Consider the following 57507-nt stretch of genomic DNA (forward strand, 5'->3'; position numbering starts at 1 on the left):
CTCCGCCCCTCCTCCTACCTCCACCCCTTCCTCACCTCGGACCCCGTGAGCAGCTGACGAATTCCGTCCGGCAACTCGCTCCGGCCGACCGTCGACCGCTCCGCGGTGAGACGCCACCAGGGCCGGAAAGCCACGGATGGTGAAGGCTGTCGCATGGTCCCGGTCAGTCCCGGGACTCGTCGCCTGGTCCCTTTCACGGACCCAGGGGTGACGCGCGGGGCGGGGCGTGGTTTGCGGGCCGGTTGACTTTCCGCCCCGGCGCCGTAGGCAGCCGGGGCGGCGGCTCCGGCAGGAGCCGGTTGCCGCGCCCCGGCCCGCGCCGCGCGGAGCGCCTTGATCTAGTACAGGCCAATGCGGCAACAGACAACAGGCAGCTCCGAGCCGACCAAGCACCTCGTGCCGGGGCTCGGGCGGGTGAAGCTCGATCGGTTGACGCCTCGGGATGTGCAGCGGTTTCCTGACCGGGCTCCGTGGCAAGCTGGCGCCGGCCAGCATCGTCAAGGTGCACGCCGTCCTGCGCGTCGCCCTGGCCGACGCTGAGCGGATGGATCTGGTGCCACGCAACGTCGCCAAGGCTGCGAACCCACCGGCGCTGGGTCGGGCCGAGCGGCGGGCGCTGACGCCCGAGGAAGCCAAGACACTGCTGTCGGTGCTGACCGGTGACCGGCTGGAATCGCTGTTCGTCCTGGCGCTCGCGACCGGGCTCCGGCGGGCCGAGTTGCTCGGGCTCCGATGGTCAGACGTCGACCTGCCGGGCAAGGCGTTGTTCGTGCGGCAGACGCTCCAGCGGACCGACCGAGGGCTTGAGTTCGTGCCGCCGAAGACGCACCGGTCGAGCCGTCCGCTGCCGCTGTCGACGCTGGCCGTCCGGGCGTTGGAGTCGCAGCGGGTGCGTCAGGCGAAGGAACGGCTTGCCGCCGGCGAGGTGTGGTCGGATCTCGGCTTGGTGTTCGCCAGCACGATCGGCACGCCAATGGAACCGCGGAACGTGAACCGGCGCTTCGAGCAGTTCCGCGCGACGGCTGGGCTGGAGTGGCTGCACCTGCACGATCTGCGGCACGCCTTCGCCACGTTCCTGCTCGACCAAGGCGAGGAGCTGCGGACGGTGATGGAACTGCTCGGGCACTCCACGATCCGGATGACGGCCGACACCTACGGGCACGTTCTGCCGGCTCGGGCTCGCCAGGCTGCCTCGGCCATCGACCGGATCCTTGGCGAGGAGGGGACGGCGTGACCGCTTGGCTGTACTCGGGGCCGAGATCAACCAAGGAAAGTGCTGGTGGAGCCCAGGGGACTCGAACCCCTAACCCCTGCCTTGCAAAGGCAGTGCTCTGCCAGTTGAGCTAGGGCCCCGTGAGGCGGACGACGCCGCCGGTGTTGGCCGTGGCGGTGTGCTCAGCGCAGGTCGGGCGCGGTGGTCGCCTCGTGCCAGAGAGCGCGCTCGTCGTTGGAAGCCTTGATCTTCTTGGCGACGACGGCCGCGACCCCGACGACGCCGGCCAGGATCAGAAGCTTCTTGAACATTGGGGCCTACCCCTCGCGCTCGACTGCCGTCGGACGATGTGCGGTGGGGCTAGCTGGAATCGAACCAGCGACCTCAGAGTTATCAGCTCTGCGCTCTAACCGACTGAGCTATAGCCCCGCGTAGCGACGAGCAACATTAACCCATCCGCCCGCCCGCCCCCAAATCGGGGGCCACCCGGACATCCGGCGTCGCCGTCGCCCCTGAACCTACCGGAGGCGCCGCGTCCGGCCCAGGTGATTTCGCCGCCCGTGCCACGTCGCTCGGTGCCCGGCGCGTGCCGGGAACGCACGGAAGCCGGGGCCCACGCGTCGGCGGTGCCCCGGCTTCCGAGGTGGTTCAGTCGCGCTCGGCGAGGGTCAGCTCGATGCCGCCGACCAGGTCGGCGCAGACGTTGTAGACGAACGCCCCGAGCGTGGCGAGCGCCGTGAACAGCACGACGTTGACCAGCCCGATCAGCGCCGAGCTGAGGATCACGCCCTTGGCGGTGATCTGGAAGCCGCTGGTGCTCTGGCCACCGCCGGCGCTGACGAGGTCGGTCAGGCTGTCGTTGACGCTGGTGAACACGCCCATCGCGTCGAGGGCCAGGTAGAGCACGGAGGTGGCCACGACCACGACGATGAAGAGCACCACCGAGACGGCGAAGGCGAACTTCATCACGGACCAGGGGTCGATGCGCTTGAGGTTCAGCCGGGCCCGGCGCGGTCCGCGCGACGCGGCCGAGCTGACCGACGTACGCGCGGCGCGTACCGCCTCACCGACGCGCGCGGCCCCGACGGCGGCCGCGCCACTGATGCCCGGCGGCAGGCCACCGCCGTTGGCCGGTCGGCCGGCCGCCGTCGGCCGCCCGCCGTCCGGCTGCGGCTTGGCCGTGCCGGTGACGCGGGGCTGGGTGCCGGTGGCGCCCGTGATCCGCGGCTGCGTGCCGGTGGTGCCGGTCGACTGGCCGGCACCGACCTTCAACGGCTGGGTCGTCGTCGGCTTGGCGGCGGCCGCCGTGGCGGCGGGGGCCGGCTTGTCGACCCCCACCGTCTCGGTCTTGTCCGCCGCGTCCCCGTCCTCGGAAGGCTTGTCCGGCGGCGGTGTCATGCCGGGAGCCCGGGTGAATTTCGGGGCAGGCGCGTCGGCGGGGACCGTCGCCCGGCCCACGGCCGCGCGGCCGGTCGCTGGTGTGCCGCTCTTGGCGGCCTCCTCGTCGACCGGGTTGGCCGAGGTCCCCGTGTTCCCCGACTTCGCCTGTGTCTCCGTCATTCAACTAGTCCTGTTCGTCAGGCTCGTCGGCATTGCGAGCAATCGCCACGATAGTCACGCCGTCCGGAAGGTCCATCAGCTTGACCCCCATTGTGTTCCGATCACGCGTACGGCGTACAGGCTTCACCGGAGTCCGGATGACACCACCGTTGCTGGTGATCGCGAACAGCTCGTCGTCCGGGTCGATCACCACCGCGCCGACCAGACCACCACGTCGCTCGGTGATCTTCGCAGTCAGCACGCCCTTACCTCCCCGGCCCTGGACCGGGTATTCCTCGATCGGGGTACGTTTCGCGTATCCCCCGTTCGTGGCCACCAGGACGTCCAGCCCCTCGCGGACCACCTCCATGGCCAGCAGGACGTCGTCCTCGCTGAAGCGCATGCCGATCACGCCCGAGGTGGCCCGGCCCATCGGCCGCAGCGCCTCGTCGCTCGCGTTGAACCGGATCGCCTGCGCGTTCTTGGAGACCAGCAGCAGGTCCTCCTCCGGGGCGACGAGCGCCGCCCCGACCAGCTCGTCCTCGTCGCGCAGGTTGATCGCGATGATGCCGCCGGATCGGGGGGAGTCGAACTCCTCGAGCCGAGTCTTCTTCACCAGGCCGTTCTTCGTGGCAAGTACCAGGTAGGGAGCCACCTGGTAGTTCGGGATCTCGATGATCTGTGCGATCTGCTCGTCAGGCTGGAACGCGAGCAGGTTCGCCACGTGCTGGCCCTTGGCCACCCTACTGGCCTCGGGCAGCTCGTACGCCTTGGCCCGGTAGACGCGACCCTTGTTGGTGAAGAACAGGATCCAGTCGTGGGTCGAGCAGACGAAGAAGTGGCTGACGATGTCGTCCTGCCGCAGGCTGGCGCCGCTGACGCCCTTGCCGCCGCGCCGCTGCGAGCGGTAGAGGTCGACCTTGGTCCGCTTGGCGTAGCCGGTGCGGGTGATCGTGACGACCACGTCCTCGCGGGCGATGAGGTCCTCCATCGAGACCTCGCCCTCGAACGGCACGATCTGCGTACGCCGGTCGTCGCCCCACTTCGCGACGATCTCGCCGAGCTCCTCCGAGACGATCCTCCGCTGCCGCTCGGGCTTGGCGAGGATGTCCTTGAGGTCGGCGATCTCCAGTTCCAGCTTGGTGAGGTCGTCGAGGATCCGCTGCCGCTCCAGCGCGGCGAGTCGGCGCAGCTGCATGTCCAGGATCGCGGTCGCCTGGATCTCGTCGATCTCCAGCAGCCGGATCAGGCCCTGCCGGGCGTCCTCGACCGTGGGCGAGCGCCGGATCAGGGCGATCACCTCGTCGAGGGCGTCCAGCGCCTTGGCCAGACCGCGCAGGATGTGCGCCCGTTCCTCGGCCTTGCGGAGCCGGAACGCGGTCCGCCGGCGGATCACGTCGATCTGGTGCTCGACGTAGTAGCGGATGAACTGGGCCAGGTTGAGCGTGCGCGGCACCCCGTCGACCAGCGCCAGCATGTTGGCGCCGAAGGTCTCCTGGAGCTGGGTGTGCTTGTAGAGGTTGTTCAGCACGACCTTCGCGACCGCGTCGCGCTTGAGCACGAGCACGATGCGCATGCCGGTGCGCCCGGAGGACTCGTCGCGGATGTCGGCGATGCCGGCGAGCTTGCCCTCCTTGATCAGCTCGGCGATCCGCTCGGCCAGGTTGTCCGGGTTCACCTGGTAGGGCAGCTCGCTGACGACCAGGCAGGGGCGGCCGCGCTTGTCCTCCTCGACCTCCACCACGGCCCGCATCCGGATCGACCCGCGCCCGGTGCGGTACGCGTCCTGGATCGCCTGGGTGCCGACGATCAGGCCGTGGGTGGGGAAGTCCGGCCCCTTGACGATGCCGAGCAGCGCGTCGAGGGTGGTGGCCTCGTCCTCGTCCGGGTGCTCCAGGCACCACTGCACCGCCGCGCCGATCTCGCGCAGGTTGTGCGGCGGGATCTTGGTGGCCATGCCGACCGCGATGCCCTCGGACCCGTTGACCAGGAGGTTGGGGATCCGCGACGGCAGGATGGTGGGCTCCTTGGCCCGGCCGTCGTAGTTGTCCTGCAGGTCGACGGTGTCCTCGTCGATGTCCCGCAGCATCTCCATCGCCAGCGGGTCGAGCTTGCACTCCGTGTACCGCATGGCGGCGGCCGGGTCGTTGCCGGGCGAGCCGAAGTTGCCGTTGCCGTCGACCAGCGGGTAGCGCAGCGACCAGGGCTGCGCCATCCGGACCAGCGCGTCGTAGATGGCGGAGTCGCCGTGCGGGTGGAACTGACCCATCACGTCGCCGACGACGCGGGAGCACTTCACGTAGCCCCGGTCCGGCCGGTAGCCGGAGTCGAACATGGCGTAGAGGATCTTGCGGTGGACCGGCTTGAGCCCGTCCCGGACGTCCGGCAGCGCCCGCCCGACGATGACGCTCATGGCGTAGTCGAGGTAGGAGCGCTGCATCTCCACCTCGAGCCCGACCGGTTCGATGCGGTCGTGCGCGACGACAGCGGCGACGGTCTCGGGAACCTCGGGCTCGCTCGGTGTGGACTCGGGGGTATCGGTCACTGTTAACCCTTATCAGACTCAGAGTCGTTTTCGTGCTGTGGATAACGGCTGTGGAAACCGGCCATGCTGTGGATAACTCTGTGGATCGGCGGGTCGGCCGGTGGATGACCGGCCAGCCCGCCGAGCCCCGTCAGATGTCCAGGAACCGGACGTCCTTGGCGTTGCGCTGGATGAACGAGCGGCGCGCCTCGACGTCCTCACCCATCAGCACGCTGAACAACTCGTCGGCGGTGGCCGCGTCGTCCAGAGTGACCTGACGCAGCGTACGCGTCGCCGGGTTCATCGTGGTCTCCCACAGCTCGGGGTAGTTCATCTCGCCGAGACCCTTGAACCGCTGGATGTCGTCCGGCTTCGCGTTCGGCTTCTTCTGCTGGCGCAGCGCGATCAGCCCGTCCCGCTCCCGGTCCGAGTACGCGTACTGGGCGTCGTCGCCCCGCTTGTTCCACTTGATCTTGTAGAGCGGCGGGGCGGCCAGGTAGACGTGACCCAGCTCGACCAGCGGACGCATGAAGCGGAAGAGCAGGGTGAGCAGCAGCGTCTGGATGTGCTGGCCGTCGACGTCGGCGTCGGCCATCAGCACGATCTTGTGGTAGCGCAGCTTCTCGATGTCGAAGTCGTCGTGGATGCCGGTGCCCAGCGCCGTGATCAGCGCCTGGACCTCGTTGTTCTTGAGCACCCGGTCGATCCGGGCCTTCTCCACGTTCAGGATCTTGCCGCGGATCGGCAGGATCGCCTGGGTCCGCGGGTCGCGCCCCTGCTTCGCCGAACCGCCCGCCGAGTCACCCTCGACGATGAAGACCTCCGACTCGCGCGGGTCGGTGGACTGGCAGTCGGCCAGCTTGCCCGGCATCGAACCGGACTCCAGCAGCGACTTGCGCCGGGCCAGCTTGCGCGCCTGCTGGGCGGCGATCCGGGCCCGGGCGGCCTGGGACGCCTTCTGAATGATGATCTTCGCCTCGGCCGGGTTGCGGTCGAACCAGTCGACCAGCCACTCGTTGCAGACCCGCTGCACGAAGCTCTTCACCGGGGTGTTGCCGAGCTTGGTCTTGGTCTGGCCCTCGAACTGCGGGTTGGCCAGCTTGACCGAGATGATCGCGGCCAGGCCCTCACGGATGTCCTCGCCGGAGAGCTTCTCGTCGCCCTTGAGCAGCTTCTTGTCGGCGCCGTACCGGTTCACCACGCTGGTCAGCGCGGCCCGGAAGCCCTCCTCGTGGGTGCCGCCCTCGTGGGTGTTGATCGTGTTGGCGAAGGTGTAGACCGACTCGCCGTACGACTCGTTCCACTGCATGGCGATCTCGACCGACATGCCCTCCTCCTCGGAGCCGAACTCGACCACCGTCTTGTGGATCGGGTTCTTCGAGGCGTTGAGGTGCCGGACGAAGTCGGCGATGCCGCCCTTGTAGCAGAAGGTGACCTCGCGCGGCTTGCCCTCCTCGCCCTCCGGGACCCGCTCGTCGAGCAGGTGGATGGTGACGCCCCGGTTGAGGAAGGCCATCTCCTGCAGCCGCCGGTAGATGGTCTGGAAGTCGAAGTCGACCGTCTCGAACACGTCCGCGTCGGGCCAGAAGGAGACCGCGGAACCCGTCTGGTCGGTCGGCTCGCCCTTCTCCAGCGGGGTCGGCTTCGAGTTGTGGTACTGCTGACGCCAGACGAAGCCGTCCTTGTGGATGACCACCGCCATCTTGGTGGAGAGGGCGTTCACCACGGAGACACCGACGCCGTGCAGACCGCCGGAGACCGCGTACGCCTTGCCGTCGAACTTGCCGCCCGCGTGCAGCACCGTCAGCGCCACCTCGACGCCCGGCTTCTTCAGCTTCGGGTGCAGGTCGACCGGGAAGCCCCGGCCGTTGTCGGTGACCCGAACCCCGCCGTCGGCGAGCAGCACCACGTCGATGGTGTCGCAGTGGCCGGCCAGCGCCTCGTCCACCGCGTTGTCGACGACCTCCCACACCAGGTGGTGCAGACCGCGTTCACCGGTCGACCCGATGTACATACCGGGGCGCTTCCGGACCGCCTCCAGCCCTTCGAGGACGGTGATCGACCCGGCGCCGTACTCCTGCTTGTCCTGCGCTGCCACCCTCGGCCACTTTCTCGCGCCGTCCGCGCCTGGTGGCGCGTCGGGCGCGGGTTCGGCGGACAGGACGCGACGTCGGCGCGCGGACCGGCACCGGGGACAATCCGGGGTACGGGTCGCACGCGCCGGTCGCCGCGGTTGCCCGCGGATCGCGATCGGCTCGACCCGACGTGGACAATGATCGCGGGCCCCGCACCGGGCCCGTGTCTCGTCGCTCCGCACCGGGTCTTCGTCTCGGGGTCAATCTTACTGTGCGCCAGCGACAGAACCACCACTCGGCACCCCTGCGGGGCGTCTCAGACCGACGTAGCCGGCCGAACCGCGCCGCCCGCGACTCCCCCTACACGCACGGGTCCGATCGAGGGCGCGACCGGCCGACGATCGGTGTCGGCCGCCGGGCCGGAGACACCCGCCCCGCCGCGCCGGTGGCGCGGCCTTGATCTTTTCCGGCCGGAACCGGACGATCGACCCGATCGAACCGACACACGCTCGTTATGAGGTGACGCCAGATGGGGCTGGACAACGTCGCGGTGCAGTGGCCGCGGACCGGCCGCTTCTACGACCCGGTCGCGCCGGCGGAGTTCGTCGACTTCGGCGACATCGTCGACATGCCGCGCATCTCCGCGCCGACCGCGGCGCTCGCCGAACTGATCGCCAAGACCGGAACCGTCCGGGCCACCGCGTACACCGAGCTGGTGGACCTGCTGCTCGGGCTCGAAGGTGTGCTCTACGCCACGGACGCCGCCGCCGAGGACGAGGACCCGGTGATCGACCCGGACGGCTGTGCCTGGATCGCCGGCGGCATCGAACGGTTCGTGGCGGGCCACCGCCCACACGGCGAGGCGGTGACCTTCGACTCGGTCAGCCAGGTGCTGCGGTCGCTGCTGGCCGACGGGCGGCTGGCCGAGCAGCAGCTGCGCTGGCTCGACAGCCGGCTGGACGCGCTGCGTGACGAGAGCGGGGCGCCGCCGCAGTGGAACTTCACCTGCGCCGAACTGAGCGTGCTGGCGGCCTTCTACCGGCGCTGCGCCGACCGCGGCTTCGCCGTCTACGCCGACGCCTGACCGGGCGGCTCTGCCGACTGCGGCCCGCCGGCCGGACCTCGCCCGTCAGCCGGACCGGGCCGCCGCACCCCACGGGTCGTCCGGCACCGGGACGTCGCCCGGACCGCCCGCGCCGGCCGGACGCGGGGCGCCCGCACCCGGCGGGGCCGTGGCCTCGGCGCGGTTGGCCGCGGCGATGACGCGGGTGAGCGCGGCGTGCAGGTGCCGCAGGTCCTCGATCGGCAGGCCGAGCCGCTCGACGATCGCGGGCGGGATCGCCTCGGCGCGCGCCCGGAGGGCCTCGCCGGCCGCCGTCAGCGTCACCGCCAGGCTCCGCTCGTCGGCGGGGTCCCGCTCCCGGCGGACGTAGCCGTTCGCCTCCAGGCGCTTGAGCAGGGGCGACAGCGTGCCGGGGTCGAGCTGCAACAGGCGGCTGAGCTCGCGCCCGGACAGGGGCGCGTGCTGCCAGAGCGCGAGCATCACCAGGTACTGCGGATGGGTCAGCCCCATGGGCTCCAACAGCGGCCGGTAGACGGCGACCACCCCGCGCGCCGCGACCGAGAGCGCGAAGCACACCTGCTGCTCCAGCGCCAGGGGATCGTCGTCGAACTGGTCGGGCACGGTGCTCCCTCCTCTCGTCGTTGCGATCGTACCAACGGTTGGGGTACTAATAGTTTGTATACCAACGAAAGGGTCGGGCGATGAGCGAGGAGAAGCCGGCACCGAGGGCCCCGGGCGAGGGCGGGCGCTTCATGGCCTGGGCCTTCCGCCACCTGGCGGGCCCTCCCGAGGTGCAGGGCGCGGTGCAGGGCGGCTCGAGCCAGGCCCGGGAGGCGTGGAAGCAGGACCTGGAGAGGCGCAAGCAGTGGAGCCGCGAGCAGCGGGAACGCAAGCGGGCCGAGCGTGAGGCGCGGCGCGGCGGTCGCTGACCGTCAGCCGTAGGTGTCCCGGGGGCCGCGGCCGCGCACCCGGCGCGGGCCCTTCGACCAGGACGGCGCGGCGGGGCCGTGGATGTGCAGCTTGCGCACCACGTTGTGGCCGACCTCGCTGGCGATCTGCTTCAGCAGCGAGCCGGCCAGCAGCCGCAGCTGGGTGGCCCAGGCGGTCGAGCGGGCCTCCACGGTCAACTCGCCGTCCTCCAGCTTCACCGGCCGGCTGTGCTGGGCCACCTCCGGGCCCACCACCCGCTCCCAGGCGCCGAACACCATCGCCTCGGCCGCCGGCTGCTGCCAGCCGCGCGCCTTCACCAGCCGATTGAGCACCGCGCCGAGGGGCTGCGGGTCGCGCGGGTCCGGCCCCGGGCCGGAGTAGCCGCGCAGCCGCCGCTGCGAGCCGCCGTCGCCGTCGCCACCCGCGCCGGCGCCGGGGGTACGCCGACGCGTGCGCGCCGCCGCCTCCCGGCGCGCCCGGGCCGCGTCCAGCACCGCCCGGGCCAGCTCCGGCCCGCCGGCGCCGGCCGGCGCGTCCCCGCCGCCCGCCGTGCCGCCGGAGTCGCCGGTCGGCTTGGCGGAGTCCCCGCCGGCCGGCCCGCCGCGTCCGGGGCCCAGGCGGGCGGGCGGAAGCTGCTCATCCGACACGTCGCACCGCCCCCTCGCCGACGGCGTACCGGGTGCCGCGCAGGGACGCCGGCACGTCGTCGTCGACCGCGCAGGTCACCAGCAGTTGGCTCGCCCCGCCGACCAGCCCGGCCAGCCGCTCCCGCCGCCCGGCGTCCAGCTCGGCGAAGACGTCGTCGAGCACCAGCACCGGCTCGATGCCGTCGGAGCGGAGCAGGTCGTACCCGGCCAGCCGCAGCGCGAGCGCGTACGACCAGGACTCGCCGTGGCTGGCGTACCCCTTGGCGGGCAGCGGGCCGAGGGTCAGCGCCAGCTCGTCGCGGTGCGGGCCCACCAGCGTGGTGCCCCGCTCGACCTCGGCGGAGCGGGACTCGGCGAGCGCGGCGGTCAACGCCGCCGCGAGCGTCTCCCGGTCGGTGGTCGGCTCCGCCAGCTCCACCGAGGGCCGGTACGCGATCCCGGCGGCCCCCCGGCCCGCCGCCACCGCGTCGTACGCCTTGCTGACGTGCGGGGCCAGCGCGGCGACCAGCTCCAGCCGGCCGGCGAGCAGCTCCGCGCCGTGCCGGGCCAGGTGGGTGTCCCAGACGGCCAGCGTCGACAGGTCCCCGCCCCGCGTCCCGCCCGTCTTGCGGGCCAGGTACGCGGTACGCAGCAGGGCGTTGCGCTGCTTGACCACCCGCTCGTAGTCGGCGCGCACCCCGGCGTAGCGGGGCTGGCGGCTGACCAGCAGGTCGTCGAGGTAGCGGCGGCGTTCCGCCGGATCGCCCCGGACGAGTTCCAGGTCCTCCGGGGCGAACAGCACGAGCCGCAACGCGCCGAGGACGTCCCGCGCCCGGCGGGCCGGGGAGCGGCCCAGCCGGGCCCGGTTGGCCTTGCCCGGGACGATCTCCAGCTCGACCAGCAGCTCGCGCCCCTCGTGGACCACGGCGCAGCGGATCACCGCCGAGGCGGCGCCCATCCGGACGAGGGGGGCGTCCGTGGCGACCCGGTGCGAATCCAGGGTCGCCACGTAGCCCAGCGCCTCGACCAGGTTCGTCTTGCCGACGCCGTTGGCGCCGATCAGGACGTTCGCCCCCGGCTCCAGGTCCACGCCGACCCGCTCGTACGAGCGGAAGTCGACCAGTTCGAGCCGGCGGACGTACACAGCCTGTGGATACCGGTCAGCGCTTGTGGACGGCGTGCCCGCCGAACTGCTGGCGCAGCGCGGCGACGGCCTTCATGGCCGGCGAGTCGTCCTGGCGGGAGGCGAAGCGGGCGAAGAGCGAGGCGGTGATGACGTTCAGCGGCACGGCGAGCCGGACCGCCTCGTCGACCGTCCACCGGCCCTCGCCGGTGTCCTCGGTGTAGCCGCTCAGCTCGGCCAGCTCCGGATCCTCGTCGAGGGCCCGGTCGAGCAGGTCGAGCAGCCAGGAGCGGACGACGGTGCCCTCGCGCCAGGACTTGAAGACGCCCGGCACGTTGGTGACCAGCTCGGACTTCGCCAGCAGCTCGTAGCCCTCGGCGTAGGCGTGCATCAGGCCGTACTCGATGCCGTTGTGCACCATCTTGGCGTAGTGCCCGGCGCCGACCGGCCCGGCGTGCACGAAGCCGAACTCGCCCGCCGGCTTCAGCGACTCGAAGATCGGCATGAGCCGGTCGACGTGCTCCTGGGCGCCACCGACCATCAGCGCGTAGCCGTTCTGCCGGCCCCAGACGCCGCCGGAGACGCCGACGTCGAGGTAGCCGATGCCCTGCTCGTTGAGCCGCTCGGCGCGGGGCGCGTCGTCGCTGAACCGCGAGTTGCCGCCGTCGATGATGATGTCGCCCTCGCCGAGGACGCCGGCCAGCTCGTCGATGGTCGTGTCGGTGACGCCGGCGGGGACCATGACCCACACCGCGCGCGGCGACTCCAGCTTCTCCGCCAGCTCCGCCAGGCTCGCGACGTCGCTCAGCTCCGCGTTGTGGTCGAAGCCGACCACCTCGTGCCCGGCGGCGCGCAACCGCTCGCGCATGTTGCCGCCCATCCGGCCGAGCCCTACCAGGCCGAGCTGCATGTGTTCCTACCTCCGTGCGTCGGGGTCTTCTCGGGCGCGATCAGCGGGAGACGCGGATCGGCATGATGAGGTAGCGGTACCCGGGGATGACCTCGCCATCCTCGCCGGCGGGCGAAATCACCACCGGCTTGAAGGCGTCGACGAACGACAGCACGGCGAACTGGGCCCCCATGTTGGCGAGGCCGTCGATCAGGTACTGCGGGTTGAAGCCGATGGTCAGCGGGTCGCCGGTGAAGGTGGCCTCCATCGCCTCGCTGGCGCGCGCCTCCTCGGTGCCGCCGGCCTCGACCACCAGGCCGTCGGCGCTGAAGCTGAGCAGCACCGGCGTGGTCCGCTCGGCCACCAGGGCGACCCGCTTGACGACCTCGATCAGGGTGCTGACGGGCACCCGGGCCTCGGCGTTGTGGGTGGCCGGGAAGAGCGAGCGCACCGGCGGGTAGTTCGCGCCGTCGAGCAACCGGCTGGTGGTGCGCCGGGTGCCGCCGGCGAAGCCGATCATCCCCTCGCCGGCCGCGCCCTGGGACAGCGCCATGGTCACCTGACCGCCGAGCGGGCCGAGGGCCTTGGCGGTGTCGTTCAGGGTCCGGGCCGGCACGAGGGCGTTGATGCTCACCTCGGGGTCGTCCGGGTTCCACTCCATCTCGCGCAGGGCCAGCCGGTAGCGGTCGGTGGCGAGCATGGCCAGCGTGCCGCCGGAGAGCTCGAGGCGTACGCCGGTCATCATCGGCAGCGTCTCGTCGCGGCCGGCGGCCACGGCCACCTGGGCCACCGCGGCGGCGAAGGCGGCCGCGTCGACGGTGCCGGCGCTCTCCGGCATCTCCGGCAGGGACGGGTAGTCCTCGACCGGCATGGTGGGCAGGGTGAACCGGGCGCTGCCGCAGACCAGTTCGAGGTGCGCGCCGACGGCGGCGATGTCCACCGGCTTGGCGGGCAGCGCCTTGGTGATCTCGGCGAGCAGCCGGCCGGAGACCAGGGCGGCCCCGTCGGCGTCACCCTGCACCTCGACGGTCACCTGGCTGGAGACCTCGTAGTCGAAGCCGGAGACCTGCAGGTTCCCGTCGGTGACGCGCAGCATCACGCCGGCGAGCACCGGTACGGACGGCCGGCTTGGCAGGCTCTTCGCGGTCCAGGCCACGGCCTCGGCGAGCGCGTCGCGCTCCACTCGGAACTTCATCAATGCCTCCGCGTCGACGTCAGCGACAACTCTCTCATGCCGACCGCTGCCTACCGACCCGCCTGTCCGTGCGGGTACCCATCGCACCTTAGGGCGCGCGGGCATCGGCTGTGCGCCCGACCCCGTGGACTTCCAGGTGCTGCCGGGGCCCGCCCACGGCGGATCCGGCCGATCCACAGAAAGTCCAACGGTGGTGATTGGTTTTTGTTGTCTTAGAAGAGATAACTCGTCATCTTCATCGCACCTGTGCAAACTGTGGAGAACCCGCGTTCGCGCAGGTCAGACACGTTATCCACCGGTGGTTTGGCTGTGGAGAACCGGGGGTACAACCCGTGTCGCGATCCACAGGCGGCGTCCGCCCCCAGGTTGTCCACCGTTGTCCACCGGTTGTCCACCGGTAATCCACCGACTTTCTCCCCAGTCCTGTGGACAGCCGGAACCGGGCCGACGGGCTTCATCCCCAGAACCTTCAACAGCTCGCCCACAGGCCGACCGTCGCCGGTGGACAACGGACGGGTTGTCCCCAGGCGTCCACAGCCTCGTCCCCAGGGTTTGTCCACAACCTGTGGGTAACCGTGCGGTGGACGGACGGTAGTTGTCCACAGGCGGTGGACAACGAGATGTGGACAACGATCGGGGCGGTGGACGGACACGCCCCCGATGCTGTGGTCTCCACCATGTCGAGGGTCAAGCCCGCGTGGCTGTGGAGAACGAAAAACGCCCGGCCGTTGGTCCGGCCGGGCGTCCCTCGTCCGCCACGCGACGGCGGGCGTACGCCTCAGGTGTTCTGCTTGATCCGGTTCGTCAGCTCGGCGATCTGGTTGTAGAGCGAGCGGCGCTCGGCCATCTGCTGACGGATCTTGCGGTCGGCGTGCATGACCGTCGTGTGGTCCCGCCCGCCGAAGGCCTGCCCGATCCGGGGCAGCGACAGGTCGGTCAGCTCCCGGCACAGGTACATGGCCACTTGGCGGGCGTTCACCAGCACCCGGGAGCGGGAGTGCCCCCGCAGGTCCTCCAGGCTCACCCCGAAGTAGTCCGCGGTCGAGACCATGATCTGGTCGGCGGTGATCTCCGGGCCGGCGCCGTCGGGGATGAAGTCCCGCAGCACCTCCTCGGCGAGCGACAGCTCGACCGTGGACCGGGTCAGGCTGGCGAACGCCGTCACCCGGATCAGCGCGCCCTCCAACTCCCGGATCGAGTTCGACACCCGCGAGGCGATGAACTCCAGCACGTCCGGCGGGGCGTAGAGACGCTCCTGCGCCGCCTTCTTCTGCAGGATCGCGATCCGGGTCTCCAGGTCCGGCGGCTGGATGTCGGCGAGCAGCCCCCACTCGAACCGGGTACGCAGCCGGTCCTCCAGGGTGGCGAGCTGCTTCGGCGACCGGTCGGAGGTGATCACGATCTGCTTGTTGGCGTTGTGCAGGGTGTTGAAGGTGTGGAAGAACTCCTCCTGGGTGCGCTCGCGGGTCTCCAGGAACTGGATGTCGTCGATCAGCAGGATGTCGACGTCGCGGTAGCGCCGCTGGAACGCGCTGGTCTTGTCGTCCCGGAGCGAGTTGATGAAGTCGTTGGTGAATTCCTCGGTCGAGACGTACCGGACCGAGCGGGCGTTGCCCAGCGTCGTGGCGTAGTGCCCGATGGCGTGCAGCAGGTGCGTCTTGCCCAGCCCCGAGCTGCCGTAGATGAACAGCGGGTTGTACGCCTTCGCCGGCGACTCGGCCACCGCCACGCTCGCCGCGTGGGCGAACCGGTTGGACGAGCCGATGACGAACGTCTCGAACATGTACTTCGGGTTGAGCCGGTTGCCGCCACTCTCGGCGCCGCCGGGCAGCCGCCGGTCGTCCCGGCCGCCCGGACGGTGATCCATGCCACCCCGGCCGGGCCCGCTGTCGGTGCCGGTGTCCCGGGGCAGCGCCCGGATCACGTGCTGGTCCCGGGGCGAGACGGCGTCCTCGCGGTAACGCGCCTCGAAGCCGCGAGTGTCGGCGGTGGGCGGGTCCAGCCGGGCGGCCTGCTCGTCGAAGCCGCGTCGCTCCGGCGCGCGCCGGGAAGGCGCCGGCCGGTCGGGCCGCGGCGGCTCGGCGAAGGCCGTGCTGAACAGGGCCTCCTGGCCGTCCCGGTCACCCGGGCCGGGGCGGAGCCCCACGTCGGCCGGGATCGGCCCGTCGGGCCGCCGCTCCGGGTGCGCCTGCTCGGGGATGAGCGGCGGCTGCTGCCCCGCGTCGAGGGCCGCGCCGTCCAGGAAACTCCCCGCGGCGCCGTCGAGCGCCATCGGCCCGTCGCCGAAGTCGCGCGGCCCGCCGTCGTGGTCGGCCGGTCCGGGCTCCGGGGCGCTGCGGTAGACGGTGCCCGCGGGGCGCCCGGAGGCGTCGTCGGCCACGCGTACGGTCACCGCCACCTGGATCGGCCGGCCCAGCCGGCGGGTGAGCGCCTCGGTGATCGCGGGGCGCAGCCGGGACTCGATCACGTCCCGGGTGAAGGCGTCCGGGACGGAGAGCAGCGCGGTGTCCTCGACGATGGCCCGCAGCCGGGTCAGCCGCAGGTACGCCCGCTGCTGCGCGGAGATGATCTCGTCGGCGAGTTCGTCGGTCGTCGCCGTCCACACCGCGGCAAGGTCGGTCGTGCCGGTCACCGTCGTGCCACCCCCCTCGCCTCTGCTCCGGACGCCGCCGTCTTCTCCGGTCGGCCGTCCCGGGCCCGCGGCGTTCACGGGTGGAACGACACCCACCCGGACGACCCACCGGTCCCCGTCCACAAGTTATCCACAGCCTGTGTACGTACCGATTGTGGCCGCCCGCCGGACGCGGGTCGGACCTGCCCCCTGCCTGAACGGGCGCTGAAGCGGGTTCACCGTGCCGAACGATTCACTACCCTGTCCGGTCTTGCCCGCCCAGCGACGACCGGACCTTTCGACGCTGACCGCAATCGGGCACGGTAACAGCGTTGTCGCCGCGCCATCAACCGCCGACGCGCGGCGACCCTTGGCGGCATCAGCGAAAACCGCCGCTTCGGCCGGCGGCCCGGTGCCGGTGTCCGCCCTGCTGGGGGTGTTTGACGGTGGTTGCCCCCCTGCGTAGGCTGGAACGGCTGCTCTCTCGCCCTCTGCTAGGGTGATGGGTGCTTGCTGTCCGCGGTCGCTTCCCCGCATCGCCGAGGTCCCGCATCGCCGGGCAGCACCGATCGGGGGCCACCGCCGAGGTGGCCTGGACCACCACACGACCCCGGCGACCCCTCGCCCGGGGCGTACGAAAACGGAGAGCCTGACGTGAGCAAGCGCACCTACCAGCCGAACACCCGCCGGCGCGCGAAGACCCACGGCTTCCGGCTGCGCATGCGCACCCGTGCCGGCCGCGCCATCATCTCGACCCGTCGCTCCAAGGGCCGCGCCCGCCTGTCGGCCTGAGGCCGACCGGGTCCGGTCCGGGGGACGTGGGCAGTCGTGCTGGCGGCCGCACAGCGACTGCGGCGCAGCACTGACTTCGCCGCAGCGGTCCGGGGTGGCCGCCGCGCCGGCCGCGGCGCGCTCGTGGTCCACCTGAGCCTGCCGTCGACCCCCGACGTAGCGACAGCAACCTCGCCGGAGCCGGCGCGGAGCAGCGGTGCGGAGCAACCCTCCGCGCCGGCCCGCGCCGGCTTCGTCGTGTCCAAGGCCGTCGGGAACGCCGTGGTCCGCAACCGGGTCCGCCGCCGCCTGCGACACCTGGTCCGGGAGCGGCTGGCGGAGCTGCCGTCCGGGAGCACCCTGGTCGTGCGCGCGCTGCCGGCCGCGGCCGAGGCGTCGTACCCGCGGCTCGGAGCCGACCTGGACGCGGCGATCGCCGCCGCGCGGGCGCCTCGGGGCAGGCGGTCCCGGTGACCGCCGGACCGGCCGCGCCGCGGCCCGCGACGATCGGTGCCCGGGTGCTGAGCGGGCCCATCATCGCGTACCGTCGGTGGATAAGTCCGGCGCTGCCGGCCCGCTGTCGGTTCTACCCGTCGTGCAGCGCCTACGCCCTGGAGGCGGTGGGCCGGCACGGCGCGATCCGGGGAGCTGGCCTGACGGTCCGGCGGTTGTTGCGCTGCCACCCCTTCCACCCAGGTGGACACGACCCGGTGCCGGAGCCGGGCGGCCGCCGCCGTGCCGATGTGACTGGAGCCTGAGAATTGAGTCTCGACTGGATCTACTACGCGATTTCGTGGATCCTGCTGGCCTGGCATGGGGCCTGGGACGCCATCGGGGTGCCGGACGCGGCGGTGATCGGCACCAACTGGGCCTGGATCCTCGCCATCGTCTTCCTGGTGGTCACCGTCCGGGTGATCCTCTTCCCCGTCTTCGTCAAGCAGATCAAGTCGCAGCGGGCGATGCAGGCGCTCCAGCCACAGGTGAAGGCGCTGCAGGAGAAGCACAAGGGTGACCGGGAGACGCTCCAGAAGGAGATGATGGAGCTCTACCGGAAGGAAAAGGCCAACCCGCTCATGGGCTGCCTTCCGATGTTCCTCCAGATCCCGGTCTTCCTCGGTCTCTTCCACGTGCTCCGCCGGCTCGACCCGGCCAACGGCGGCAAGACCCTCTACGGCTGGACGGTCGGGCAGTTCGAGAGCGCGTCGGCCGCGAAGCTCTTCACCGCCCCGATCGCCGGCAAGTTCGGGTCGACCGCCGACGAGCTCGCCCGCCTCGGCGCCAACGGCACCACCGTCAAGGTCATCGCCGGCATCCTGGTCCTGATCATGATGGGCACGACGTACCTCACCAGCCGCCAGATGATCCTCAAGACCGGCTGGGCCGAGGACCCGCAGCAGCGGATGATCCAGAAGCTGATGCTCTACGGCATCCCGCTGTCGCTGCTCATCTCCGGCGCGATCTTCCCGATCGGTGTGATCATCTACTGGGTCACCAACAACCTCTTCACCCTCGGCCAGCAGCAGTGGGTGCTGCGCAAGTTCCCGCCGCCGGTGACCGCCACCAGCAAGCCGGGCGCCTCGCCCCGCAACCCGGTGCAGCCGGTCAAGACCGGTGGCCTGCTGGGCCGCGCCAAGGCGGCCCCCCAGGCCCCGGCCAAGCCGGCCGCGCCGAAGGTCGCCGGCCCCAAGCCGGGCGCCAAGCCGGCCAACCCCAAGAAGGGCCGCCCCGCCAAGCGGCAGGGCTGAGGACCTCCGGGCCGCCGTCGGGGAACCGGCGGCGGCCCGTTCCGCACCGCGCAGCCGCCGTACGGCCGGCGCCGGGCGGAACCGGCCGCGCGCGGCGCGGTCACGGGCGAGACTGCCCGTACGACAGACGTGCCCGTGGGCACCGGCGACCTCCCGCCGGCCCCGGGAAACCAGCGGACCCGACGGTCCGGCCGAGCGAGTACGGAGATGAGACCGTGACCGACACCAGCACCCCCCGCGCTGAGCAGTCCCTGGACGCCGAGGGGATCGAGCCGACCGCGGTGAACGGCGAGACCGAGGAAACCGACGAGGAGCCGGGCACCAAGGAGAAGAAGCCCGTCGGCGAGAGCGACCTGTTCCGGCAGAGCGAGATCGCGGCCGACTACGTCGAGGGCCTGCTCGACATCCTCGACTACGACGGTGACATCGACGAGCTGGTCTCCGGCGGCCGGCCGGTCGTCGAGGTGGTCGGTGGCCGGCTGCAGAATCTGGTCGGCCAGCGTGGCGCCACCCTGGAGGCGCTCCAGGAGCTCGCCCGGCTCGCCGTCTTCCGGCAGACCGGCACGCCGAGCCGGCTGCTGCTCGACGTCGGCGGCTACCGGGCGAACCGCCGCAAGGAGCTGGCGGCCGTCGCCAAGAACGCCGTCGAGAAGGTCAAGGAGTACGGCGAGCCCGTGCGCCTGGAGCCGATGTCCGCGTTCGAGCGCAAGTGCGTGCACGACGTCGTGAACGCGATGAGCGGCGTGGAGAGCGAGTCCGAGGGCGTCGAGCCGAACCGGCGCATCATCGTCCGGCCGGCGGACTGACCGGGTGACCCACGACGACACCGCGGCCGGCCCGGGTGGCACGCCGCCCGGGCCGTCGCCTGTCCGGCCCGGCTCGCCCGTACCCGCCGATGCCGTCCCGGGGACGGCCGAGGGCCGCGCCCCCTCGCCGGCCGACGCGGTGCTGCCGCCGGAGCTGGCAGGCGCGGCGCGCACCCTCTTCGGCGAGCGGATCGACCTGGCCGCCGCGTACGCCGAGCTGCTGGTCACCGACGGCGTGGTCCGCGGCCTGATCGGCCCCCGCGAGGCGCCCCGGATCTGGGAGCGGCACCTGCTCAACTGCGCGGCGGTGGCCGAGCGGATCCCGGAGGGCGCGACGGTGCTGGACGTCGGGTCCGGCGCGGGGCTGCCCGGCGTGGTGCTGGCGATCGCCCGACCGGACCTGACGGTGACCCTGATCGAGCCGCTCGCCCGGCGCACCTCCTTCCTCATCGAGGCGGTGCAGCAGCTCGGGCTGGCGAAGACGGTCCGGGTGTTCCGGGGGCGGGCCGAGGAGGCGGCCACCGGGTCGACCGGGATCGGTCCGCTGAGCGGGGACGTGGTCACCGCGCGGGCCGTCGCTCCGCTGGACCGGCTGTCGACGTGGTGCCTGCCGCTGGCCGTCCCGGGCGGTCGACTCATCGCCCTCAAGGGCTCGTCCGCCGCCGACGAGATCGCCGAGCACGCGGAGACGGTGGCGCGGCTCGGCGGTGGCGAACCCGAGATGCACCGCTGCGGCGAGGGGGTCATCGACCCGCCGACGACCGTGGTGGAGATCGTGCGGGAGCGGGTGGTCGGACCGGTCCGGCCCAAGGCACCGAAGAGGTCCCGTGGCGGGCGGTCCCGCCGGCGTTGACTCCACTTCGGAGCGGCGTCGGGTGGGTCGAGGCGGCGTCCCGGCCGGCGGTTGGCTCGTTGAACCGTGCGGGTGGACGGAAGGGATGAGAACCCGACGTGGACCGGCCGCGCCCGTGAGCCGTAGGCTGACCGCGCGTCGATAGTGTGGAGCGGGCGGACGTTCACCGGATCCCGACCGCTCCCGCCGGGCCGTACGCTCCGCGGTGCGAGAACGCGTGCGGCCAGTTGACGGGGTGCGGACCGACCATCCGAAGCGGGCAGGGATGACAGGTGCATGACGACGGCAGGTACGACGATCCACGCGTGACCGGATCAGCGGGCGATCCCGTTTCACGTGAAACCCCCTACCCGAGCTGGTCGCCCGACGGGCCGTCCCCTGGCCCGTCGACCCGACCGCCGGACTGTGATCCCGTCGTCCAACGGGACGCCGGCCCGGTGGGGCCGGAGCTGCCGACGGCGCGGCCGGCCCCGGACGGGCCGCCGCGCCCCGGTAACTCGACCGCCGGCCGGGTGATCCCCATCCGCCGCAACCCCTCGGCTCCGGCGCGGTTCGAGGCCGCGGTGCCGCAGCAGCCGACCCCGGACGCGGTCCCGGACGCCGCCCCCGAACAACCCGTACCCGTCACCGACACGCCCGCGTCCCCGGCCGGTGCCTACGGGCCCACCACGGCCGAGGCCGCGTACGTTTCACGTGAAACCCCGACGCGCGAAGAGGATGATCCACCGTTGGCTATGGAGGCGATGCGCGCCGTGCAGATCCTGAATCCGAGTGGCGAGGTGACGATGCCTCGGCCGGAGCGGACCCGGGTCATGTGCGTCGCGAACCAGAAGGGCGGCGTGGGGAAGACCACGACCACGGTGAACCTGGCGGTGGCGCTCGCCCTGCACGGCAACCGGGTGCTGGTGGTCGACCTCGACCCCCAGGGAAACGCCTCCACCGGGCTGAACGTCCCGCACCACACCGGGGTGCCGGACGTGTACGACTGCCTCATCAACAGCGTTCCGCTGGAGGAGGTCGCCCAGGGCGTCGAGGGCATCCCCAACCTCTGGTGCGTACCGGCCACGATCGACCTGGCCGGCGCGGAGATCGAGTTGGTGTCGGTGGTCGCCCGCGAGTCCCGGCTGGCTCGGGCCATCGCCGCCTACCCCGGCCACTTCGACTACGTCTTCATCGACTGCCCGCCGTCGCTCGGCCTGCTCACGGTCAACGCGCTCGTCGCCGCGCAGGAGGTGCTCATCCCGATCCAGTGCGAGTACTACGCGCTGGAGGGGCTGAACCAGCTGATCAACAACATCAACCTGGTCCGGCAGCACCTCAATCCGAAGCTCGAGGTCTCCACCATCCTGCTCACCATGTACGACCGCCGTACGCGGCTGGCCGACGCGGTCGAGCAGGACGTGCGGAACCACTTCGGCGACAAGGTGCTGCAGGCGGTCATTCCGCGTAACGTCCGCGTCTCGGAGGCGCCGAGCTACGGCCAGTCCGTGATGACCTACGATCCGGGGTCGCGGGGGGCCACGAGCTACTTCGAGGCCGCCCAGGAGATTGCCGAGCGCGGCGTCAAGGAGCCGGTGCGGAATGCGTAGTGCGGAACAGTCGCTGGGAGGCGTGGCATGAAGAACCGTCCTCGGGGCGGTCTGGGTCGGGGCCTGGGGGCGCTCATCCCGACCGGACCGGCGCCGACCGCCGCCACCGCCACGGCTGAGCCGGCACCCACCGCCGCCGCCGACACGCCCGTCGAGCCGACGCCGCCGGCGGCCGGCCCGCCCGTCGCGGCGGCCCCGCCCGAGCCCGCGCTCAGCCCGGTGCCGGGTGCCCGGTTCGCCGAGATCCCGGTCGACGCGATCGTGCCGAACCCGAAGCAGCCCCGGCAGGTCTTCGACGAGGAGGCTCTGGAGGAGCTGAAGACCTCCATCCAGGAGGTCGGCTTCCTCCAGCCGATCGTCGTGCGGCAGCTCGACGAGGAGAAGTACGAACTCGTCATGGGTGAGCGGCGCTGGCGGGCCGCGCAGGCGGTCGGGCGGGAGAGCATCCCCGCCATCGTCCGGGACACCCGGGACGACGCCATGCTCCGGGACGCCCTGCTGGAGAACATCCACCGGGCCAACCTGAACCCGCTGGAGGAGGCCGCCGCGTACCAGCAGTTGCTGGACGAGTTCGGCGCCACCCACGAGGAACTCGCCCGGCGGATCGGGCGGAGCCGGCCCCAGATCTCCAACACCATCCGGCTGCTCAACCTCCCGGCGCCGGTGCAGAAGCGGGTGGCCGCCGGCGTGCTGTCCGCCGGACACGCCCGAGCCCTGCTGAGCCTGGACGAGCCCGAGGCGCAGGAGCAGCTAGCGCTCCGGATCGTCGCCGAAGGGCTCTCGGTCCGCGCGACCGAGGAGATCGTCGCGCTGGCGCTGAGCGACGGCCCGACCAAGAAGGAGACGGCCCGCCGCCGGCCGAAGCCGCACGCGCCGGCCCTGACGGATCTGGCCGACCGGCTGTCCGACCGGTTCGACACCCGAGTCAAGGTCGACATCGGTCGGAGCAAGGGCAAGATCACCATCGAGTTCGCGACGGTCGACGACCTGGAGCGGATCGTCGGCATCATCGGTGTCGGCCAGGAGGAGGAGCCGGAGGCCTGACCCTCGGACCGCCGGCCGCGTGAGCCCTTCCGGGCCGCACGGCCGTTCCGTGTCCGGCGATCGGGTCGTCCCGCGGCGGTACGTCGACCGCGAAGGGCTGCCCCGCACAGCTTGCGGTCGCCGCCGGTCCCCTTGGTCCGGCCGCCGTCCGGGGACCGTTCTGGACGCGCCTGATTTGATCGCTACGGGACTGGGGCCAGGCCACCCTGACCGCCCGACGCCCCCCGCTCGTTCTGCCGCTCAGCGGCCGTACAGGGCGCTTCCGTCCGCGCTTGGCGCTGCGGCTCGCGCGTCCCCGCTCCCAACGAGGGTGCAGCGTTCCACGTGAAACGAGAGCCGGGGGCGTGCCAAGCGGCGGTGCGTACGCGTCCCCGCAGTTCGACCAACGTCCGGTGACCACCTCCGCTACCGCCTCGGCCAACCCTTCCCGACGAGCAGGTCGACCACGACCAGCGTCGGATGGCGGGAGCGGGCGGCCTCCCCTGGCATGCGTGGATGACCGCCGGCCCGCCTCCGTTTCACGTGAAACTGGGGCCGGTAAGAGCCGCGAGTCAGGGCGGGAGACCGACCAGCCGGCCGGCGGCACCGGGCCGTTTCACGTGAAACGGCGCGCCAGCGGGCTTCCACCCCACCTCATCGGCCCTCACCCGAGCGATGAGGCCGCCATCCGCGCGGTGCCGCCATCCGCGCGGCGCGTCTGCGTCCTCGAGTCTCCTCCGGTAGCTCGTGCTCATCTGCCGCCCGAGGGCCCGTGGTGGCGCGAGCGCTGGGCGCCATCTGGCGTTCCCAGCCGGCTCGCTTACCCCCCATTCACGCCCGCTGTCGTGGCAGCCTGTCCAGTGCGCCGGGGGCCAGCCCGGCGACGGTGCTTCCCCGGCGCGGGGCGTCGCGTTATCGACTGCCCGGGTGCCCGTCGTCCCTCGTCCCTGGCTGTGGCCGCTGACAGTGCCAGGTGCAGTCGTGCGGGGCCGGTGCTGCCGATCGGTGCGCTCGCGGCCAGGCCCCCGTCAGGGCGGCCGGGGCATGCAGGTGCGGGCCGGGCCCCGCAACGCCCCTGCCGCGCAATGCCTCTTGATGTCTGCGCCGCTGTTCGCCGGGCTCGGCGAGGGCCGCGGTTACGCCTGCGAGGCGCTTTCCGGCCTGCGGGGCCTCCCTCGCGCCGCCGGGAGGGCTGCGAGCCGACGCAGCATCCCTCGTGGGCCGTGGCCGTCGCGGAGCGCCCAACTGGTGGCTCTCACACATGAGTCGATCCGCGATCTGCCGTGCCTGCGGCCCTGCCTGGCGAACACTCCGGGATTTTGGCCGCCGGGCTGTAGGGAGCCCGATCGCCAGCCGTCGCGAACCACGGGCCGCCGAAGAGGAGCCGGTCGCCGCCATGAGGTTCGGTCGGCGCGCTGCGCTGGGCGCGAGGATGCTTCGAGGAGCTGTCGACCGTCGCCGCCTGGCGCGGCGATCGCGTGGGCGAGCGATGCCGCCCCCGGTGTTGCCCGTCCTCGGTCATGCCGGGGTCGGCGGCCGTAGGGCGGGGTGCGCGGGTGGCGCTCCGGTGGCATCGAGGGAGGCCGAGCATCGCGGGAGGCCGAGCATCGAGGGAGGCCGAGCATCGAGGGTGGGCGTCAGCGACTAGCCGAGCGGCCGTGCCAACGCGCCGGTGGTGCGGTGCGGGCCGGCCGGCAGGTCACCTCTTGGTGGTTTCACGTGAAACCGACCTCCCCGCGACCTCGGCCACCAGGCGACGGGGCGGAAAAGTTATCCACACCAGTTATCCACAGGCACACCCCGTTTCACGTGAAACGCCGCGTGAAAGCCGGTGCTGGCCTGTGGATGACGGCGTGTGTTCGGCCTCTCAGCACCCTGTGGATATCTGTGGACAACCGAATCGGCAGTCGCCCGGAAGTGGTCTCGGACGGAGCGTCCGGCCGATCTCTCGGGTAGGGACAGCGGTGCCGGAAGCGGTTAGTGTCAGCGTCGTGCGCGACACCCCTCCCTCAGTCCCGGACTTCACCCAGTGGCCGTCCTTTCCCTTCGAGGGCGACCTTCGCGTCAAGCGACTCGATGACCCGGTCCCGGTCGAACCGCCCCGCAAGGGCGAGGGGCACCGGGAATGCACCGCCTGCAACGCCCCCGACGACGCCTACATCTGGGTGGGCGAGCGCTGGCGGGTACGCGCCATGGACCGCCCCACCGGACTGCCGATGGTGCTGATCCTGGAATCCCGTTCGCATCTGGACCTCGGTGACCTGCCGAACCTGCTCGCCGCCGAACTGGGGGTGATGACCGTACGCCTGGAGCGGGCGATCCGATCGCTGGACGGGGTCGCCCGGGTGCATGTCAACCGCTGGGGTGACGGCTCGGCGCACCTGCACATGTGGTTCCTCGCCCGGCCCTACGGCCAGCTCCAGCTCCGCGGCACCTTCCTCTCCCTGTGGGATTCGATCCTGCCGCCGATCTCCGAGGCGCAGTGGCGAGAGAATCTCGCCCTGGTCGCCGCCTGGCTAGCGGAGTTCGGGGGTCGGCCCCTGGCCGAGCCGTCGCGCATCCAGTGGCAGGCGCCGTCCAGCTTCGCCGGGCAGCCCACGGTCGTCGACGACGCGCCGGAGGGCGAGGCGGTGTCGGTGATCGAGTCCGCCGAGGAGACGCCCGTGCCGCCGTCCGAGGGCCGGACCGACGAGGGCCGGGCGGACGAGGCCGTCCCCCCGGACGGCCGGCAGTCCGACGACTGACACGCTGCGGGCGGCCGGCCCGGCATCCGGGTGGCCGCCCGCGGCGGAGGAACGGTCGGTCAATCCTGGCGCGTCGCCGCGCGTGCCACCAGCGTGCCGATCATCTTGCCGAAGTCCAGACCGGCGGCCTGCACGGCGAGCGGCAGCAGCGAGGTCTCGGTCATTCCCGGCGAGACGTTGACCTCCAGCACGTGCGGCTGCCCCGCCGAGTCCACGATCAGGTCGACGCGGCTGAGATCACGCAGGCCGAGCGCGGTGTGGGCGGCGAGCGCGACGTCGGCGACCGCGCCGGCCACCTCCGGCTCCAACCGCGCCGGCGTGTGCCAGGTCGTCCGGCCGGCGGTGTAGCGGGCGGCGTAGTCGTACACGCCGTTGCGGGGCACGATCTCCACCGCCGGCAGGGCGCGCGGCCCCTCGCCTAGGTCGACCACGGACACCGCCACGTCCATGCCCGGCACGTACCGCTCGACCAGCGCCGTCTGGTCGTACGCGAAGCAGCCGACCATGGCGGCCGGGAGGGACGCGGCGTCCCGGACCACGGCGGCGCCCAGCCCCGAACCGCCCTGGGCGGGCTTCACCATCAGCGGCAGTCCCAGCCGGTCGACGATCCGGTCCAGCACCGCCACCGCGCCCAGCTCCGAGAAGCGGTCGTGCGGGAGGGCGACCCAGTCCGGAGTGGGGATGCCGGCCTCGCGGAGCACCGCCTTGGCCGACGGCTTGTCCCACGCGAGCCGGGACGCGCGGGCGTCGCACCCCACGTACGGGACGCCGCAGAGGTCGAGCACACCGCGCAGCGAGCCGTCCTCCCCGGTCGCGCCGTGCAGGGCGATGACGACGGCGTCCGGCGGGTCGGCGGTCAGGGCCGGCAGCAGGGTCACGTCGGCGTCGCGCAGCTCGGCGTCCATGCCGACGGCGCGCAGCGCGTCGAGCACCCGGCGGCCGGACCGGAGCGAGACGTCACGTTCGTAGGAGAGACCGCCGGCGAGCACCAGCACCCGCAGGTCGGCGGTGACGGCGGAGTCGGTCACGACGGAACGGTCGGCAGCGGTGGGAGCCATGCCGGAATCATGCCAAGTCGGGACCCGGCGCGTCCGAACCGGCCCGGCCGCGCCGTGCACCGGGGCGGCCGACGGTGCCGAACACCCGCCGCATGGCGATGTCCTGCTCCATCACGCCGGCCAGCCGGCGCACGCCCTCGCGGATGCGCTCCGGCGGCGGGAAGGAGAAGTTCAGCCGCATGTTGCCGCTGCCCGTGCCGTCGGCGTAGAAGCCGGTGCCCGGCACGTACGCCACCCGCGCGGCGATGGCCCGCGGCATCATCGCCTTCGAATCGAGGCCGTCGGGCAGGGTCGCCCAGACGAAGAGGCCACCGCCCGGCGTCGTCCAGGTGGTGCCCGACGGCATCAGATCCTCCAGCGCGGCGAGCATCGCGTCGCGCCGCTCCCGGTAGACCTCGCGGTAGACCTTGAGCTGCTCGCGCCAGGGCATCGTGCCGAGGTAGGTGGAGACGGCGGCCTGCGCGTAGCCGCTCGGGCAGAGGATCTGCGCCTCGCTGGCGATGACCAGCTTGTCGCGGACTGCGTGCGGCGCGAGGATCCACCCCACCCGCAGCCCCGGGGCGAAGGTCTTGGAGAAGGTGCTGAGGTAGAAGACCCCGTCGCGCCGACGCGCGCGCAGCGGAGCCGGCGCCTCCCCCTCGAAGCCCAGCTGGCCGTACGGGTCGTCCTCGACCACCAGCAGGCCGGCGCGCTCGCAGATGTCGAGCACCCGCTCCCGCCGCTGGTCGGTGAGCGTCACGCCGGTCGGGTTCTGGTAGGTAGGGATGGTGTAGAGGAACTTCACCCGCCGGCCGGCCCGCGCCTGCTCGGCGATGGCCGTCTCCAGCGCCTCCGGGATCAGCCCGTCGTCGTCCATCGGCACGTGCACCACCTGCGCCTGGGCGGCCTGGAACACCCCGAGCGCGCCGACGTAGGTCGGGCCCTCGGCGAGCACCACGTCACCCGGGTCGAGGAAGAGCCGGGCCACCAGGTCGAGCGCCTGCTGCCCGCCGACGGTGACCACCACGTCCTCCGGGGAGGCCCCGCAGGCGGCGTCGATGCCGGAGAGCGTCATCACCTCGCAGATCCGCTCGCGCAGCTCCAGGGTGCCCTGGCCGATGCCGTACTGGAGGGTGGTGGCGCCGTGCTCGGCGCCGAGCCGGCCGAGCATCTCACCGACCGCGTCGAGCGGCAGCGCGGCAATGTAGGGGGCGCCGCCGGCGAGCGAAACCACCTCCGGCCGGCTGGCCACCGCGAAGAGCGCGCGGATCTCCGAGGCGGTCATGCCCCGCACACGGCGGGCGTACCGGTCGGTGTAGTCGTCGAGCGTCGTGCCGGTCATGACATCACCTCGATGGCTGCTCGGGTGGCTCCCGCCCCGGCGTACCCGGGACACCGGCGACCATGGCGACGCGGGACGCCGGGTGTCGATCCTAGTCGCCCCTACCCGGAAGGCCGCCAGGACGTGACCGGCGTCCACATCGCGGACCGTCCGTGGGCCCCCCGGAGGTGGACCTTCGCGCGTCCTCTCCCGTGGCGTCCGCAATCCGCGTACGATCGCTCGTCGGGGGCAGGAAGGCGGCGTTGTCGTTCCGTGCCGGTCTCACTCCCGAGCCTAATGTGGGGATGCGCCAATGTCGCGACGTCTGGTCAGCTTGACCCTCGACACCCTGGAGGATCTGCCCCGCCCGTGCCGGCAGTGCGTCTACTGGGAGCTTGATCCGGTCTCGGCGGACCGCGCCTGCGCCGCGGGCGACCCGGGGCTGGAGAAGGAGGCCTGGGTCTCCCAGACGCTGCTGGAGTGGGGCTCCTGCGGCAAGCTCGTCTACGTCGACGGCATGCCCGCCGGCTTCGTCCTGTACGCCCCGCCGGCCTACGTGCCCCGCTCGATGGCGTTCCCCACCTCCCCGGTGTCGGCCGACGCGGCGCTGCTGATGACGGCCAACGTGGTGCCCGCCTTCGCCGGTGGGGGGCTGGGCCGGATGCTCGTCCAGGGGGTCGCCCGGGATCTCACCAAGCGCGGGATCAAGGCGATCGAGGCGTTCGGCGACGCCAAGTTCGGTGACGCGGCCGACCCCGCCGGTACCTGCGTCGCGCCGGCCGACTTCTTCCTCTCCGTGGGCTTCAAGACGGTCCGCCCGCACCCGCGCTTCCCCCGGCTCCGGCTGGAGCTGCGCACGGCGTTGAGCTGGAAGTCCGACGTCGAGTACGCGCTGGAGAAGCTGCTCGGCTCGATGAGCCCCGAGACGCTGCTCCGCCCCGTCCGCCCGGCCCCGGCCACCCGGTCCACCACCGGCTGATCACGGGGGACGCCGTCCCGGCCGTTGTTCAGTCCACGACCGTGCCGGCGGCCACCACGGCCCGCAGTTCGCTCACGTCGATCGAGCCGGTCGGCACGTCCCGCTCGATCGGGAAGTACATCCGCTGCACCGCGGCCACGATGGCCTCGGCCACCCGGTCCCGGAACCTGGGGTCGACCAGCCGGGCCCGGTCGTCGGGTGAGGTGAGGTAGCCCACCTCGACGCGTACGGCCGGCATCCGGGTCAGCCGCAGCAGGTCCCACGCCTTGGCGTGCGTACGGCAGTCGCGTAGCCCGGTGCGCGCGACGATCTCCCGCTGCACGAGCCCGGCGAGCCGCTCACCGGTGGCCGAGGTGACCCCGTTGTCGGTGCCGTAGTGGTAGGTCGCGACGCCCTCGGCCGCCGGGTTCGCGTGCCCGTCGAGGTGCAGCGAGATGAACACGTCGGCCCCGAGCGAGTTGGCCAGCCCCGCCCGGTCGATGTCCGGCAGGCAGGACTCCGGCGCCGGCCCACGGGTGAGCTGCACCCGGACGCCGGAGGCGGCGAGCCGGCCCTCCAGCCGGCTGGCCAGGTCGTGCACCAGGTCCGCCTCAGTCCACCGCAGCCGCCCGTCCGGCACCACCACGCCCGGGTCGGTGCCCCCGTGGCCGGGGTCGACGACCACGGTCCGTCCCACCAGTGCCGGGCCGGACTGCCGGATGGCGTCGGACTCGCGCAGCCACTGCGGCCGCCCGCCGACGACCTTGCGCCCGAGCCGGCGCAGCGCGTTCATGGTGTGCGGCCCGCACGAGCCGTCGGGCGTCAGCCCGACCTCGCGCTGGAACTGGGCGACCGCCCGGGAGGTCCGTACGCCGTAGATGGCGTCCGCGCGCCCCACGTCGTACCCCATCTCCAGCAGCCGTTCCTGGAGCGACCGGACGTCCTCGCCGGTGAGCGGATCGGGGACCGCGTGGTAGAGGGTGCGGGCACCGAGCCGCCAGCGGGCGGCGTCCAGGGCCCGCCACGTCTCCGCACCGACCCGGCCGTCCACGCTGAGCCCTCGGGACTGCTGGAAGGCCCGCACGGCCCGTTCGGTGTGGGCGTCGAACTCGTCGGCGTCCGGTGCCGCCGGCGGGAGCAGTTCGAGGCCGGTCAGCACCGTACGGATCTCCGCCACCGCGGGTCCACGGTCACCGGGTCGGATCGGACGCACGCACGACCCCCTCTGCACGGACGCTGGCTGGCCGGGCGGCCCTGGGGTTGAGGTTATGCGCTCCCGGGGCCCCAGGTGCGGCGCGCCGGGAAAAAGACGTCGACCCCGCACCCGGCGGACCGGGCACGGGGTCGACGTGCGAACGTGCTGCTCAGAGCGCCGACTCGATGAGCCTGACCAGCTCGCCCTTCGGCTTGGCGCCGGCGATCGACTGCACCGGCTCGCCGTTCTTGAACACGGTGAGGGTCGGGACCGACATCACCCGGTAGGTGCGGGCGGTCTCCGGGTTCTCGTCGATGTTGAGCTTGACGATGGTGACCTGGTCACCCATCTCGCCCGCGATCTCCTCCAGCAGCGGCGACACCTTGCGGCACGGCCCGCACCACTCGGCCCAGAAATCCACCAGAACCGGCTTGTCGGACTTCAGCACATCGGCGGCGAAACTCGCGTCCGTGACCGACTTCGTTGCTCCCACTATGACCCTCCTCCGGAATGTGTTTCGGTTGCTCAGCCCTGCAGCGTGGCGATGAAGCGCTCGGCGTCCAGCGCGGCGGCGCAGCCCGTGCCGGCGGCGGTGATGGCCTGCCGGTAGGTGTGGTCCACCAGGTCGCCGGCGGCGAAGACACCGGGCACGCTGGTCCGGGTGCTCGGCGCCTGGACCTTCACGTAACCCTCGTCGTCCAGCTCCACCTGATCCCGGAAGAGTTCGCTGCGCGGGTCGTGGCCGATGGCTACGAAGACCCCGGTGACGTCGAGGACCTTGGACTCGCCGGTGTGCGTGTTGCGCACCCGTACGCCCGAGACCTTGCCGTCCTCGCCGAGGATCTCCTCGACCACGGTGTTCCACTCGACCTTGATCTTGTCGTTGCCCAGCGCCCGCTGAGCCATGATCTTGCTGGCGCGGAAGGAGTCCCGGCGGTGGATGATGGTGACCGACTCGGCGAACCGGGTCAGGAAGCTGGCCTCCTCCATCGCCGAGTCGCCGCCGCCGACGACCACGATGTGCTGGTTGCGGAAGAAGAAGCCGTCACAGGTCGCGCAGGACGAGACGCCGTGGCCCAGGTATTCCTGCTCGCCGGGGACGCCCAGCGGACGCCACGCCGAACCGGTGGCGAGGATGACGGCCCTGGCCCGGTAGGCGGTCTGACCCACCCAGACGGTGCTGACCGCGTCGGAGCCCAGGCTGCCGGTGTCCTTCAGCTCGACCCGCGTCACGTCGTCGGTGAGGAACTCCGCGCCGAACCGCTCGGCCTGCTTGCGCATGTTGTCCATCAGTTCGGGGCCGAGGATGCCGTCGGCGAAACCGGGGAAGTTCTCGACCTCGGTCGTGGTCATGAGCGCGCCACCGGACTGCACGCCCTCGATGATGAGCGGCTTGAGGTTGGCGCGCGCCGCATAGACCGCCGCCGTGTAACCGGCCGGCCCGGAGCCGATGATGATCAGGTTGCGGACCTCGTCCACTGCCGTCTCCCGATTGTGTTGTTCGCCATCGGCGCGCGCACCGATGCCGATCCGATGCCGACGCCTCTCGCGAGTGCCGGCAGCCTGATGTGCAGAACGTCATCGTACGAACCGGGGATTCCCGAGCCGGTCATCCGGTGGGTCAGGTCACGTGGACGGTCAAACGCCCGGTGGCCGCGAATTCACCCTACCCGCGTGCGGTAGCGGCTGTCCGAGCCGGATCCGGGCACGCCGCATTCCGGTCCGCTCACCCAGGCCCAGTGGGCGCCGCCGGCGTCGGTGAACCGGACGACCAGCGCCGGTCGACCCTGGAACCGGGCGTAGTCGACAACCTCGACCACCAGCGGCCCGTTGCCGTGCTCGGCGCCGATCTCGCGGATGCAGGCGCTCAGCGCGGCTGGCTCCGTGAGCCGGCCGAGGCCGGTCGCGTCGCCGGGCAGCCGCCCGCCCTCCCCCTGGACGCCGGGCTGCGAGCCGGGGGTGAACAGCCCCGACCTCTTCGTCGGCGACAGGTCGGCCAGGGACTGCGGCGTGTAGTCCGTCCCGCTGCGCACCGTCGGCTCGCCGGCCCGGAACGCCGTGGCGGCGGGGCCGGCGGCCTCGGGGTTCGCCGGCCGCGACAAGGCCGTGTCCGCGGCGCCGCCGTCCGCCCGCTGCTCCCTGGTGAACTGGTTGACGCCCAGCCCGACCGCCGCGATCGAGACCACGAGCGCGACCGGGCCGGCCACCCGGGACCAGCGGCGGCGCCGTCGGCCCGGCCCGGTGGTCCCGCCCCGGCCGGGCTCCGACCGGGGTACGCCGGCAGGACGTCGACCGGAGCCGCCGAGCGGCTGCGCCGGCACCATCCCGCCCGGCCTGCCCGCTCCCGGTTCGTCGGCCGGCAGTGCGTCCCCGCCACCCGACCCGGCGTGGACCGGCTCGGAGTGACGTGGATCCGGGCGTTCCGGCCCGGGGTGGAGTGGGTCCGAGTCGAGCGGGCCCGGGTCGGGCAGGGAGGCGTTGGCCAGGGCCGCGACGAGCCGGTCGGTGACGTCGGCGGGCATCTGCGGCGCGGGTTCGGCCCACGCGGCCAGGTCGGCCCGGACGCCCGCCACGGCGGGAGCCAGCAGCGCGTACGCCGCCGCCCAGGTCTCGTCCTCGTCGACCAGCCGGGCGACGCGCGCCTCCTCCGGGGTGCCGTCCAGCGCCCCGCCGACGTAGTCGGCGAGCAGGTCGTGGTCGACCTCTCCGAACCCCCCGGCCGTCACGAGTCCTCCTGGTGGGCATCCCGCCGGGACCGTCCCGACCCCGATCGGACGCCCTCGGGCGTCCCCGGGTTCCCCCGGGTGACGGCCGGCACGTCCGGACCCGCCGCCGGGGCGGGCCCCGACGGCTCCTGCGCCTGCGGCGGCTTCCGCCGGTGGGGCGCCTCCTGCCGCGGCGATGCCGGTCCGGGCCGCAGGTGCCCGAGCTGCGTCGCCAGGCGCGCCCGCCCCCGCGCGCACCGGCTCTTGACCGTGCCCTCGGCGACGCCGAGGATCCTGGCCACCTCGGCCACCGGGTAGCCCTGCACGTCCACCAGGATCAGCGCCGCCCGCTGCTCGGTCGGCAGCGCGGCGAGGGCCTGACGGACCACCAGCGCCGTGTCGTGGTCCTGGACGGGTGCCGCCGGCTCCACGCCCCCGGTGGCGGAGTGCGAGTCGCCGTCGCGGACCCCGTCCGGCAGCGGCACCGTGGGATGCGCCTGCCGGCGGCGGATCCGGTCCAGGCAGGCGTTCACGACGATCCGGTGCAGCCAGGTGGTGACGGCCGAGTCGCCCCGGAACCGGCCGGCCGCGCGGTGCGCGGACAGCAGCGCGTCCTGGAGGGCGTCGGCGGCCTCCTCGCGGTCGCCGAGCGTACGCAGCGCCACCGCCCAGAGCCGGTCGCGGTGCCGGTGGAAGAGCTCGGTGAAGGCGTCCCGGTCACCGGCCACGTGGGCGTGCAGGAGTTCGAGGTCCGTCGCACCCTCCGGCGGCGCCGACGACGCGACCGGTGGGCCGCTCGCTCCGCCCACCGGTCCACCGGTCGTCCGTTCCCCGCCTACGCCCATCACCACGTCCGGCGGATGGGGCGCCCGGGGCGTGGCGGCCGGCTCACGACCCCTGGACCGTGATCTCCTGGACGCCGACCTTGAAGCCGCGCTCGCTCGGCGGCAGCTCGGTGATCCAGAACAGCAGGTAGCGGTATTTCTTGTCGGCGTCGAAGCCGTTGAAGGTCATCTTGGTGCCGTCGTGCTCCTCGAACGGCTGCCCGATGCGGGACTTGCTGTAATCCGTGAAGAGCGTCGCGTCGCCGGCCTTGGATGACGGGGGGTTGACGGTGCCGGTGAGCAGCTCGGCGGAGGCGCCGCGGGCGGAGAGGAGAACCTGCACCGACTTGACGGTGTGCTCACCGCCCAGGTCGATCCAGACCCCCATGCCCCTCTTCACGTTGCCGAAGTCGGCGTGTCCTTTGTAGGTCTGGGTCTCCCAGCCCTTGTCCTCGTCGCCGTCGTACACCCGCTCGGCGTTGCGGAGTTCCTCCCGGTCGCCGTCGGGGTCGATGATCCGCGCATCGCTGATCTTCAGCTCCCGGACCTCGGTGGCGGCCCGGGTCGCCTCGTCGGCCGGCGCGTTGGACGAGGGCGCGGCGACCGGGTTGGTCCGCGGGCTCTCGTCGCCGCCACGCAGGGTGCTGATGCCGATCAACAGGCCGACCAGGGCCACCGCCAGCAGGCCGGCGATGCCGATGGCGACCTTGCGACCGCCGGCCACCGCCAGCGGGGAGGGCTCGTCGCCGGTGTCGGCCGAGAAGCGCAGCGGGCCGGTGTTGTCGAGGAACTGCTCGTCGGCCGGCACGTCCAGCCGGGCCAGCTCGGCGGCGAGCACGTCCGACGAGGGCGGCGCGATCTCGGCGTCGAGCAGGTCCATGGTGAGGTCGTCGAGGTATGCCGGCACGCCCGCCCGGACCTGCCGGGGAGCGGCGATCCTGCCCTCGGCGTCGCGGACGGCGTCGGGAATGGCGGCCCGGCCGTGGCCGGCGGTGGCGCCGCGCAGCGGAGCCTCGGCGTGCGGCCAGTGCCCGGTCAGGGCGAAGTAGAGGATCCCGCCGATCGCGCGGACGTCGCTCTGCGGGCTGTCGTCGCCGTCGGTACGCGCGTCGGCCAGCACCACCCGGCCGTCGTCACTGATCATGACCGTGCCGGGGTGGACGTTGCCGTGCACCATGTCGGTGGCGTGGACGGCGGCGAGGGCGCTGGCGACGGCGTTGCCGATGGTGGTGGCGCGGGCCGGGTCCAGCGGCCCGTCGGTGACCATCTCGCGCAGGGACTGCCCGTCGACCCACTCGCGCACCACGTACGCCCGCTCGGCCTCGTCGATCGCGTCGTAGACCCCGACCAGGTTGGGGTGGATGACCCGGCTGGCCGCGACGGCGCCCTGGAGCATCTCGGTGGCGGAGTCGCCACCCGGGTAGCGGAGCACGACCGCGACGGGACGGCGCAGGATGACGTCGACGCCCCGCCAGACCAGCCGACCCGCGCTGTCGTTGTTGATGTGCTCGACCAACTCGTAACGCTCGGCGAGGATCTCACCGGCCGTGGGAGCACCGAAGGCCATGACGTGCGGAGCGCTCTCCTCCGCCTCCTGACCCTCGCCGACCTGGGTCACCCGTCCTCCCTCGGTGATCGTGTCGATCGATGGACCCGCGCTGCTGGGCATGTGGCTTCCCGCTCTGCCTTCGAAGGAACCGGCCGACCGGTGTCGACGCGGAGCGTCGGCGCCTGCCGTACCCGTCGAGAGCGACCTTACCTGGGTTGGCCGTCTCCCCGACATGTCATCTTCGCGCCGCTCCCGGCCCGTGCTGCCAGCAGGTGATCCACTTGTCCGGTTGCGACCGTTGTCAGCCACGTTGCTGGCACATGTACTGGCCAATCTAGAGGTTGGCCGCAAGTGCCCGCCGGAGGGGCCGGACCGGTGCGGCGGCGACGCCGACGCTGCCGGATTTCCCGCCGACCGTGCCGCCATACTCAGCCGTACGGTTGGTTATCCACAGGGCCATCTGGTCGCTGAGCGGTGAATCGCAGAGTTATCCACAGGCGCATCCCCAGGCTGGTGATCCTCGTTCACAGAGCGTGTGGACCATCCACAGGCCGGGGACTGCGCCCGCCGGCTCCCGTCAGCGGCCCAGCCGGCGGCGGACCATGCCGACCACCTCGGTGATCTCGCCGATCCGCAGCACCGTCGCCAGCCCGAGGTACGTCCCGCCGATCACCGCGCCGCCGACCACGAGCTGGACGACGGCCTCCAGGCGGGTCGGCGTGTCGTCGCCCGGCAGCAGCGCGACCACGAGCAGGCCGACCAGCGCCGCACCGAGCGCCGCGACCGCGACCCGGCCCAGCGTCCGCATGATCCCGCCGAGCCCGATCCGGCCGACCCGGGGACGGAGCAGCCAGGCGGAGGCGATCGCGGCGGCCACGTACGAGACGGCGTTGCCGATCATCATGCCGGCGGCCGCGAAGTGGGCGGCGAAGGCGGCGAAGAGGATGATCTGGACACCGATCCGCAGCGCCACCACCGGGATGTTGATCAGCGCCGGCGTCCGGGTGTCGGGGAGCGCGTAGAAGGCGAAGGTGAACAGCTGGCTGACCGCGAACGGCACCAGCGCGACCGCGGCCACCAGCAGCACCAGCGCCGTGTCGGAGGCGTTGTCGTCGCTGAACGCGCCGTAGCGGAAGAGCATCACCGACAGCGGCGTGGCCAGCACGGCGTAGCAGACCGCGATCGGGGCGAGCACCGCCGAGACGGTCCGGGTGCCCCGGGACAGGTCGGCGGCGAGGTCCGCGTACCGGCCGTCGGCCGCGGCCGCGCTCATCCGGGGCATCAGCGCCGTGATGATCGAGACGGCGATGATGCCGTGCGCCATCATCAACAACAGGAAGACGTTGTTGTAGATCATCGCACCGGCGTCGCCGTCGCCCGCGCGGCTCAGCAGGTTGAACAGCACGATCAGGCCGATCTGGCTGACCGCGACGTAGCAGAACATCCAGGCGCCGAGGCGACCCAGCTCGCGCAGGCCCAGCTCGCGGAAGTCGAAGCGCAGCTTCCAGCGGAAGCCGACCCTGCGCAGCGCGGGCAGCAGGCCCGCCGCCTGGATGGCGACGCCGAGCAGCGTGCCGCCGCTGATCAACACGATCCGCCCGGGGGTCATCTGCTCCGGCCGGATGATCTCCGCGCCGAAGATGGCGATGTAGAGCCCGGCGGTGCCGATCACCACCAGGTTGTTCAGGATCGGCGCCCACATCGGCGCGGCGAAGTGCCCCCGCGTGTTGAGCACCGCGCTGACCAGCGCGCTGAGGCCGGTGAAGAAGATCATCGGCAGCATCAGGTACGACAGCTTGGTGACCAGCCCCTGGTAGTGCTCGCCGCGCTGGTCGCTGGCGTACAGCATCGTGAGCAGCGGTGCGGCGACCACCGCGAGCAGCGCGGCCCCGGCCAGGGTGACCACCGCGAGGGTGAGCAGCCGCTGGGCGTACGCCTGACCGCCGTCGGCGTCGGCCTTGCGCCGGCGCACCAGTACGGGGACCAGCACGCTGGTGAGGATGCCGCCCAGCAGGAACTCGTAGACCATGCCGGGCAGGATCTGCGCGGTGGTGTACGCGTCACCGACCAGCGCGCCGCCCAGCGCGGCGGTCAGCACCAGCGTGCGCAGGAAGCCCGTGCCCCGGCTGACCAGGCTGCCGATCGCCATCACCGCGCTGTTGGTCGCGGCGCTGGCCTCGGCCACCTGCTCCTGCGGCGGCGCGGTCGACTCCATGGCCGGCTGGTTCAGCGGCTCGGCGGAGATGAACGTGGCGCCGTCCGACGGCCGGCCGGGCGCGGCGCCGCCCTGTGCGGCGTTCGCGCTGCGGTAGAGACCGCCGCTCATCTTCTCGCCTCCAAGGCAGAGGGGTACGTCCGAGCCGGGCACGGGCCCGCACGTCACAGACGATAGTCAACGGCCACCCGTTACCCGCGCCCGGCGGACCGCATCCCCGCCGGGACCGATAGTCTGGCGCTCCCATGTCCGAAGCCTCCGCTCCCCACGCCGCCGACCGCCGCGAACTCACCGCCGCGCAGCGCAACGCCGTCGCCGAACTGCTCCGGGTCTCCCCGGTCGCCGACGAGTTGGGCCGCCGGTTCGCCCGGGCCGGCCACGAGCTGCACCTGGTGGGGGGTTCGGTACGCGACGCCCTGCTCGGCCGCCTCGGCGACGACCTCGACTTCTGCACCGACGCGCACCCGGACGAGACCCTGCGCATCGTGCGCGGCTGGGCCGAGTCGATCTGGGAGACCGGGCGGGAGTTCGGCACCATCGGGTGCCAGCGCGACGGGCTGCGGCTGGAGGTCACCACCTTCCGCGCCGAGTCGTACGACCAGGTCAGCCGCAACCCGGTCGTCGAGTACGGCACCGACCTCGCCGAGGACCTGCGGCGGCGCGACTTCACCATCAACGCGATGGCGGTCAGCCTGCCCGAGCACCGCTTCACCGACCCGCACGGCGGGCTGGACGACCTCGCCGCGAAGGTGATCCGCACGCCGGGCACCCCCGGTGAGTCCTTCGGCGACGACCCGCTGCGGATGCTGCGCGCGGCCCGGTTCGCCGCCCAACTGCGCTTCGCGGTGCATCCCGACGTCCACGCGGCGATGACCCGGATGGCCGCCGACCTGGACCGGATCACCGCCGAGCGGATCCGCGACGAGTTCACCAAGCTGCTCTGCGGCGCCGACCCCATCACCGGGCTGCGGCTGCTGGTCGACACCGGGCTCGCCGAGCGCTTCCTGCCCGAGCTGACCGGCCTGAAGCTGGAGATCGACGAGCACGCCCAGCACAAGGACGTCTACGAGCACACCCTCACCGTGGTGAGCAACGCCGTCTCGTACGAGACCGAGGGGCCGGACTTCATCCTGCGGATGGCCGCGCTGATGCACGACGTCGGCAAGCCGGCCACCAAGGCGGTCGGTTCGGACGGCCGGGTCAGCTTCCACCACCACGAGGTGGTCGGCGCGCGGCTCACGAAGGCCCGGATGAAGGCGCTGCGCTACCCCAAGGAGATCACCTCCAAGGTCACCGCCCTGGTCGCGCTGCACCTTCGCTTCTACGGCTACGGCCGGGGCGAGTGGACCGACTCGGCGGTGCGCCGCTACGTCGCCGACGCCGGCGACCTGCTGCCGCGCCTGCACAAGCTGACCCGCTCGGACTGCACCACCCGCAACCGGCGCAAGGCGGCCCAGCTCGCCGCCGACTACGACGCGCTGGAGGAGCGGATCGCCCGGATCGCCGCCGAGGAGGATCTGGCGAGGGTCCGGCCCGACCTGGACGGCAACGCGATCATGGAGCTGCTGGGCGTGCCGCCGGGGCCGGTGGTCGGGCGGGCCTGGAAGCACCTCAAGGAGCTGCGCCTGGAGCGCGGCCCGCTGGACCGCGACGAGGCCGAGGCGGAGCTGCTGCGCTGGGCGCGAGACGAGGGCATCGTCGGGTAGCCGGGTCCGCTGCCCCGGCGCTGGCCCGGAGGACGAACAGGGCGCCGCCCCCGACCGGGGACGGCGCCCTGTTGCTCCGCCGCCGTGGCGTCAGCGGGTCTCGACGGTCTCGACCGCGGTGCCCGCCACCGGCGGCCTGCCGTTGTCGGAGGAGGCCGATGCCGAGCCGAGCTTCGCGAGCAGCCCCGCCAGGTCGATCCCGGTCAGGTCGCTGCCGAGCTGGAGCCCCTGGGCCACGTTGCCCGCCACCGACTTCGTCAGCGACGAGGCGCCGTCGGTGGAGATGACGGTCATCTTGTCGATCGCGCCGATCGGGGCGCTGGCCGCCTCGACCACCTGCGGCAGCACCTTGACCAGCAGGTCCAGCACCGCCGCCTCGCCGTACGCCGCGAACGCCTCGGCCTTGCGGGCCATCGCCTCGGCCTCGGCCTGGCCCTTGGCCAGGATGGCCGCGGCCTCGGCCGCGCCCTCCCGCTCGACCGCCTCGGCGATGGCGGAGCGGCGGCGCTGCTCGGCCTCACCCTCCTTGGCGCCCTCGATCGCGTTCGCCTCGGCCAGCGCGGCCCGGCGGGCCCGCTCGCCCTCACCGGTGAGCCGGGCCTGCTCGGCGGCGGCCTGGGCGGCGGCGATGACGGCCTGGCGCTGCGCGTCGGCGTTCAGCACGGCCGCGTTGCGCGCCGCCTCGGCCTCCTGCTCCACCTTGTACCGGGCCGCGTCGGCCGGCTTGCGCACCTCGGTGTCGAGCTGGCGCTGCTTGAGCTCGGCGTTGCGCTCGGCCACCTTCTGCTGCTCGGAGAGGATCGCCTGGTCCCGCTCGGCCTGGGCGAGCGGCCCGGCCGCCGCGGACTTGGCCTTGGCCGCGTCGATCTCGGCCTGGATGGCGGCCTGCTTGAGCGACAGGTTCCGGTTGGCCTCGGCGATGGCCTCCTCGGCGAGCAGCCGCTCCTGCTCGGCCTGCTGGCGGGCGCGCGCCTCGGCGATGGCCGCGTCCTTGAGCACGCGGGCCGCCTCCGGCCGGCCCAGGTCCTGCAGGTAGGAGCCCTCGGCCAGGATGTCCTGGAGCTGGAAGGTGTCCAGCACCAGGCCCTGGTTGGTCATCGAGTGCTCGGCCTCCTCGGCGACCGCGCTGGCGAACGCCGCCCGGTCCCGGATGACCTCCTCCACGGTGAGCCGCCCGACGATCGAGCGCAGCGCGCCGGCGAGCACCTCCCGGGTGAAGTTGTCGATCTCGTCCTGCTGGTGCAGGAAGCGCTGGGCGGCGGCCCGGATCGCGTCCTCGGTGCCGCCGACCTTGACGATGGCGACGCCGTGCAGGTCGGCCCGGATGCCCTGCTTGCTGACCGCGCCACGGATGCCGACGTCGATCCGGCGGCTGGACAGGTCGAGCGACTGGAGCTTCTGCACCACCGGCAGGACGAAGACCGAGGCGCCGAGCACGACCTTCTGCCCGGACATGTCGGTCGACCGGCCGCCGTCGGCGGTCTGCGTGGTGCGGCCCTTGCGGCCGGTGACGATGAACGCCTCGTTCGGCCCGGCGACCTTGATCCGGGAGAGCACGAAGAACACGAGCACGAGGACGAGGAGGACCGCGCCGCCGATGGCGATGAGAAGGAACATACGACCGTCCCGATCTGCTGTGAGGGGGTTCAGTAGGTTTCGACGTGCACGCTGGTCTCGCTGAGCGCCTCGACCACGAAGATCTGGGCGCCGACCGGGATCGGCCGGTCGGCGCGGGCGTTGAGCTTGACCGGCTGGCCGGCCACCCGGACCCGGACCTCGCCGTATCCGTCGGCGGGCACCGGGGTGACGACCAGGCCGAGCGCGCCGACCAGGTGCTGCCGGGTGGGGGTGGGGTCGGTGCGCATGTCGCGGGCCGCCCGGCTCAGCCGGGACGCCGCCCACGCGGTGGGCACGGCCGCGACGACGCCGCCGGCCAACGCCGCCGCGATCATCGCGGGGGTACGCCCACCGAGCAGCTCGTTGACGATCGCGGCGCCGAAGCCGAGCGCCCCGGCGAACCCGGCGACCGCCTCCACCGACACGGGACCGTCGAAGTCCGGGCCGCCGAAGTGGAGCAGCTCGGTGCCGAGCAGGGCGAGCGCCAGCACCGCGACGCCCGCCCCACCGATGATGAGAAAGATCAGTGTCCCCGTGGCCACGAACCGCACGGTATCGATGCGGCGCAACGTGCCGCGGCACGCGCAGGCGGCGCGGTCCGACCGTGGGTTCCGCGCCACCGGCAGCTCGGAACTCGACCGGTGTCCGGCGAATCGAAACGGCCAATCTAGCTGTTGACAAGATTGGGTCCGCTGGGCCAATCTTGACATCGACAAGACGGAGGTGCCCATGTCCTCGGCCACCCTGACCACCGCCGGCATCCTGCTGATCACCGTCGTGACGGTGGCGTACGGCGGACTGACCCTGCTCATGCACCTGACCCGGCGCAAGGCCGGCTACCTCGACAACCCCGTCCGCCGGGGCCTGTGGACCGCCGGCCACGCACACGCCGGGGTGCTGGTCCTCTTCGCGCTGGCCGTGCTGCCCTACGTCGACCAGGCCGACGCGTCCGACGGCACCCGCACGCTCATCCGCACCCTGCTCGTGGCCGCGCCGATCCTGATGCCGCTCGGCTTCTTCCTCTCGATGGTCCGCCCGCAGGACACCAAGCCCAACAAGCTGATCTGGCTGACCGTCGCGGGCGGCGCCAGCCTCAGCGCCGGCGCCCTGCTGCTCGGCTTCACCCTGATCTGAGCCGCCGGCGCCGGTCGGGTCGTTCGGGGCTGGGGCGAGATGGTGTCGGCCCGCCGGGGACAATGGGTGGATGCGCTGGACCGTGCTCGACTCCCCGATCGGTGAGTTCTCCGTCGCCACCGACGGGGCGAACGTGCGCCGGACCCACTTCGGTCGGGTCGAGGGGGCGGTCGAGGAGCCGGGCGACGAGGTGGCCCGGCAGGCGGTGGCGGAACTGCGGGCATACTTCGCCGGCGAGCTGACCGAGTTCGCGGTGCCGCTGGCGGTGCCGGGCGGTTCGGACTTCGAGCGCGGCGTCTGGCGGGAGATGACCCGCATTCCGTACGGGGAGACGCTCACCTACGGCGAGGTGGCCCGGCGGCTCGGCGATCCGGGTGCCGCCCGCGCGGTCGGGGTGGCCTGCAACCGCAACCCGATCCCGGTGCTCGTGCCCTGCCACCGGATCGTCGGGGCGGGCGCCAAACTGGTCGGCTTCGGCGGCGGGCTGGAGCGCAAGGTGAACCTGCTGGAGTTGGAGGCCGGGGTCGCCCTGCGGCGCGCGTGGTCCTGACGCCACGGGCACGGCTCGCAGGGAGCGCGCGGACGCGGTGAGGGCCGGGTCCCCGCGGACCCGGCCCTCGGTGGTGCTGGTGGTCAGCGCGTCAGCGCTCGACCTCGCCGGCGATGAACGCCTCGACGGCGGCGTGCGCGTCGTGGTCGGCGTACTGCACCGGCGGGGACTTCATGAAGTAGGACGAGGCCGACAGGATCGGGCCGCCGATCTTCCGGTCCAGCGCGATCTTCGCGGCGCGGACGGCGTCGATGATGACGCCGGCCGAGTTCGGCGAGTCCCACACCTCGAGCTTGAGCTCGGCGTTCAGCGGGGTGTCACCGAACGAACGGCCCTCCAGGCGGATGTACGCCCACTTGCGGTCGTCCAGCCACGGCACGTGGTCCGACGGGCCGATGTGCACGTCGCTCTTGCTCATCTCGTGCGGGATCTGGGACGTCACCGACTGGGTCTTCGAGATCTTCTTCGAGACCAGCCGGTTGCGCTCCAGCATGTTCATGAAGTCCATGTTGCCGCCGAAGTTGAGCTGGTACGTGCGCAGCAGCTCGACACCGCGGTCCTCGAAGAGCTTCGCCAGCGCGCGGTGCACGATCGTGGCGCCGACCTGGCTCTTGATGTCGTCACCGACGATCGGCAGGCCCGCGTCCTCGAACTTCTTCGCCCACTCCGGGTCGGAGGCGATGAAGACCGGCAGGGCGTTCACGAACGCGCAGCCGGCGTCGATCGCGGCCTGGGCGTAGAACTTGTCGGCCTGCTCGGAGCCGACCGGCAGGTAGGAGACGACGACGTCGACCTGCGCGTCGCGCAGCGCCTGCGCCACGTCGACCGGCGTGGCGTCGGACTCCTCGACGATCTCGCGGTAGTACTGGCCCAGACCGTCGAAGGTCGGGCCGCGCTGCACGGTGACGCCGGTCGGCGGCACGTCGCAGAGCTTGATGGTGTTGTTCTCGCTGGCGACGATCGCCTCGGCGAGGTCCATGCCCACCTTCTTGGCGTCCACGTCGAACGCCGCGACGAACTGCACGTCCGAGACGTGGTAGTCGCCGAAGGTGACGTGCATGAGACCCGGGACGCGGTCGTTCGGGTCGGCGTTCCGGTAGTACTCCACGCCCTGCACGAGGGACGAGGCGCAGTTACCCACACCGACGATGGCGACGCGGACGGAGCCCATAGCGTCTGCCTCCTTCTTCTTCATCACGGCCGCTCTTTCCTGGACTCTCCAGGCGGAGGCGGGCTGTTGTCTTCTCGTCGGCCGCCGGCCGTCCCGGTAGCCGGGACCGTCGGGGCACGGCCGGAGCGCTCGTTGGCGATGAGCTCCTCCAGCCAGCGGACCTCGCGCTCACAGGCCTCCAGGCCGTGGCGCTGCAGTTCCAGCGTGTACGCGTCGAGGCGCTCGGCCGCCCGGCCGAGCACGTCGCGAAGCCCTTCGCGACGTTCCTCGATCTTTCGCCGGCGACCCTCGAGGATGCGGAGTCGGGTCGCCTGGTCGGTGCGGGCGAAGAACGCGAAGTGCACCCCGAAGCCCGTGTCGTCGTACGTCTCGGGCCCGGTCTGTGCGATGAGCTGGGCGAAGCGTTCCTTGCCCTCCGCGGTGATTTTGTAGACCACCCGACCTCGTCGGCTGGTCAGCGCGGGAACCTCCTCGGCGGTGGCGGGTGTCTCGGCGGCCTCGGTGATCCATCCCGCCGCCTGCAGCCGGCGCAGGGTCGGGTAGAGCGAGCCGTAGCTGATCGCCGCCCTGATCGCGCCGAGCTTGGCGGTCAACTCCTTGCGCAGCTCGTAGCCGTGCATCGGAGACTCCTGCAGGAGGCCGAGGATGGCGAGCTCGAGCACGGGCCATCCTCTCTGTACCCTCTACGCGGAGCGGAAACCGCCGCGATGTATCGGACCGATACATCGCACGCTAGCGGATCACCGTGATCAGGGCAAACCCCCGTTCCGGGGTCCCGTCGTCACGCATCGTCACCGTGGTCGCCCCGTCCGGCGAGACCGCGTACCCTTCTCCGCATGCGTACGCAGCGCCAGGTGGTCGACTACTCGCTCCGGAAGCGAGCGGTGCTGCGTGAGCTCCTCGCCGGCCGGGTCGGCACGTACGACGTCTGCGACGCGTCGCCGTACCTGAAGAACGCGGCTCGCTTCCACGGGGAGCCCACCGACGAGCGGTGCCCGATCTGCCGCAGCGAGAACCTGACGCGCGTCCACTACATTTACGGCGACGAACTCAAGCAGTCGGCCGGCCAGGCCCGGACGCTGGCCGAGTTGCCCGTGCTGGCGATGACGCTGCGTGAGTTCCAGGTCTTCGTCGTGGAGGTGTGCCTCGGCTGTGACTGGAACCATCTCGTCGAGCAGTACCTGCTCGGCCGGGACGGGCTGGCCGGGGACCCGGAGGGCGGGCCGGAGCAGGACGCGGTGGGCGGCGCGGCCGCCCCGGGCACCCGCGCGGCCGGTCGACGGAGGCGAGAGGCACAACGGTGATCCTGGCTCGATCGGCCGGCCCCGGCCGGAACGCGCACGCCCGGGGTGACCGACCGCTCGTTGGTCTGATTGGCCCGATTGATTCACACATGACACCGGTCGGTCGGCACGCGCGTGCCGCTACTGTCGGGTGTCCCATCTCACGGCAACCGGTGGCGGCGCAGCCGCGCCCCACCGCGACGGCAGGGTGTGAGGAATGAACTCGTACGGCGATCCCAGTTCCCCGCGCGGGCGGGCCCAGATTCCGGGCCAGCACGGCGACTCCGGCGGTGACGCCCGCGGGGGCGGCTGGTCGGCTGCACAGGAGGGTACGGCACCGCCCGGCCGCGCCTCGGTCGCGCCCCGGGCCGCCGGTGGACGTGCCTCCGTCGGCGGCTCGGCGTCCGTGCCGCCGCGTGGCGGTTCGGCCGCCGGCTCGGCTTCGGTCGGTTCCGCCTCGGTGGGTTCGGCCTCCGTCGGCCGCGCCGGCCCCGGCCGGGCCTCCGTCCCGGTCTCCCCGGCGCCGGGTGCGGGCCGGGCGGGCGCGGGTCGCGCGTCGGTACCGGTCTCCCCGGCGGCCGGCGGACCGGCCGGGCGCGCCACGGTCGGCGCGGCGGCGGTCGGCGCCGCCTCGGCCGGGCGGGCCAGCGTCGGGTCGGCGTCCGTCGGCGGCGTCGCCGGCCGGGCGTCGGCGCGGGCGAGCGTCTCCCCGGTCTCGGGTGGCCCCGGCGGGCCCGGCGGGCCGACCGGTCCCGGCCGTGGCGGCCGCGGCGCGGGCGACCCGGCCCGGGCGAAGAAGCGCAAGCGGGTGAACATGCTGATCGCCGCCTTCGCGGTCTTCATCATGCTCGCCGGCCTCGGCGTGGTCGGCTTCACCTACTACTCGACGAACGTCGTGCTCCCCGAGGACACCACACCGCCGCAGGCGACCACCCTCTACGCCTTCGACAACAAGACGGTCATCGCCAAGCTCGGCACGCAGAACCGGACCCTGGTCACCATCGACCAGATCCCGCAGCACGTGCAGGACGCGGTGGCGGCGGCCGAGGACCGGAACTTCTACAACCACTCCGGCGTCGACTACAAGGGCATCGCCCGCGCCGCGTGGAACAACCTCACCGGGGGCGACAAGCAGGGCGCCTCGACGATCACCCAGCAGTACGCGCGCAACGCCTACGACAACCTGAAGGACGACACGTACGCCCGGAAGGTGAAGGAGGCGATCCTCGCCTCCAAGCTGAACGACCAGAAGAGCAAGCCCGAGATCATGCAGCACTACCTGAACATCATCTACTTCGGGCGGGGCGCGCACGGCATCGAGGCGGCGGCGCAGACGTACTTCGGCAAGTCGGCGAGCAAGCTGACCGTCGCCGAGGGCGCGGTCCTCGCCGCGCTGATCAAGCAGCCGGAGGCCGGCGACGGACACAAGGGCTACGACCCGGCGGTCAACCTCGCCGACGCCAAGTCCCGCTGGGAGTACGTGATCAACGGCATGGTCGCCGAGGGCTGGCTGAACGCCCCGGGCAAGCCGGCGGCGCCCACCCCGGCCGACTATCCGACCAGGACGCTGAGGAGCCCGAAGAACACCGGCGCCGGCATCGACTACGGCATCGACACGCCGTACGGCAACGTGATCAACTATGTCAAGCAGGAGATGCGGGACCAGGGCCTCTGCGTCGACGACGAGTCCAAGGTCACCGAGGAGAAGAAGCTCTGCTCCCAGGCGCTGATGTCCGGCGGCTACCGCATCCAGACCACCATCGACACCAAGATCCAGCAGGCGGCGGTCGAGACGGCCCAGCGCAAGGCCAAGGGCTCCGAGCTCAACGGCCAGCGGAAGAACCTGATGGCAGCCGTGGTGGCGATCCAACCGGAGACCGGCCGGGTGGTCGCCTACTACGGCGGCGACAACGGCACCGGCACGGACTATGCCGGCAAGAACACCGACTCCAACGGGAACGTCACGGGTGGGCACCCGCCGGGCTCCAGCTTCAAGATCTACACCTTGGCGGCGGCACTCCGGGCGGAGAAGGCACTGGAGTCGCGCTGGAAGGGCCGGGCGTTCACCCCGGAGGGCACCCAGTTCAAGGTCAGTAACGCCGGCGACGACAACCCCGACTGCGGTGACTCCTGCACCCTGAAGGAATCCACGCTCAAGTCGCTGAACGTGCCCTTCTACCACGTGACCCAGGAGATCGGGCCGGACCAGGTCATCAAGACGGCCGCGGACGCCGGCGTCACCACCATGTGGCGGACGGACACCAGCCCGCAGAAGGCGTACGACCTCACCAAGACCGACCCGAAGAAGATCGCGCCGAACCCGTTCTTCCACGTGGTCGGCTACGGCCAGTACCCGATCACCGTCCTCGACCACGCCAACGGCGTCGCCACCTTCGCCAATCGGGGCGTCTACAACAAGGCGCACTTCCTCTTCTCGGTGCAGAAGCGCGATCCGGACACCGGGAAGTGGAAGAGGGTCGGCGGGGAGAAGCTCACCCCGAAGCAACGCATCGATAAGGACGTCGTCGCCGATGTCACCTCGGTGCTGGAGCAGTACCCGGCGCGGGTCAACCACCGGCTGGAGGACGGCCGCAAGGCCGCCTCCAAGACCGGCACGTGGGAGCTCAAACCGAACAACCCGAACAACGGCGATGCCTGGATGATCGGCTACACGCCCCAGCTGGCGACCGCGGTCTGGGTCGGCAACGTGAAGAACCGGGAACCGCTGCTGCTCAAGGACGGCCGGACCAAGGTCAGCGGCTCCAACCTTCCGGGTGACATCTGGGAGCGGTTCATGGAGGAGGCGCACAAGACCAGCAAGGAGTACCGGGAGCACAAGGACTTCCCGCCCGCGGCGAACATCGGCGACCCGAACTCCGGCAACGGCGAGGCCCCGCCCGCGCCGCCGTCCCCCGGGGGCCAGCCGAACTGCGGGCCGCTGGAGCTGTTTTGCCCACCGGGCGGCAACAACGGCGGCAACAACGGCGGGAACAACGGCGGCACGGGTACCCCGACCGAGCCCGGCGACGGTCCACGGCCGGGTGGGAACGGCGGCGTTTCGCGTACCGACGTGTCGTCTTCGGAGGGGGACGCGGAGGCCGGTCGTACGGCAGGATGCACCTTCATGAGCACGCAGCCGACGCGAGGCATCGACGACGCCGGTGCCGCCGACCACCCGTCCCGGTCCGACGGCTTCGTCCGGGGCGTCTCCGGCGTCATCGGCGGCCCGCTGGGCGACCACGCCGTCGCGCTCGACCGGCCCGCCGGGCGGGAGAGCCGGTTCTGGACGGCGGCCCGGATCGTGCTGGCCCTGGTCTGCCTGACCCTGGCCCTGCACTGGGTGCAGAAGTCGCCCTGCCAGGACGGCGCCTGGCAGAACAACGTGCAGTACACCCGGTTCTGCTACACGGACGTGCTGGCGCTCTACTACGCGGAGCGGCTCAACGAGGGCGCGGTCCCCTACCGGGACCACCCCGTCGAGTACCCGGTGCTCACCGGCTACTTCATGGGCGCGCTCGGCCTGCCGGTGCACGCCCTCGGCCAGAACGACCCGGGGCTCAACCAGGGCATGTGGTTCTACAACCTGAACGCCCTGGTGCTCGGCGCGCTGGCGGTCGCCACGGTCGCGGTGATCCTCGCCCTACGCCGCCGACGACCCTGGGACGCCGCCCTCTTCGCGCTCGCCCCCGCGCTGATGCTCACCGCCACGGTCAACTGGGACCTGCTCGCCATCGGCCTCGCCGCGTTCGGCCTGTTCGCCTGGGCCCGCAGCCGGCCGCTGGCGGCCGGCGTCCTGCTCGGCCTCGCCGGGGCGGCCAAGATGTGGCCGCTGTTCGTCCTCGGCCCGATCCTGGTGCTGGCGCTGCGCGCCGGGCGGCTGCGCGCGGCCCTCACCGCCTTCGGCGCCGCCCTCGTGTCCCTGGTCGCCGTGAACCTGCCGGTCGCCGTCCCCTACCGGGAGAACTGGGACCGCTTCTTCGAGCTGAACTCGACCCGGCCGATCGACTGGGGCACCCTCTGGTACATCGGGCGCTACCTGGACGGGAAGGTCGGCAGCGCCAACCCCGCCGACCTCGGGCCCTTCGAGTGGCTGAACGTCAACATCCCGACGCTGAACACCCTGTCGTACGCCCTCTTCGGGCTGGCCTGCCTCGGGGTGGCCGCGCTGGGCCTGCTGGCGCCGCGCCGCCCCCGGCTGGCCCAGCTCGCGTTCCTGGTGGTCGCCGCGTTCCTGATCTTCAGCAAGGTGTGGTCGCAGCAGTTCGTGCTCTGGCTGCTGCCGCTGGTGGTGCTCGCCCGCCCGAAGTGGGGCGCCTTCCTGGCCTGGCAGATCGCGGAGGTCTGCTACTTCGCGGCCTTCTACGGGGAACTGCTCGGCGCGTCGACCAGCAAGCCGGTCTTCCCGGAGGGGGTCTTCGTGCTGGCGTCGACGCTGCGCCTGGCCACCGTCGTGGTGCTCTGCGTGCTGGTCGTGCGGGAGATCCTGCGGCCGGAACTCGACCCGGTGCGGGCCACGTACGCCGACGACCCGGACGGCGGCCCGCTCGACGGCGCGCCGGACGCGCCCTGGCTCGACCGGTGGCGACGCAGGACCCCGGTGCCCGTCGAGCCGAACCCCGCCACCGCGTAGACGCGCAGCTCGTGAGGCGGCCTGGTGCCGTCAGGTGAGGGGGGCCCAGCCGACGTCCGGCTTGTTTCCTGCGCCGACTGGGCTCCCCCTCATACCGAGCCGGGTCAGAGCCGGTAGACCACCACCTGGCCCATCTCCTCGCGGGTGATGCCGAGGCCGTCGACCGGCGCGTCGACCGTGACCTCCCACGGCGTGCCGGCGATCTGGTCGCGCATCAGCAGCACGTTGCGGACGCCGAGGACCCGCAGGTAGTCGACGCTGGTCTGGTCGGGGAAGGAGAGCGAAACCCGGCGTACCTCGTCGAGCTGGCGCGGCGTGAAACCGCTCCCCCCGTTGACGATGTCCTGGAACCTGGTCGTGGACCAGAGCATGACCGGCTGGTCGAGGTTCTGGCTGCTCGGCAGCACCAGCAGCGGGCCGGCCACGGTCCGCATCGCCGCCGGCTGCGTCGGCACGACCGGGTGCGGCGTGGTGTTCAGGCCCTCGGCGATCACCAGCACCAGCGGCAGCAGGGTGGCCAGCCGCAACCACGGGCTCGGCCAGGAGGGGATCCGCTCGGCCGAGATCTCCCGCACCCGGGCCGCGAACGCGCTGACCGCGCCTGCCGCGAGCAGCCCGAGCAGGAGCGTCGTCCAGAGCATCAGCCGGCCCGGGGTGCGCAGGCCGTTCCATCCGGGCAGGTGCTCGAAGAGCGGCACGTAGGTGAAGGTGCCGTCGAAGAACCGGGTGCCCATGGCGAGCACCATGGTCACCACCACCCCGGCGAGCAGCAGCAGCCGGTGGCGCAGCTTCCAGACGGAGAAGAAGAGCCCGCCGGCGGCGAGGGCGTAGAGCACGAACCCGGGCAGCAGGGTCATCTCCGGGTGCCACGGCAGCGCCGCCCGCGCCCCCTCGTGCAACTCGCCCCAGACGCGCGACTCGCCGGGCGCGGTGAAGAAGCCGCTCGCCGGCGGGGAGAAGATGGCGATGTCGCCGATCGTCCGCTCCGCCTGCGGGTGCAGCTCCGCCACCTTGAAGTAGGGGATGGCCAGCAGCGCGCCGACGCCGGCGAAGATCAGCCCGCCGACCAGGTCCGCCATCAGCAGCCGGCGACCGAACGGGCGCTTCACCGGCCGGATCACCCAGCGCCGCAGGAACCAGGTGACGGCCGCCACCAGCACGGTCCCGCCGAGGAAGTACGCGAACGGCAGCCCGATGCCGAAACCGAGGCTGAGCTGCCAGGCCGCGACCAGCCAGCCGGCGTAGACCCAGCCGTCGTGCCGGCGCTCCGGCTGGTAGCCGTGCCGCAGCGAGTACCCGTGCCCGCGGGCCAGCATGGCCAGCGCCAGCGGGATGCCGCCGTTGGAGATCACGTGCAGGTGCCCGGCCTGGGCGAGCAGCCAGGGAGCGTAGGCGTAGCTCGCCCCGGCGACCGCGCCGCCGATCCGGCCCGCGCCGAGCTGGCGGGCCAGCGCGTACGCCCCGAGCGTGGCGAGCGCGTGCGCCAGCACGAACATGATGTTGTAGCGCAGGATGGCGGCCTCGGGGCCCGTACCGATCATGCCCGCCGGGGCGTACCCGAGCAGGGTGTCGGAGAAGGCGAAGCTCCAGCTCTCCGGGAAGAAGGCGTTCGACTGCCACAGCTGCGCCGGGTTGGTCAGCAGGATGTGCCCGGACCAGGCCATCTGCCACGCCTGCAGGCTGGGGTCCCAGTAGTCCTGGGGGAGGGTGTGCAGCGGGTAGCGCAGGGTGGGCCAGGTCAACAGCACGGCCAGCGCCAGCGAGCCGAGCGTCGCGAGCGTCCACTCGTGGATCAGCAGGCGACCGACCGCCCGGGCGGCGCGTCGCGGCCGGCTCGGCACGGTCTCCGGCGCGGGCGCGAAGGCCGCCCAGCGGTCCGGCTTCCCCGACTCCCCGCCGTCGCCGTCCTTGCCCTTGCCAGCCTTGTCCTTGCCGTCGGCTTCCTTGTCCGTGCCGGCCTTGTCCTTGCCGTCGGCTTCCTTGCCCTCGTTGTTCTTACCGTGGGCCTGCTTGCCGTCGCCGCCCTTGCCGTCGCCGCCCTTGCCGGCGCTGTCCTTGCTGGCGCCGGCCTCGTCTGCCGCTGCCTTGTCCGGCCCGGTTCCGGCCCTGGCCCCGTCCGACCGGGCCCGCCCGCCCTGGTCGGTCTGGTCCGTGGCCTGGCCGACCTTGGTCATGCCGATGCTGCCGGCCGCGTCGGATGCGCCTCCGGAGGGTGTGGCCGTGCTGCCGGCCGCGTCGGACGGGTGCCGGGAGGGCGTGGCCGGGCCGGTCGGGTGCCCGGAGGCGTTGGTGGGTGCGTCGGCCGTGGGCCGGGTGTCGCCCGTACCGCTCGCCGCGCCGGCCCGGTCGGCGGTCCTCGTGGTCGCGGAGTCGCCCGGGGTGGGCGGGCCTGCGGTCGCGCCGGCCGGCATGTCGTCGCCGGTCGACGCCGACCCGCCGGGGCGGGGGCCGCCTGCGGCGGACTGGTCGGTGGTCATGCCGCGGGGCTCTCCGCGCCGAGGCGGTCACGCAGGAAGGCGATGTCGGCGCTCTGGCCCTCGACGCCGCCCGGGGTCTCGACGATCACCGGCGCGCCGGCCGCGCGGATCACCGCCACCAGCAGCTCGGGGTCGATGGTCCCGCCGTCGAGGTTGTCGTGGCGGTCCTGGCCGGAGTTGAACGCGCCCTTGGAGTTGTTGGCGTGCACCAGGTCGATTCGCCCGGTGATCGCCTTGACCCGGTCGACCAGCCCGAGCAGTTCCTCGCCGCCGGCGTGCGCGTGGCAGGTGTCCAGGCAGAAGCCCACCTCGTAGTCGCCCACGGCGTCCCACAGCCGGGCGAGCGCGTCGAGCCGCCGGGCGCACGCGTTGTCGCCGCCGGCGGTGTTCTCGATCAGGACCGGCAGCTCGAAGCCACCGGAGTCCGCCGCGTAGGCGAAGGTCTTGCGCCAGTTGTCGAACCCGACGGCGACGTCGTCCCCGGCGTTGACGTGCCCGCCGTGGACGATCAGCCCCTTCGCGCCGATCGCGGCGGCCGCCTGCGCATGCCCGATCAGCAGCTTGCGGCTGGGGATCCGGATCCGGTTGTTGAGGGTCGCGACGTTGATGACGTACGGCGCGTGGACGTAGAGGTCGACGTCCGCGGCCCGCAGCTTGTCCGCGTCCTCCCGGGGCTTCGGGGCTTTCCACCCCTGCGGGTCGGAGAGGAAGAACTGCACGGCCCCGGCCTCTCGGGCCGTCGCCTCCGCCAGCGGGTCGGTCGAATCGACGTGGGCTCCGATACGCATGCCCGGGAGCCTACGTCGCCGCGCCGACAGCCGGGGTGACGGCGGTGGGGAGTGCGATCCGTCGGCGCGTCACCTCCCGGCGCCGGTGGTCGTTGATGTGAGTGGGATCCACGGTTGGTGCTCCCGGGCGAGGCGGCCGCCGGCCGGCCCGCCGGGGAGTGACCGTCCAGCCCGGGAAGCGGGGGCACCCCGTCGCGCGGCCCGGCGCGACGGGGGCCGACCCCGCGAGAGGTACGCCCGCTCGCGGAGAATTTCGGAGAAATCCGCCATTCACCCCAACAAGGGTCAAGGGCCGTTGTAACGTCAGGTAACAACACGATAAAGCTCCGCGGGGCGTTCCCGGTCCAACCTCATCGGTGTGGTCGTTCCTCCCCAGGTCCCACCCAAGGAATGCGGACGGGACGCCCCGCGGCCTCGTGCACGGGGGCTCGCATCGACACCGACGTCGACGCGAGCCCCCGTCGCACGCTGTCCGGGGCGGGTCGCCCGACCACCCCGGGCATGATCGTCCGGACCGGGTATCCTGGTCCGGTTGTCCGCGTCCGGCCGGGTCCCCCCGGGACCGGCGTGGGCCACGACGCACGACCTCCTGCCACGGAAGGACCGTGGCCGCTTAGCCCACAGGAGGTGAGCACGTCTTGCGTCATTACGAAGTCATGGTGATCCTCGACCCCAGCCTCGAGGAGCGCACCGTCGCCCCGTCGCTCGACACGTACCTGAACGTGATCCGGACCGCGGGTGGCTCGGTGGAGAAGACCGACGTGTGGGGCCGCCGGCGCCTCGCGTACGAGATCAACAAGAAGGCCGAAGGCATCTACGCCGTCATCGACCTGCAGGCGACGCCCGCAGCGGTGGCCGAGCTGGACCGTCAGCTGCGGCTCAACGAGTCCGTGCTGCGCACCAAGGTCATCCGGCCGGAGATGCGCTAAAGCATTCAACCCGGTTCACCCGGATCAGCCTCATCGGCTCTGTCGGAGGGCTCTGAGAGCCTGTACGGCAGAACTGATGAGTGCGCGAGGAGATGGTCATGGCAGGAGACACCACCATCACGGTCATCGGCAACCTGACCGATGACCCCGAGTTGCGGTTCACCCCCTCCGGTGCGGCGGTCGCCAAGTTCCGGGTCGCTTCGACGCCCCGGTTCATGGACAAGGCCTCCGGCGAATGGAAGGACGGCGAGCCGCTCTTCCTGGCGTGCACCGTGTGGCGGCAGGCGGCGGAGCACGTCGCCGAGTCGCTCCAGCGGGGCGCCCGCGTGATCGTCTCGGGCCGGCTGCGTCAGCGGTCGTACGAGACGCGCGAGGGCGAGAAGCGCACCGTCATCGAGCTCGAGGTCGACGAGATCGGCCCGTCGCTGCGCTACGCCACGGCGAAGGTGCAGAAGATGTCCCGCTCCGGCGGCGGTGGCGGCGGCTTCGGCGGCGGTGGTGGAGGTGGCCAGGGCGGCGGCGGAGGCAACTTCGACGACCCCTGGGCCTCGGCTGCACCGGCACCCTCGCGCGGTGGTTCGGGTGGCGGCAACTTCGACGAGGAGCCCCCGTTCTAATGGCGCCGAGCGCCCGCGATCGCAAACCAGGAGCACGAGCAATGGCCAAGGCCGCTGCACTTCGCAAGCCGAAGAAGAAGGTGAACCCGCTCGACAAGGACGGGATCACCTACATCGATTACAAGGACACCGCGCTGCTGCGCAAGTTCATCTCCGACCGCGGCAAGATCCGCGCTCGGCGGGTGACCGGCGTGACCTCGCAGCAGCAGCGGCAGATCGCCCGTGCGGTCAAGAACGCCCGTGAGATGGCGCTCCTGCCGTACACCGCCACGGCCCGCTGAGAGGAGGCACCGATATGAAGATCATCCTGACTCAGGAGGTGTCCGGCCTCGGTGCCCCGGGCGACATCGTCGAGGTCAAGAACGGCTACGGCCGGAACTACCTGCTGCCGCAGGGCTTCGCGATCGCCTGGACCAAGGGTGCGGAGAAGCAGGTCACGGTCATCAAGCGGGCCCGCTCGGCCCGGGAGATCCGCGACCTCGGCCACGCCAACGAGGTGAAGGACCAGCTTGAGGGCCTCAAGGTCAGCCTGAAGGCCCGTGCCGGTGACGGTGGTCGGCTCTTCGGCTCGGTCACCCCGGCCGAGATCGTCGACGCCGTCAAGGCCGCCGGCGGCCCGGTCCTCGACCGTCGTCGGCTGGAGCTGCCCGGTCACATCAAGTCGACCGGCTCCTACCCGGTGCGGATCAAGCTGCACCCCGAGGTGACCGCCAAGTTCGACCTCAACGTCGTCCAGGGCTGACACCTCACCCCAGCACCACGACAGGGCCCGCACCGACCGGTGCGGGCCCTGTTCGCTGCCGGCGCCTCGCGCTCGTCGTACGGTCGGGGTGACACGAGACGCCGTGGGCAGGGCGAGACTGTTCGCCGGGCGACGGCCGGGGACCCCGCCGCCGCGTCAGCCGATCGGCTGCCCGGTGACCGCGCTGATCATGACCGTCGAGAGGCCGCCGCCGACCACCGCCGCGGCGAGCGCCACCGTGGCCGAACGCCAGGTGGTCCCGACCCGCCGCAGCAGCAGCGCCACGACCAGGCTGCTGGCCAGCGCCACCCCGAAACGCGGCAGGCCCGACGCGAGCGACCCCAGCGCCCGGGACCGCGGCGAGTCGCAGCCCCCGCCGCTGATGTCGGTGACGCAACCCGCCGGCGCCTGCCCGTCCAGGGTCAACAGCCAGAAGAAGATCAGCACCGCCGGCACCAGGTAGCACGCGGCGGTGTAGAGCAGCGGCCGCCACGGCCCGCCCGGATCCGGGTCGAGCAGGTCGTCCTCGATGCGCCGGGTCCACGCCGCTCCGGCGACCTCGCTCCGGCGGCGTACGGGTGCCGGAGTCGCACCCCGCGACGGGACGGCCGCCCGCCGTGCTGGCGCGGTGCGCGGTCGGGGGGCCGTGTAGGAGACCACCGGCGAACGGGGGGCCGACGCCGGCGGGTCCATCCACCGCGGGTCGTCGCCCGCCAGCCGGGTGCCCGACCAGAAGCCCTCGCCCCGGTCGTCCTGCCCGGGCCAGGGCCAGCCCTCCGCGCTGCCACCGCCGGAGCGCGGCGGTCCCGTCCGGTCCCATCCGTCGCCGTCGGAGTGTCTCTCCCACTGGCCCGTGCTGTCCGGCTGGTGCCACCGGCCGGTGGCGTCGGTCCGGTCCCACCGGCCGGCATCGTCGGAGTGGTCCCACGGGCCGACCTCACCGGCCGGTCGCCAGGCGTGCACACCGGACGCGTCCCACGGGTCCACCGCCGGATGGTGGGAGGACTCCACGGCTCGGCGCGCCTCCCGGTCCCAGGGGTCGACCGCCGGCCCGTCCTCCGCCGCCCGCCGGCTCCGGCGGGCGGGCCGTTCGACCTCCCACGTCGGCGTCGGCGCGGCCACGTCGGCCGGCTCATCCAGCCCCGACCAGACGACCTGCGGACGGCTGGACGGCAAGCGCCTCGGCCGGGTCTGCGCCGCCGCTCCGGACACCGGGTCGTCCTCGGCCCGGCGGCGCCCCGAATAGCCCTGGTCCTGTGGCCGGTCGAACGTCCACTCCCCGGTGTGCTCCGACCGGGGGGTGGCGTCCACCGCCGGCATCTCGTGCCAACTGGTCTCGCTGACCCGGCGCCAACTGCTCGCGGTCTCCGTGGTCCGCCAGCCGCCACCGGACCGGGGGCGCTCGACGCCGTCCTCCTCGTCGTCGGGCGCGGCGTGCCGGCCGCCCCCGTCCGGGCTGCGTACGCCCGACTCCAGCGCCCAGCGCGGCAGGTAGGGGTCGACGGGCTCCTGTTGGCCGCGCTCGGCGGCGCGCCGGCGGCTCGGAGTGCGGAACCGACCGGTGTCGTGGTCGTGGGGGTCGACGCGTGACGGGTCGGCGAAACCGTCCCAGGGAGCGACCGGCTCTCGCCCGCGCGGACCATCCTCTCCGCGTGCCCAGTCCCGGTAACTCACGGCCGGAGCGTGACCCTTCTCAACCGATGGCGCAATCCGCTGTCCAGGTGTAGCCGTTCGCTGGAGATAGTACGGGACGTTCGACTGGACAGTTCGACCGAAAACTTGCCGTCCACAGGGTGGGGATTGTGTTTCCGCAGCCCACGAGCTTGTGCGGAAGAATTCCCCAGCCGTTGTCCACAGGCTGTGCACACCCTGCGCACATACTCGTCCACCGGCGTCCACAGGTTGTCCCGAGGCTCGTCCACCGCCGTGCTTGAGGGGCTGACCTCGGGTTCCGTAAGGTGGGCCCCCGACCGGCCGTGCGATGACCCCCGATCGACCGGCAGGTCGAGGTTGTCGTACCCCGGCGGTAGAGCAGACCTTGGATCCGACGCAGTGGAGGGGGGACCCGTGTCGGTCACCGACGACATGCGGGCGGACTCGCGCTCCGGCAGCGGTCAGGCCTCCCCGCCGCCCCAGCGTGACGGACAGTTCGACAAGACCCCGCCCCAGGACGTCGCCGCCGAGCAGTGCGTCCTCGGCGGCATGCTGCTCTCCAAGGACGCCATCGCCGACGTCGTCGAGATCCTGAAGACCAACGACTTCTACCGGCCGGTGCACGCCACCATCTTCGACACCATCCTGGAGATCTACGGCCGGGGCGAGCCGGCCGACTCGATCACCGTGGCGGCGGCGCTGGCCGACTCCGGCGACCTCGTCCGGATCGGCGGCGCCCCCTACCTGCACACGTTGATCGCCAGCGTGCCGACCGCCGCGAACGCCGCCTACTACGCCCGCATCGTCAGCGAGCGGGCGGTCCTGCGGCGCCTGGTCGAGGCCGGCACCAAGATCGTGCAACTGGGCTACGGCACTGGTCAGGGCGGCAGCCGCGACGTCGACGACATCGTCGACCTCGCCCAGCAGGCGGTCTACGACGTCACGGAGCGCCGCGTCAGCGAGGACTTCGCCGTGCTCGCCGACATGCTCCAGCCGACGCTCGACGAGATCGAGGCTGTGGGCGCCCAGGGCGGCATGATGACCGGCGTCCCCACCGGCTTCACCGACCTGGACCGGCTCCTCAACG

Annotated in this window: 48 protein-coding genes, 2 tRNA genes and 2 pseudogenes (1 of these 52 only partly in view); 24 read left to right on the forward strand and 28 right to left on the reverse strand. The window is 72.2% G+C overall.

Annotated features, from left to right (window positions below; translation table 11 throughout):
- Positions 1 to 502: 502 nt before the first annotated feature.
- The gene (locus ACSNOB_RS13265) at positions 503 to 1234 is read left to right on the forward strand and encodes a tyrosine-type recombinase/integrase (protein ID WP_436686928.1); all 732 of its coding nucleotides are present in this window, start codon (positions 503 to 505) and stop codon (positions 1232 to 1234) included.
- Positions 1235 to 1277: 43 nt separating this feature from the next.
- Here ACSNOB_RS13265 and ACSNOB_RS13270 read toward each other — a convergent pair.
- The 6 genes from ACSNOB_RS13270 to gyrB all read right to left on the reverse strand — a co-directional run bounded on the left by ACSNOB_RS13270 (position 1278) and on the right by gyrB (position 7374).
- Positions 1278 to 1353: transfer RNA gene (locus tag ACSNOB_RS13270), tRNA-Ala, on the reverse strand.
- A 42-nt stretch (positions 1354 to 1395) separates the two neighbouring features.
- Positions 1396 to 1524: a DLW-39 family protein gene (locus tag ACSNOB_RS13275; protein ID WP_208818042.1), complete on the reverse strand. Its 129-nt coding sequence runs from the start codon at positions 1522 to 1524 to the stop codon at positions 1396 to 1398.
- A gap of 44 nt (positions 1525 to 1568) precedes the next feature.
- A tRNA-Ile gene (locus tag ACSNOB_RS13280) sits at positions 1569 to 1642 on the reverse strand.
- 219 nt (positions 1643 to 1861) lie between these two features.
- Positions 1862 to 2773, reverse strand: coding sequence for a DUF3566 domain-containing protein (locus ACSNOB_RS13285; RefSeq protein ID WP_436686929.1), 912 nt, complete (start codon positions 2771 to 2773; stop codon positions 1862 to 1864).
- A gap of 4 nt (positions 2774 to 2777) precedes the next feature.
- Positions 2778 to 5297, reverse strand: coding sequence for a DNA gyrase subunit A (gyrA, locus tag ACSNOB_RS13290; protein ID WP_393108284.1), 2520 nt, complete (start codon positions 5295 to 5297; stop codon positions 2778 to 2780).
- 130 nt (positions 5298 to 5427) lie between these two features.
- Positions 5428 to 7374 carry a DNA topoisomerase (ATP-hydrolyzing) subunit B gene (gene gyrB / locus ACSNOB_RS13295; protein ID WP_436686930.1) on the reverse strand — a complete coding sequence of 649 codons (1947 nt, stop codon included), beginning with the start codon at positions 7372 to 7374 and terminating at the stop codon, positions 5428 to 5430.
- Between the two features lie 506 nt (positions 7375 to 7880).
- Between gyrB and ACSNOB_RS13300 the strand changes: the two genes are divergently transcribed.
- Entirely contained in the window at positions 7881 to 8435 is a 555-nt protein-coding gene (locus ACSNOB_RS13300; protein ID WP_350677718.1) for a hypothetical protein, read from the forward strand.
- 165 nt (positions 8436 to 8600) lie between these two features.
- On the opposite strand, the pseudogene ACSNOB_RS13305 reads toward ACSNOB_RS13300, so the two are convergent.
- A pseudogene (locus tag ACSNOB_RS13305) lies at positions 8601 to 9035 on the reverse strand (MarR family winged helix-turn-helix transcriptional regulator); the annotation flags it as partial.
- A gap of 80 nt (positions 9036 to 9115) precedes the next feature.
- Here ACSNOB_RS13305 and ACSNOB_RS13310 point away from each other — a divergent pair.
- A complete protein-coding gene (locus ACSNOB_RS13310; protein WP_436686931.1) occupies positions 9116 to 9343 on the forward strand; it encodes a hypothetical protein in 228 nt (75 codons plus the stop codon).
- A gap of 3 nt (positions 9344 to 9346) precedes the next feature.
- Here the strand turns inward: ACSNOB_RS13310 and ACSNOB_RS13315 are convergent, their stop codons facing one another.
- The 5 genes from ACSNOB_RS13315 to dnaA form a co-directional block, all read right to left on the reverse strand.
- Positions 9347 to 9991, reverse strand: coding sequence for a DUF721 domain-containing protein (locus ACSNOB_RS13315; protein ID WP_436686932.1), 645 nt, complete (start codon positions 9989 to 9991; stop codon positions 9347 to 9349).
- The gene (recF, locus tag ACSNOB_RS13320) at positions 9981 to 11114 is read right to left on the reverse strand and encodes a DNA replication/repair protein RecF (RefSeq protein ID WP_393108292.1); all 1134 of its coding nucleotides are present in this window, start codon (positions 11112 to 11114) and stop codon (positions 9981 to 9983) included. The genes ACSNOB_RS13315 and recF overlap by 11 nt, the downstream gene beginning before the upstream one ends.
- 16 nt (positions 11115 to 11130) lie before the next feature.
- Positions 11131 to 12003, reverse strand: a complete 873-nt coding sequence (gene gnd, locus ACSNOB_RS13325; RefSeq protein ID WP_436686933.1) for a phosphogluconate dehydrogenase (NAD(+)-dependent, decarboxylating) — start codon at positions 12001 to 12003, stop codon at positions 11131 to 11133.
- 40 nt (positions 12004 to 12043) lie between these two features.
- Entirely contained in the window at positions 12044 to 13177 is a 1134-nt protein-coding gene (dnaN, locus tag ACSNOB_RS13330) for a DNA polymerase III subunit beta (protein ID WP_436686934.1), read from the reverse strand.
- A gap of 778 nt (positions 13178 to 13955) precedes the next feature.
- Positions 13956 to 15809: a chromosomal replication initiator protein DnaA gene (gene dnaA, locus ACSNOB_RS13335; protein WP_436686935.1), complete on the reverse strand. Its 1854-nt coding sequence runs from the start codon at positions 15807 to 15809 to the stop codon at positions 13956 to 13958.
- Positions 15810 to 16442: 633 nt separating this feature from the next.
- Here dnaA and rpmH point away from each other — a divergent pair.
- From rpmH to ACSNOB_RS13380, 9 genes are all read left to right on the forward strand, one after another.
- Complete coding sequence (rpmH, locus tag ACSNOB_RS13340) at positions 16443 to 16580, forward strand: 50S ribosomal protein L34 (RefSeq protein WP_091100492.1); 138 nt, start codon at positions 16443 to 16445, stop codon at positions 16578 to 16580.
- Between the two features lie 36 nt (positions 16581 to 16616).
- Positions 16617 to 17033, forward strand: a complete 417-nt coding sequence (gene rnpA, locus ACSNOB_RS13345; protein ID WP_436686936.1) for a ribonuclease P protein component — start codon at positions 16617 to 16619, stop codon at positions 17031 to 17033.
- A gap of 44 nt (positions 17034 to 17077) precedes the next feature.
- Positions 17078 to 17317 carry a membrane protein insertion efficiency factor YidD gene (gene yidD / locus ACSNOB_RS13350; RefSeq protein ID WP_393108640.1) on the forward strand — a complete coding sequence of 80 codons (240 nt, stop codon included), beginning with the start codon at positions 17078 to 17080 and terminating at the stop codon, positions 17315 to 17317.
- Between the two features lie 3 nt (positions 17318 to 17320).
- Entirely contained in the window at positions 17321 to 18304 is a 984-nt protein-coding gene (gene yidC / locus ACSNOB_RS13355) for a membrane protein insertase YidC (protein ID WP_436686937.1), read from the forward strand.
- A gap of 215 nt (positions 18305 to 18519) precedes the next feature.
- Positions 18520 to 19110: a protein jag gene (locus ACSNOB_RS13360; protein WP_393108305.1), complete on the forward strand. Its 591-nt coding sequence runs from the start codon at positions 18520 to 18522 to the stop codon at positions 19108 to 19110.
- Between the two features lie 139 nt (positions 19111 to 19249).
- Complete coding sequence (gene rsmG, locus ACSNOB_RS13365) at positions 19250 to 19963, forward strand: 16S rRNA (guanine(527)-N(7))-methyltransferase RsmG (protein ID WP_436686952.1); 714 nt, start codon at positions 19250 to 19252, stop codon at positions 19961 to 19963.
- Positions 19964 to 20475: 512 nt separating this feature from the next.
- The gene (locus ACSNOB_RS13370; protein WP_436686938.1) at positions 20476 to 21552 is read left to right on the forward strand and encodes an AAA family ATPase; all 1077 of its coding nucleotides are present in this window, start codon (positions 20476 to 20478) and stop codon (positions 21550 to 21552) included.
- Positions 21553 to 21579: 27 nt separating this feature from the next.
- Positions 21580 to 22596 carry a ParB/RepB/Spo0J family partition protein gene (locus tag ACSNOB_RS13375; protein ID WP_436686939.1) on the forward strand — a complete coding sequence of 339 codons (1017 nt, stop codon included), beginning with the start codon at positions 21580 to 21582 and terminating at the stop codon, positions 22594 to 22596.
- Positions 22597 to 24566: 1970 nt separating this feature from the next.
- Positions 24567 to 25319 carry a hypothetical protein gene (locus ACSNOB_RS13380; protein ID WP_436686940.1) on the forward strand — a complete coding sequence of 251 codons (753 nt, stop codon included), beginning with the start codon at positions 24567 to 24569 and terminating at the stop codon, positions 25317 to 25319.
- 59 nt (positions 25320 to 25378) lie between these two features.
- Here the strand turns inward: ACSNOB_RS13380 and ACSNOB_RS13385 are convergent, their stop codons facing one another.
- Together ACSNOB_RS13385 and ACSNOB_RS13390 are read right to left on the reverse strand one after the other, a co-directional pair.
- Complete coding sequence (locus ACSNOB_RS13385) at positions 25379 to 26377, reverse strand: D-alanine--D-alanine ligase family protein (RefSeq protein ID WP_393108315.1); 999 nt, start codon at positions 26375 to 26377, stop codon at positions 25379 to 25381.
- A 7-nt stretch (positions 26378 to 26384) separates the two neighbouring features.
- The gene (locus tag ACSNOB_RS13390) at positions 26385 to 27698 is read right to left on the reverse strand and encodes a PLP-dependent aminotransferase family protein (protein ID WP_436686941.1); all 1314 of its coding nucleotides are present in this window, start codon (positions 27696 to 27698) and stop codon (positions 26385 to 26387) included.
- 292 nt (positions 27699 to 27990) lie between these two features.
- Here ACSNOB_RS13390 and ACSNOB_RS13395 point away from each other — a divergent pair, with 292 nt between their 5' ends.
- A complete protein-coding gene (locus ACSNOB_RS13395) occupies positions 27991 to 28656 on the forward strand; it encodes a GNAT family N-acetyltransferase (protein ID WP_366641511.1) in 666 nt (221 codons plus the stop codon).
- A gap of 28 nt (positions 28657 to 28684) precedes the next feature.
- Here the strand turns inward: ACSNOB_RS13395 and ACSNOB_RS13400 are convergent, their stop codons facing one another.
- From ACSNOB_RS13400 to murJ, 7 genes are all read right to left on the reverse strand, one after another.
- Positions 28685 to 29848, reverse strand: coding sequence for an N-acetylmuramoyl-L-alanine amidase (locus ACSNOB_RS13400; protein ID WP_393108321.1), 1164 nt, complete (start codon positions 29846 to 29848; stop codon positions 28685 to 28687).
- A gap of 151 nt (positions 29849 to 29999) precedes the next feature.
- The gene (trxA, locus tag ACSNOB_RS13405; protein WP_151452747.1) at positions 30000 to 30323 is read right to left on the reverse strand and encodes a thioredoxin; all 324 of its coding nucleotides are present in this window, start codon (positions 30321 to 30323) and stop codon (positions 30000 to 30002) included.
- A 32-nt stretch (positions 30324 to 30355) separates the two neighbouring features.
- Positions 30356 to 31309, reverse strand: coding sequence for a thioredoxin-disulfide reductase (trxB, locus tag ACSNOB_RS13410; protein WP_393108324.1), 954 nt, complete (start codon positions 31307 to 31309; stop codon positions 30356 to 30358).
- Positions 31310 to 31491: 182 nt separating this feature from the next.
- The gene (locus ACSNOB_RS13415) at positions 31492 to 32556 is read right to left on the reverse strand and encodes a hypothetical protein (protein WP_436686942.1); all 1065 of its coding nucleotides are present in this window, start codon (positions 32554 to 32556) and stop codon (positions 31492 to 31494) included.
- The gene (gene sigM, locus ACSNOB_RS13420; protein WP_436686953.1) at positions 32553 to 33380 is read right to left on the reverse strand and encodes an RNA polymerase sigma factor SigM; all 828 of its coding nucleotides are present in this window, start codon (positions 33378 to 33380) and stop codon (positions 32553 to 32555) included. The genes ACSNOB_RS13415 and sigM overlap by 4 nt, the downstream gene beginning before the upstream one ends.
- 43 nt (positions 33381 to 33423) lie before the next feature.
- Positions 33424 to 35028 (reverse strand): protein kinase family protein, encoded by a 1605-nt coding sequence (locus tag ACSNOB_RS13425; protein ID WP_436686943.1) that lies wholly within the window; start codon positions 35026 to 35028, stop codon positions 33424 to 33426.
- 457 nt (positions 35029 to 35485) lie between these two features.
- Positions 35486 to 37234 (reverse strand): murein biosynthesis integral membrane protein MurJ, encoded by a 1749-nt coding sequence (gene murJ / locus ACSNOB_RS13430; RefSeq protein ID WP_436686944.1) that lies wholly within the window; start codon positions 37232 to 37234, stop codon positions 35486 to 35488.
- Positions 37235 to 37368: 134 nt separating this feature from the next.
- On the opposite strand from murJ, the gene ACSNOB_RS13435 reads away from it, so the two are divergent.
- Positions 37369 to 38829, forward strand: coding sequence for a CCA tRNA nucleotidyltransferase (locus tag ACSNOB_RS13435; RefSeq protein WP_393108332.1), 1461 nt, complete (start codon positions 37369 to 37371; stop codon positions 38827 to 38829).
- Between the two features lie 90 nt (positions 38830 to 38919).
- Here ACSNOB_RS13435 and ACSNOB_RS13440 read toward each other — a convergent pair whose 3' ends face one another.
- Positions 38920 to 40446 (reverse strand): flotillin family protein, encoded by a 1527-nt coding sequence (locus tag ACSNOB_RS13440; RefSeq protein WP_436686945.1) that lies wholly within the window; start codon positions 40444 to 40446, stop codon positions 38920 to 38922.
- Between the two features lie 29 nt (positions 40447 to 40475).
- Positions 40476 to 40997, reverse strand: a complete 522-nt coding sequence (locus ACSNOB_RS13445; RefSeq protein ID WP_393108336.1) for a hypothetical protein — start codon at positions 40995 to 40997, stop codon at positions 40476 to 40478.
- Between the two features lie 178 nt (positions 40998 to 41175).
- On the opposite strand from ACSNOB_RS13445, the gene ACSNOB_RS13450 reads away from it, so the two are divergent.
- On the forward strand, positions 41176 to 41580 hold the full coding sequence (locus ACSNOB_RS13450) for a hypothetical protein (RefSeq protein ID WP_436686946.1): 405 nt from the start codon (positions 41176 to 41178) through the stop codon (positions 41578 to 41580).
- Positions 41581 to 41650: 70 nt separating this feature from the next.
- Positions 41651 to 42130, forward strand: coding sequence for a methylated-DNA--[protein]-cysteine S-methyltransferase (locus ACSNOB_RS13455; protein WP_393108342.1), 480 nt, complete (start codon positions 41651 to 41653; stop codon positions 42128 to 42130).
- Positions 42131 to 42221: 91 nt separating this feature from the next.
- Here ACSNOB_RS13455 and ACSNOB_RS13460 read toward each other — a convergent pair whose 3' ends face one another.
- Both ACSNOB_RS13460 and ACSNOB_RS13465 read right to left on the reverse strand, forming a co-directional pair.
- On the reverse strand, positions 42222 to 43301 hold the full coding sequence (locus ACSNOB_RS13460; RefSeq protein ID WP_091100579.1) for an inositol-3-phosphate synthase: 1080 nt from the start codon (positions 43299 to 43301) through the stop codon (positions 42222 to 42224).
- A gap of 23 nt (positions 43302 to 43324) precedes the next feature.
- Positions 43325 to 43963, reverse strand: coding sequence for a PadR family transcriptional regulator (locus tag ACSNOB_RS13465; RefSeq protein ID WP_393108346.1), 639 nt, complete (start codon positions 43961 to 43963; stop codon positions 43325 to 43327).
- Positions 43964 to 44137: 174 nt separating this feature from the next.
- Between ACSNOB_RS13465 and ACSNOB_RS13470 the strand changes: the two genes are divergently transcribed.
- The 3 genes and pseudogenes from ACSNOB_RS13470 (at position 44138) to ACSNOB_RS13480 (ending at position 49214) form a co-directional block, all read left to right on the forward strand.
- Entirely contained in the window at positions 44138 to 44605 is a 468-nt protein-coding gene (locus tag ACSNOB_RS13470) for a DUF5318 domain-containing protein (RefSeq protein WP_436686947.1), read from the forward strand.
- Between the two features lie 823 nt (positions 44606 to 45428).
- Positions 45429 to 47297 (forward strand): annotated as a pseudogene (locus tag ACSNOB_RS13475) (transglycosylase domain-containing protein); the annotation flags it as partial.
- A gap of 411 nt (positions 47298 to 47708) precedes the next feature.
- Positions 47709 to 49214, forward strand: coding sequence for a glycosyltransferase family 87 protein (locus tag ACSNOB_RS13480; protein WP_436686954.1), 1506 nt, complete (start codon positions 47709 to 47711; stop codon positions 49212 to 49214).
- A 104-nt stretch (positions 49215 to 49318) separates the two neighbouring features.
- On the opposite strand, the gene ACSNOB_RS13485 is transcribed toward ACSNOB_RS13480, so the two are convergent.
- Positions 49319 to 51691, reverse strand: a complete 2373-nt coding sequence (locus ACSNOB_RS13485) for a hypothetical protein (RefSeq protein WP_436686948.1) — start codon at positions 51689 to 51691, stop codon at positions 49319 to 49321.
- Positions 51688 to 52479, reverse strand: coding sequence for a deoxyribonuclease IV (locus ACSNOB_RS13490; RefSeq protein WP_436686949.1), 792 nt, complete (start codon positions 52477 to 52479; stop codon positions 51688 to 51690). Before ACSNOB_RS13490 ends, ACSNOB_RS13485 begins: the two co-directional genes overlap by 4 nt.
- A gap of 638 nt (positions 52480 to 53117) precedes the next feature.
- Between ACSNOB_RS13490 and rpsF the strand changes: the two genes are divergently transcribed.
- The 4 genes from rpsF to rplI all read left to right on the forward strand — a co-directional run bounded on the left by rpsF (position 53118) and on the right by rplI (position 54767).
- Positions 53118 to 53408, forward strand: a complete 291-nt coding sequence (rpsF, locus tag ACSNOB_RS13495) for a 30S ribosomal protein S6 (RefSeq protein ID WP_121397433.1) — start codon at positions 53118 to 53120, stop codon at positions 53406 to 53408.
- Between the two features lie 80 nt (positions 53409 to 53488).
- Complete coding sequence (locus ACSNOB_RS13500) at positions 53489 to 54025, forward strand: single-stranded DNA-binding protein (RefSeq protein ID WP_172896610.1); 537 nt, start codon at positions 53489 to 53491, stop codon at positions 54023 to 54025.
- 41 nt (positions 54026 to 54066) lie between these two features.
- A complete protein-coding gene (rpsR, locus tag ACSNOB_RS13505) occupies positions 54067 to 54306 on the forward strand; it encodes a 30S ribosomal protein S18 (protein WP_007073789.1) in 240 nt (79 codons plus the stop codon).
- A gap of 14 nt (positions 54307 to 54320) precedes the next feature.
- Entirely contained in the window at positions 54321 to 54767 is a 447-nt protein-coding gene (gene rplI / locus ACSNOB_RS13510) for a 50S ribosomal protein L9 (protein WP_091100601.1), read from the forward strand.
- A 156-nt stretch (positions 54768 to 54923) separates the two neighbouring features.
- Here the strand turns inward: rplI and ACSNOB_RS13515 are convergent, their stop codons facing one another.
- On the reverse strand, positions 54924 to 56441 hold the full coding sequence (locus ACSNOB_RS13515) for a hypothetical protein (protein ID WP_436686950.1): 1518 nt from the start codon (positions 56439 to 56441) through the stop codon (positions 54924 to 54926).
- A gap of 411 nt (positions 56442 to 56852) precedes the next feature.
- On the opposite strand from ACSNOB_RS13515, the gene dnaB reads away from it, so the two are divergent.
- Positions 56853 to 57507, forward strand: the start of a protein-coding gene (gene dnaB, locus ACSNOB_RS13520) for a replicative DNA helicase (protein ID WP_436686955.1). It continues 737 nt past the right edge of the window; only the first 655 of its 1392 coding nucleotides appear in the window; its start codon is at positions 56853 to 56855; its stop codon lies beyond the right edge, outside the window.

This window comes from Micromonospora sp. URMC 106 (genome assembly GCF_051386395.1).
Lineage (GTDB): Bacteria > Actinomycetota > Actinomycetes > Mycobacteriales > Micromonosporaceae > Micromonospora.

Excerpts from the sequence above, each read along its gene's own strand:
- ACSNOB_RS13480 (WP_436686954.1), top strand. The coding sequence starts at position 47,709 with ATGAGCACGCAGCCGACGCGAGGCATCGACGACGCCGGTGCCGCCGAC.
- ACSNOB_RS13390 (WP_436686941.1), bottom strand. The coding sequence starts at position 27,698 with ATGACCGGCACGACGCTCGACGACTACACCGACCGGTACGCCCGCCGT.
- ACSNOB_RS13285 (WP_436686929.1), bottom strand. The coding sequence starts at position 2,773 with ATGACGGAGACACAGGCGAAGTCGGGGAACACGGGGACCTCGGCCAAC.
- ACSNOB_RS13385 (WP_393108315.1), bottom strand. The coding sequence starts at position 26,377 with ATGGCTCCCACCGCTGCCGACCGTTCCGTCGTGACCGACTCCGCCGTC.
- ACSNOB_RS13450 (WP_436686946.1), top strand. The coding sequence starts at position 41,176 with ATGTCCTCGGCCACCCTGACCACCGCCGGCATCCTGCTGATCACCGTC.
- ACSNOB_RS13460 (WP_091100579.1), bottom strand. The coding sequence starts at position 43,301 with ATGGGCTCCGTCCGCGTCGCCATCGTCGGTGTGGGTAACTGCGCCTCG.
- ACSNOB_RS13490 (WP_436686949.1), bottom strand. The coding sequence starts at position 52,479 with ATGCGTATCGGAGCCCACGTCGATTCGACCGACCCGCTGGCGGAGGCG.
- ACSNOB_RS13300 (WP_350677718.1), top strand. The coding sequence starts at position 7,881 with ATGGGGCTGGACAACGTCGCGGTGCAGTGGCCGCGGACCGGCCGCTTC.
- ACSNOB_RS13470 (WP_436686947.1), top strand. The coding sequence starts at position 44,138 with ATGCGTACGCAGCGCCAGGTGGTCGACTACTCGCTCCGGAAGCGAGCG.
- ACSNOB_RS13275 (WP_208818042.1), bottom strand. The coding sequence starts at position 1,524 with ATGTTCAAGAAGCTTCTGATCCTGGCCGGCGTCGTCGGGGTCGCGGCC.
- ACSNOB_RS13395 (WP_366641511.1), top strand. The coding sequence starts at position 27,991 with ATGTCGCGACGTCTGGTCAGCTTGACCCTCGACACCCTGGAGGATCTG.
- ACSNOB_RS13375 (WP_436686939.1), top strand. The coding sequence starts at position 21,580 with ATGAAGAACCGTCCTCGGGGCGGTCTGGGTCGGGGCCTGGGGGCGCTC.
- rplI (WP_091100601.1), top strand. The coding sequence starts at position 54,321 with ATGAAGATCATCCTGACTCAGGAGGTGTCCGGCCTCGGTGCCCCGGGC.
- rpsR (WP_007073789.1), top strand. The coding sequence starts at position 54,067 with ATGGCCAAGGCCGCTGCACTTCGCAAGCCGAAGAAGAAGGTGAACCCG.
- ACSNOB_RS13455 (WP_393108342.1), top strand. The coding sequence starts at position 41,651 with ATGCGCTGGACCGTGCTCGACTCCCCGATCGGTGAGTTCTCCGTCGCC.
- ACSNOB_RS13440 (WP_436686945.1), bottom strand. The coding sequence starts at position 40,446 with ATGTTCCTTCTCATCGCCATCGGCGGCGCGGTCCTCCTCGTCCTCGTG.
- ACSNOB_RS13485 (WP_436686948.1), bottom strand. The coding sequence starts at position 51,691 with ATGACCACCGACCAGTCCGCCGCAGGCGGCCCCCGCCCCGGCGGGTCG.
- murJ (WP_436686944.1), bottom strand. The coding sequence starts at position 37,234 with ATGAGCGGCGGTCTCTACCGCAGCGCGAACGCCGCACAGGGCGGCGCC.
- ACSNOB_RS13435 (WP_393108332.1), top strand. The coding sequence starts at position 37,369 with ATGTCCGAAGCCTCCGCTCCCCACGCCGCCGACCGCCGCGAACTCACC.
- ACSNOB_RS13425 (WP_436686943.1), bottom strand. The coding sequence starts at position 35,028 with ATGCCCAGCAGCGCGGGTCCATCGATCGACACGATCACCGAGGGAGGA.
- sigM (WP_436686953.1), bottom strand. The coding sequence starts at position 33,380 with ATGGGCGTAGGCGGGGAACGGACGACCGGTGGACCGGTGGGCGGAGCG.
- dnaN (WP_436686934.1), bottom strand. The coding sequence starts at position 13,177 with ATGAAGTTCCGAGTGGAGCGCGACGCGCTCGCCGAGGCCGTGGCCTGG.
- ACSNOB_RS13310 (WP_436686931.1), top strand. The coding sequence starts at position 9,116 with ATGAGCGAGGAGAAGCCGGCACCGAGGGCCCCGGGCGAGGGCGGGCGC.
- gnd (WP_436686933.1), bottom strand. The coding sequence starts at position 12,003 with ATGCAGCTCGGCCTGGTAGGGCTCGGCCGGATGGGCGGCAACATGCGC.